This window comes from Melghiribacillus thermohalophilus (assembly GCF_004342905.1).
In the GTDB taxonomy this organism is placed as follows: Bacteria; Bacillota; Bacilli; order Bacillales; family Alkalibacillaceae; genus Melghiribacillus; species Melghiribacillus thermohalophilus.
The window spans coordinates 115,344-173,014 of sequence record NZ_SMAN01000003.1 but is presented as its reverse complement, the minus strand read 5'-3'; the positions used below and the strand labels follow the sequence as shown (position 1 = coordinate 173,014).

Sequence of the window (57,671 nt, the reverse complement as noted above, 5' to 3'; positions counted from 1 at the left end):
ACTGGTCGATGCCAAATTTGCTGACTATGCCATAGCAGCGACAAGCAGTCATAATGCTACAGCTGAACGACAGTTTCGTTACCCGACTGAATATGGTGCACAGAAGCCGTTGACGGCAACGACTACAGTTACAGGTGCAGGATCTAGTCTGATTTCAAGAAATCGATCTGACATACGAATTGAAAGTGCGACGATTGGCAAGGTAATGGATTATCAGATTGGAGATCCTTTTGACCTGGGTTCAGCCATGGCTCCGGCTGCCTATGATACCATTAAGACCCATTTTCAGGATCTGGGCAGAACCCCTGAGGATTATGACTTGATTTTAACCGGTGACTTATCGGCAGTTGGAAGCCCCATATTAAAAGATATGTTAAAGGAAGACGGCTTTCATGTAGAAGACATTCATAATGACTCAGGGTCGATGATTTATAATAGCGAACAGCCTGTTTTGGCGGGAGGAAGCGGATGTGCCTGTTCCAGCCTCGTCACTTATGGTTATGTGTTTAATCAACTCCGAAAAGGAATGTTTAACAGAGTGTTTATAGTAGCTACCGGTGCTTTGATGAGTCCTGTAATGATTCAGCAAAACGAAACTATACCAACGATCGCCCATGGAGTTGTGTTTATGCGAGAGGAGATGAGTGAATAATGGACTATGTATGGGCTTTTGTCATTGGAGGAGGAATTTGTGTCATCGGTCAATTGCTCTTTGACCTGACAAAGCTGACCCCCGGACATATTATGTCCATGTTTGTCGTAACAGGAGCTGTTCTAGATGGATTTGACCTTTATGATCAATTCATTCAGTTTGCTGGTGCCGGTGCCATAGTACCTATAACCAGTTTTGGCCATTCTTTGCTTCATGGGGCAATGACTCAGGCAGAGGAGCACGGCTTCCTTGGCATTGCGATCGGAATATTTCAAATGACATCTGCTGGTATTGCATCGGCGATTTTATTTGGTTTTATCGTAGCGGTTATATTTAAACCAAGGGGATGAGGATAAACGATAGAAAGGAACGGACGTTGATGATGAAAAACCCTCAGCAGACCCACATATCTTCAAAAATAAAAGATAATGAAGCCTACATGAAAGAAAGAGTAGGTGTGGGCACTTCATTTGATCTCGGTTTTCGCCAGATGAAAATTTTAAAAAAAGATGTTCAGCTTTATTATTTAACTGGCTTATGTGATACCTCCTTTATCATGGAGTTAATGAAAAAGCTGGTGGAAATTAACGATAATGAATCAAATCGTGCAAAGCTCAAAGAAATCATTTTCAATCGTCTAGTCCATCAGCAGGTGGAAACAATTAGAACCATGGATGAAGCGGTTGATCAGCTCTTATCCGGACTGATTGTCATATTTATCGATGGTGAGAACGAAGCCTTTGTTATTGATGTTCGCAAATATCCAGGCAGAAGTCCCGAAGAACCCGATACCGAACGGGTCGTGCGTGGCTCAAGAGATGGGTATACAGAAAATATTATACAAAATACAGCTTTAACCCGCAGACGTATTCGGGATGAGCGTTTGCGTTTTGAAATTCTGAAAGTGGGGGAGCGCTCCAAAACAGATATTTGTATTGCTTATCTTCAGGATGTGGCAGATCCGGGGCTAATTGATCTCGTAAAACAGGAAATCGAAAGTATAGAAATTGACGGATTGTCCATGGCTGATAAAACGATTGAGGAGTTTTTAGTAAAACAGGGGTTTAATCCTTACCCGCTTGTACGCTATACCGAACGGCCTGACGTCGCTTCAGCACATCTGTTTGAAGGGCATGTCGTCATTATCGTTGATACGTCTCCGAGTATGATCATAACACCTACGACTTTCTTTCATCACGTCCAGCATGCAGAAGAATACAGGCAGTCACCTGCTGTCGGATCTTTTGTTCGCTGGGTTCGCTTCCTTGGGATTTTGACTTCCATCTTTTTATTGCCTTTATGGCTATTGTTTGTAACCCATCCCGAATTGTTACCGGAAGGAATGGATTTTATCGGACCCAATGAGGAAGGAAACATTCCAATTGTATTACAGCTCATTTTGGGAGATATCGGAATTGAGTTTTTGAGAATGGCGGCCATTCATACCCCGACCCCATTATCGACAGCCATGGGCCTCATTGCGGCTGTTTTGATCGGTGAAATCGCCATCCAGGTCGGGCTATTTATGCCGGAGGTCATTTTGTATGTATCCATCAGTGCCATTGGAGCATTTGCCACACCGAGCTATGAACTGAGTGTCGCCAACAAAATCGCACGAATTGCTCTGTTGATCGTTACGGCATTCTTCGGTATAGAAGGATTTGTCATTGGGGTAACATTGTACATTTTGCTTTTAGCCAGGATTCATTCGTTAAACACCCCTTATTTGTGGCCGTTCCTCCCGTTTAACGGAAAAGCGCTATCCCAGATTTTATTCCGGGTATCTGTCCCCCTTGGCAAACACAGGCCTGAAATCGTCCATCCACAAAATGTTAAGCGCCAACCCGAGTAAAAATGTATTGAATCCTTTACATTCATGTGGTAAATTATTTTTAATACATTAGGGTGCAAAAGTTAGTGAGGCGGTGATGAAACTGTCCTCACTATTTTTATAACGGGAGGACAAATTGATGGAAATCAGCAATCATCTGATGTTTGCCGGAATGGATGCAGTGGAGCTGGCCAAAAAATATGGCACGCCTCTTTATGTTTACGATGTGAACAAAATACGCGAAAATGCGAGAAGTTTTATTGATGCGTTCCAGAAATGGGGCGTACCTTTTCAGGTGGCCTATGCCAGTAAAGCATTCTCTTCTATAGCCATGCTTCAAGTTGCCAGACAGGAAGGTTTAAGCCTTGATGTTGTATCGGAGGGGGAACTGTATACGGCCATGAAAGCAGACTTCCCGGCAGAACGGATCCATTTGCACGGCAACAATAAAAGTTATGATGAGTTGAACATGGCATTCGAATATCAGATTGGCTGTATCGTAGTTGATAATTTTTATGAGATCGACATGATCAGTCATCTTACCAGAAAACATGGGCAGAAAGTCAAGGTGCTGCTCCGGATCACACCGGGAATTGAAGCCCATACCCATGACTATATTTTAACGGGCCAGGAGGATTCCAAATTTGGCTTTGATTTGCTGAGTGGACAGGCTGAACAGGCGCTGCGTCAACTGATAGATGAAAACGATATAGATGTTATTGGTGTGCATTCCCATATCGGTTCGCAAATCTTTGAAACAGCTGGATTTGTAAAAGCTGTGCAAAAAATTTTTGAAGAACTGGAAAAATGGCGGGATCGATATCACTTTACAGCATCTGTTGTAAACCTCGGGGGAGGATTTGGCATTAAATACACGGAAGAGGATGACCCAAAACCCCTTGATCAATACGTTGGAGCACTGGTTTCAGAAGTTAAACATCAGGCTGGTAAACGAAATCTTCCTCTTCCTGAAATCTGGATTGAACCCGGACGTTCCATCGTAGGGGATGCTGCTATATCGTTGTATACGATTGGTTCTACCAAGAATATCCCGGGATTGCGTAAGTATGTTTCTGTTGATGGGGGAATGAATGATAATCTTCGTCCTGCGCTGTATCAGGCAAAATATCATGCCGTTGTAGCCAATCGTATGAATGAACCGAAAACCGAAACCGTTTCGATTGCAGGAAAATGCTGTGAGTCCGGAGATATGCTCATATGGGATCTGGATGTACCGACTGTCCAGAGTGGCGATATTTTAGCCGTATTCTCAACAGGGGCTTATGGATACTCCATGGCAAACCATTATAACCGCTTTCCGAAGTCAGCCGTTGTGTTTATAGAAGATGGAAAGGACCACCTTGTAGTCCAACGGGAAACATATAAAGATTTAGTCAAAAACGATCTTCCTTATCAAATACCGCAAACGTCATGCAATGTTCATAAATAAAGGTGGGAAGTTTTATTTGCATCTTTATCAAAAGTCATTATAATAATAACAGGTATACAGTGATCAGTAATAATAAGGCCCGTCCTGTGGTACACATATCCCGAACAGGGAGAACTTTGCTGCCGTGACGGGCCTCCCCTTTGGTGATGATCAGACCGTTTTGTTCGGAAATGTGTTTGTTTTAATGTCCGGGAGGTTATAATGAGAAGGAAAAACATTTTTTTATTCGTCGCTTTGTTGATGATTGGACTAATATGGGGCTTTCTTTACTGGTTCTTGTTCTTGTTATAAATTTGACAAATGTATTTTCCAGGATTATAAATATAAATACAAATAATCCTGGGAGTAATAATGATGAAAAAGCCAAAATGGAAAAAGGATGAAACCTATCTGTTTGTCATATTGATGGTGATTGCTGCCATCCTTTTGTTTTCTCTTTTAGGGAAGATATTTTCTTAAATAATGAGGGATTCAAATGTTAGTACGATATAAAAAAAACTTTGAAAAAATCGCAATGGGGTTATTATCTTTTATGCCAGATGAAAAAGATGTAAAAAAACTTCAGAAGACCATCAAAGACTATGAAAACAATCCAGACTGGAATCTTTTTCTCTGGAAAAAGGAAGATGTGCTGGGAATTATCGGTGTGCGCATGGAAGATGATAAGAAGGTTGTAATCCAGCATATCAGTGTAAATCCTTCTCATCGGAATCAGGGTATCGGAAGAAAAATGATCGAAGCAGTTAAAGACTTTTACGGTGAAGAGTACGTCATTTGCGCCAACGAAAAAACCGAATCCTTTGTGAAAAAATCGGAACAAAATCACGCCGATTAGCTTTTTAAAGCTTATTAACTCAATGGACACAGCGCCTGGCCATCTTAGCCAGGCTTCTTATATTTTTCCCCCAAAAAATTGGCTGGATACTGGGACATACATTGACTTATTGGCGATTTTTATGTCTGTCAACCAGCTGATAATTGGATAAATCACTTTTTGAGGGGAAGGGATGGTTCCATTCACTGCACCTTTTTTTTATAGCTTTTTTCAGTTCATTGTGGGTTATCGGTATGCATACATCGACGTAAGGCTTGTCTTCAAGAATGCGAGATTCGATTTGTGTTAGCATGATGAAAAATTCACGCCTGTCTAAACCGAAAGAACTCAGCATATCTTGATGTTTTTGGAACTTTTGTATGCTTTTTTGAATAAGGCGCTTTGCTCCTGGTGTGTTTCCCCTTCGGTAGTGGTATAAAGAAACCGAAAGCTGGATAAAGGCTACCCATATGGAATCCCTGTCAAGGGGATATTCTTGTTTCCACCGTTCTTCTAATATTTCATGACATTCAAAATAATCCCTTGTACAATGAAAATGGGCAAGATATTCGATAAATGCCTGATCAAACATAGCATCCTCTTCCTTTTGTAAACATCTTGTTCTGTATGTCTGGTATAGATAGTTTTATTTTAACATAAAAAAAGTGCTAAGCCTGAAAAAGGCTCAGCACTTACGGGGCCTCTTTTTAGTAGAAGCCATAACCCCAGGAAGCCCCGACAATGATTAACAGGATGAACAACACAACAATTAACGCAAAACCTCCGCCATAGTAACCGCTCATGAAAATTCCTCCTTTTTTAAAGGTTAACGGATAAATGTTTTTTTGGTAACATTTATCTTACGGTAATAACTTATGATGAGAATATAATGGTTGTATAGGCGCATATTCGATTTTTTTAAAAAATAATTGGGGAAGGAAACGGCCTATGGGTGAAAGATATCAGGTGAAAGTGGATGTATTTGAAGGCCCATTAGATCTCTTGTTGCATCTAATTAACCGCTATGAAATTGATATTTACGATATACCTGTTGCCGAAATTACAGAGCAATATATGGCTTATATACGTACGATGCAACATTTAGAGCTAAACATTGCAAGTGAATATTTGGTCATGGCAGCGACCCTCCTGGCAATCAAAAGCCAGATGCTTCTGCCCAACCAGGAACTGGATGCAGAAGATGAATACAGTGAGGAGGAAGATCCCAGGGAGGAACTGATGCGAAGATTAATCGAATACCGCAAGTACAAGGAGGCTGCCGGTCAATTAAAGGAACGTGAAAAAGAGGCAAACCGAATTTATACACGGCCGCCGGCTAATCTGGAACAATACGTCAGCGGTGAAGTTCACCTGCAAAACCATGGGGATGTATCCTTATTTGACATGATTGGCGCATTGCAAAAACTGTTTCAGCGCAAAAAATGGGAACAGCCCCTGGAAACTAGAATACATAAACAGGATATTCCGATTCAGGACCGAATGGTACAAATCATGGAGCAGGTTAGGAAAACAGAAGGCGGAATTTATTTTTCAAGTTTATTTCCTTATCCTGACCGGTCACATATCGTTGTAACATTCATCGCTTTGCTGGAACTGATGAAAAAGAAAAAAATCATCTGCGAACAAGAAAATCATTTTTCAGACATTGTGATTTATCAAATGGAGGATGAAGAATGGAATTAGGTCATTATAAAGCGATTACAGAAGGGTTGTTATTCGCTGCAGGAGAAGAGGGATTAACCGTGCAGCAGTTGTCTAAAATTCTCGAACTGGACCAGAGTACCGTACAAATGATCATGGACGAATTAAAATTTGATTATGAAAATGACATGAGGGGGATTACCCTTATGCAGTCCAACGAGGTATTCCATTTAACGACAAAGCCTGAACATGCCCCGTACTTTGAAAAGTGGATCCAGACACCTCATTCAAGCAGGCTTTCACAGGCAGCGCTGGAAACCCTTGCGATTATAGCGTACCGGCAGCCAATTACAAGAACAGAAATTGAAGAAATTCGTGGAGTAAAAAGTGACCGTCCCATACAAACATTGCTGTCCCGTTCCTTAATCGAAGAAGCGGGAAGGAAGGAAACAAGCGGACGGCCCATTTTATATACAACATCCAGAGAGTTTTTAACCTATTTTGGTCTGACATCTCTGGATGATTTACCTCCTCTGCCTGAAGATTTTGATGAAATGAGTGTTGAGAAGGAAGCAGACCTCTTTTTTGAGAAATTCCAGGAACGAGATCATCAGGAAAATCATTCTTAAACGCTCAGATTTCTGATTGAAAATATGGTACGATATAAACAAATCTATCATGCCAGTGGAGGGTTGGGATTTGAAAATTTTATCATGCAGCGGCAGTCAACTGGAAAAATCTTCGCGGACATCTCCGGAAGATGCTTTTATTCGTTCTCAGGTCACTTTTCAGGATGGGGACAGGGAAAAAACGTTTTCTCTGTTATATCTTGAGTATTTTGATCAGAAGTTTGCTGAATTTACACCATTTCAAGAAGACCCAATCATACAGATCGGTAACAAAACCTATGATTTTAAAGATGTAGCTGCCCTCGCAGCTTTGTTAGCCCATCCGGAATACGTGAACCGTAAAAGGGAATATGTCCATGATTTAGTCGACTTTCAGGGGTTAATGAAAAAAGCAGGGTGGGATGTGGTAAAGCAGATTTTGATGAAGCTTGCAGATGGAAAAGAATATGAGGTCAAGATTGAATCCCATTTATCAAAATAACAGCAGTGCACAAAGTATTTTGATGGAATAGGTAAGCGGATGATGAATTGATATGTGTTCAATCCAGACAGGTTCAGGGCCTTTCCGTAATAGAACGGGAAGGCCCTTTCACCATTTTTGGGCTTCTGCATAGGATAATGGCGAGGTGATCGTATGACAGCTGAAGCGATTCAATATTTAAAAGCACTGTTAAACTGGGCAGATGAAGTGGAAGAAAAAATCAGACATAATCAGCCCCTTGCTTCCCTGGAAATCTGGCGTAAAGATTTTCATCAGTGGAAAAACGACATTGAAAAGATGCTGGAGCAGCATGATCAAATCCCACCAGGAATCGTAAGAGAATTTCAGCATAAAGGTGAACAATTGGTGAAGGAAATGGCAAACCTCCTGTCCCCCGCCAGAAATGAAGACTCATCTATACTACCAGGTCAACATGTGCTACCTCCTTTGCCCTATGAATATGATGCACTGGAACCTTATATATCCAGAGAGATTATGAAACTTCATCACAGCAAACATCATAAGAGTTATGTAGAAGGATTAAATCAGGCCGAAAAAATGATTCATAAATGGAGCAAATCCAAAAATCATCATATGTTAAGGCACTGGATGAGGGAGCAGTCTTTTAATGGATCGGGGCATTTTCTTCACACCATATTCTTCTCTAATATGTCTCCTAAAGGAGGGGGAAGGCCTTCAGGGGAACTGTTCGATCGTATTGAACGGGATTTTGGCAGCTATGACCGGTTTAAAAAGTTATTTACAGAAGCAGCGCAATCTGTTCAGGGAAACGGTTGGGCTATGCTGGTGTGGGAATTGCGTTCAGGACGTCTTGCCATACACACAACAGAAAGACATCACATGTTTGCGTTGTGGGATGTGATCCCTTTACTAGTACTCGATTTATGGGAACATGCCTACTATATCCAATATAAGACCGATCGCACAACGTATATAAACAACTGGTTTCATGTCGTTTGCTGGAATAATGTTTCGAAACGATTTGCAAAAGCGAAAAAACTAAAGTGGCAGCTTGCCTGAGGGATGTCCTTTCACTTGTTTTCATCATGGAAAGAGGGGGAGCCCTCTTTTTTTTGTTTTGACGGTTCCTGATTATCCATTTCATCAGTGTCCATACTCCTTTTCTGATGGTTTTTATCATAAGCCTGTCTTAAACGCATAAATTAGTACAAACATCCATCTGGAAATGGAGGAAGCGGCATTGGATATCATGAAAAAAACGATGATTGCATTCATGTCTTTTTTTTTCATACATATCCCATTCTCTTCATCTGTCCAGGCAGCACCAGGAGTATCGGCTCACAGTGCGGTTTTAATGGAGGCTGAATCCGGTCGGGTTTTATATGAAAAAAATCCCCATGAACAACGGAGCATTGCCAGCATTACAAAAATCTTGACTGCGATTGTTGCCATTGAATATGGAAAGCTGGACGATGAGGTAACCATCAGCGAAAGAGCAGAAAGAATAGGGGGGTCATCCATCTATCTGGAAAAGGGTGAAACCGTAAAATTAAAAGATTTACTATACGGGTTAATGCTGCGGTCCGGAAACGACGCTGCAATTGCCATCAGTGAACATATTGGCGGCAGTGTCGAAGGCTTTGTTCATATCATGAATGAAAAAGCAAAATGGATTGGCATGAATCATTCACATTTTGCCAATCCCCATGGTCTGGATCAGGAAAATCATTACTCAACAGCTTATGATATGGCCCTCTTGATGCGCTATGCCATAAAAAATGATACATTCAGAAAAATCGCCGGTACGGTTTCCTATCAATCCGAAAGTGAAACGTATCCCTGGAGGAACAAAAATAAATTATTGACCAGATATTATGAATACTGCACCGGTGGCAAAACGGGATTTACTAGTCAGGCAGGACGAACGCTCGTCAGTAGTGCAGAAAAAGAAAATATGAAACTGATTATGGTCACCTTGAATGCTTCTGATGACTGGAATGATCATCGTAACATTTACGAATGGGCATACGAGACATTCGATCTGATAAAAATTGGGGCAAAAGGGGAACTGACCATCCCCCTTCCTGATGGAAAAACTGTGGAAGGTTTCCGTCCTCATGCCGTATACGTTCCATTGAGCGAAAAGGAAGAACATGAAATTACTAACCGGATTTTGATTGATGAAAATTTTGCTGATAAGAGAAATTCGGTCATTGGTAAACAGGTATTTCAGTTAGAAGGAGACACTATTGCAGAAAGCAATATCTGGTTTCAGCCGAAAGAATCCGGAAAAACCTCATGGATTGACCGGGTAAAATCCATTTTTCTACAAATGATAGGGGTTTTATAAATGGTCAATTACATCTGGGTATTTCTCGCTGCCTCAGGCATTATTTACGCGATGTGGAATGGAACCATGGATGAAGTGAACGAGGCGATCTTTAACAGCGCAGATGATGCCGTTATGCTGACCATCAGCCTCATCAGTGTACTCGTTTTTTGGCTAGGGCTGATGAAGATCGCCGAGGAAGCCGGATTATTAAAACGTCTTAGCCGATTATTTGAGCCTATTTTAAAAAAATTGTTCCCTGACATTCCGGCCAAACATCCGGCCATGGGCTATATTTTGTCTAATTTTACAGCCAATCTGTTTGGCCTGGGAAATGCAGCAACCCCCCTGGGGATCAAAGCCATGCAGGAAATGAAGAAACTCAATCCGTCCGATGAAGCTTCACGGTCGATGATTACCTTTCTGGCCCTCAACACGTCCAGTGTGACGCTCATTCCGACGACGGTCATTGCAATCCGAATGCAATATGATTCCGTGTCGCCTACGGAAATAGTAGGGACAACCATAATGGCAACATCTATTTCCACGATAGGCGCCCTGTTAGTAGATCGATTCTTTTATTTTCGAAGAGTGCGGAGGAAATAAAATGTCCTGGATTACCATGATCAGTACATGGATCATACCTTTTATAATTTTATTTGTCCTGCTGTTTGGCACATGGAAAAAGGTTCCGACCTATGAAACCTTTGTGGAAGGAGGTAAAGAAGGGGTCAAGATGGCGTTTTCTCTCCTTCCATTTTTATTAGGCATGATGGTGTCCATCTCGATCTTTCGTGCATCGGGTGCAATGGATGCTTTTGTTGCATTACTTTCTCCATTCTTGCAAATACTAGGAATTCCAGGAGAAATTGTCCCCCTTGCTCTTACCCGTCCTATTTCCGGAACGGCGGCTTTAGCCGTTACCACAGATCTAATCAAAGAATTTGGTCCTGACTCTTTTATCGGCAGACTGGCTTCCACGATGCAGGGCAGTACCGACACAACCCTGTATATATTAACGGTGTATTTTGGTGCTGTCGGTATAAAAAAAATGGGAGACGCATTAAAAGTTGGACTTATGGCGGATTTAATTGGTATAATAGCCTCGGTTATCATATGCACATATGTGTTTAGTCTATAATGTTCGCGTACGGATGCATGATTGTTGACATGTGAACCCTTGCTTTTCACAGCAAGGGTTTGTGTATGGTTACAGTTGAAGAAAATATAATACCGACACAGGAGGTAGCGTTATGTCCGGCCGGGAACGATTGCAAAAAGTGATTGCACAGAGTGGTTATACATCACGGAGAAAAGCCGAAAAACTGATCACAGACGGAAAAGTAAAAGTCAATGGAAAAACGGTTACAGAACTCGGAATCAAGGTTCACCCTGATGATCAAATCGAAGTTAATGGAATTCCACTGGAAAAAGAAGAGCCCGTATATTATTTGCTTTATAAGCCCACTGGTGTCATATCCAGTGTGAAGGATGACGGAGGAAGAAAAGTGGTAACGGATCTATTGCCGGAAGTAAAAGAACGGATCTATCCAGTGGGAAGGCTTGATTTCAACACTTCTGGACTTTTGCTCCTCACCAATGACGGGGATTTTGCCCAGCTGCTCATGCACCCCAGGCACGAAATTGACAAAGTGTACATTGCCAAAATTAAAGGCATACCGACAAAAGATAAATTGAAAAAACTGGAGTCAGGATTGCGATTGCGGGATAAAGGCGAATGGCTCAGGATCAAAAAACAACGCATTCGGTCAGTGGACAGGAAGAAGAACAAAACGATACTGGAAATCACCCTGAATGAGGGGAAAAATCGTCAGATCAGAAGAATGCTGGATGCCATCGGTCATCCGGTAGAAAAGCTAAAAAGGGAGCAATATGGATTTCTAACTCTTGGTCATATGAAGCCCGGCGAGTATCGGGAACTGAAACCACATGAAGTCAAGAGGTTAAAAGTAATGGCGCTGAAAAATGTTAAATAATTTTCAAAGTTGATGATAGTGGTAAATGATATAATGAACGGGGGAGTGATCATATGAAATCAGACAAAAAAAAGAAGAGGTTAATCTTTCGTACCGCTGTTCTTCTGGTTCTGATCGGAGCGGTCGTGACAACCCTCGTTTCAAGCTTTAGGGACGATTCAAATGTGGTCAAAGCCGGTGATCTTGCGCCGAATTTTAAATTAAAACAAGTCAATGGCGAAGAGACTTTTGAACTGAAAGAACTTCGCGGAAAAGGGGTTATGCTCAATTTTTGGGCCACATACTGTGACCCCTGCAAAGAAGAAATGCCATATATGGAGCAGCTCTACCCTGAATATAAGGAAAAAGGTATCGAAATACTGGCAGTCAGTCTCGATACAACTGAACTTGTCGTTAAAAATTTTATAGAAGATTACAACCTCACCTTCCCGATTGTTCATGATCAACGCGGGGATGTGATGGATTTATACAAAATCGGACCAATCCCTACGACATTTTTCATTAACCCTGAAGGTGAAGTCGTCCGTGTGATACAGGGGCCGTTAACCCTTGAGCGCCTTGAATCCTATTTCCAGGAAATCTTGCCAGAGCAGAATAATTCCTGACAGATGAGAGGATTTTTGCCATGAATAAAATCAAATGTGAATGTGGACATGTTAATCCAGAAGGTACCGTTTTATGCGAGGCCTGCGGGAAACCTGTAGAAAAAAACCAGCATATAGACGGCAATGAAAAGAACAAACTGTTAAACATGCGTTATGATGGAAGTGCGAGGAGGTCCCAGACATATAATAAAACCATTGTTGATAAAACATGGAACTTTTTTTCTTCGGTAAAAGTAGGTGTATGGCTGATCGTACTGGCACTGGTCGCATCTGCCATCGGGACGATCTTTCCACAGGAAATGTATATTCCCCGGAGTGTGGATCCATCCCAGTATTATCGAGATGAATACGGCATTTTTGGTCAGCTCTATTATGAGCTTGGTTTTCATAATTTGTATGGATCCTGGTGGTACATTCTTTTAATTGCACTCATTGGAGTATCACTTGTTATCTGCAGTATAGATAGAGTGGTGCCTCTTCACCGGGCCCTGAAAAACCAGCGTCCGAAACGCCACGAAGTCTTTATTCAAAGACAGAGGCTGTTCGGAAAAACAGAGAAGGTTTCAAAAGACGATATCAAGACCTTCATTGAACAGTTAAGAAAAAAGAATTATAAAATAAGTGAGGATCAGGGCCACGTTCTGGCAGAAAAAAACCGATTTTCCCGATGGGGTCCCTACGTTAACCATATTGGGCTCATTATCATTTTAATCGGAGCGATTTTAAGATTTTTCCCGTTTATGTATGTGGATGAGTTTGTATTTGTACGGGAAGGAGAGACCAAAGTCATTCCCGGTACCAATCAGCAGTACTATATTGAAAACAAAGACTTTATACTTGAACTGTATGACCCTGAAGAAGAGGAGAAGTTTGCAGAAGCGATCGTTCAGGAAGGGGGAATGGTTCCGAAAAATTTTCAGACCAATGCGGTCATTTATCAGGTAAAAGGGGAAGTGGTTCCTGGAGCTGAACCGGAACTGGAAAAAATGAAAGAAGGAGAAATACGGGTAAATGAACCACTGAAATTTAACGGTTATGCCCTTTATCAATCCCAATATCAACTCAATGAATTTAAATCGATGTCTTTTAAACTTCATCCTGCCGACAATCCGGATGATGCCATAGGTACCTTTACATTTGATATGACAGATCCAAAAAAGGAATATGATCTAGGAAACGGATACCGGGTGGTCGTGGATCAATATTTTCCAGAACTTAAGCTCGAAAACGGCGTCCCCTCCTCAGAGTCGAATTATCCCCGAAACCCGGCATTTATCTTTTTTGTTTACGGACCAGATATTGAAGAAAGAGAAACCAGTTTTCTTGCCATTGGGGCTAATATCGATCCAGGAGAGGACAACCGGTATAAACTTAGTTTAGACGGAGTAGAGATGAGAGATGTGACAGGTCTTGCCGTCCAAAAAGACCGGACCTTACCCATTTTCGCCGCAGGTGCGATCATATTTATGATTGGTGTTGTGCAGGGAATGTACTGGCAGCATCGGAGAATCTGGATTCATCCGAAAGAACAGGGCGTCTGGATTGCCGCCCACACGAATAAAAACTGGCATGGCCTGAAACGTGATATAAAGAGTGCATTGGATCAAACGTCGATTAACCCGCCGGAAGATCAGCAGGAATTGTCGTAAATCGCTGATCTTACCCGAGTAAAGGAGGATGTATATGGATTTTTATTCGATCAGCAGTAATCTGCTTTACACAGCCTTTGTCATTTATTTCATCGCAACAATATTTTTCGGGGCCACTATTCGGTCAAAAGAAGAGAGCGGGAAATCCTCAAGAGCAGCTGCGGTCGGAATTACCCTGACGATTATCGGTTTTATCGCCCAGCTCGGCTATTTTATTTTCCGCTGGATTGCTGCCGGACATGCGCCGGTGAGCAATCTGTTTGAATTTACAACCTTTTTTGGCATGATGCTTGTGTTTGCGTTTATTATTATTTATTTTCTTTACAAGTTAAATATTCTGGGGCTTTTTGCACTGCCTGTAGCCATGATTATAATTGGCTATGCCAGCATGTTCCCACAGGAATTGTCACCGTTGATCCCTGCTTTGAAAACACACTGGCTTTATATTCATGTCACTACGGCAGGGCTTGGGGAAGCCATTCTAGCGGTCAGTTTTGCTGCAGGTCTCATCTACTTGATTAAAAAAGTGGACCAGAGCAAATTAAACCTAAAAACCTTTAGCCTGGAATTTGTGCTTTACATGATTTTTGCCACGTTAGGGTTTATTCTTGTAACCTTAACATTCAATGCGATGGACTATGAGGTAGCGTTTGAATACAGGGAAAACGGTGAGGAAACAACTACTGAATATCATTTGCCTGCTATTGTGGCTCCGTATGATTCAACGATGATCACAGAAGATCGGTTTGGCCCTCTGTTTGAGACACCTGCATGGATGGAAGGAAAAGAAGCGGGACGGAAATTGAATACATTCATCTGGTCGCTATTAGGGGGGCTGGTCCTTCATGCGTTTACAATGCTCCTTTTAAGAAAAAGAGTAGCCAAAGCACTTCAGCCTCTGTTAAACAAAGTCAATCTTGACATCGTAGATGAAATTATGTATCGCTCAGTAGCAATCGGTTTTCCAGTCTTTACTCTGGGAGCTCTCATATTTGCTGCCATTTGGGCTCAGGTTGCCTGGAACCGGTTCTGGGGCTGGGACCCGAAAGAAGTATGGGCACTGGTTACCTGGTTTTTCTACGCCGCATTCCTGCATTTGCGACTTTCCAGAGGATGGCATGGGGAAAAGTCTGCCTGGCTGGCCGTGATCGGATTTGCCATTATTATGTTTAATCTGATAGCGGTTAACCTGGTTTTGTTCGGCTTACATTCATATGCTTGAAGTCTGGGGAATGAATGACCAACGGGCTACTTGCTTATTCGGGCAGGTAGCCCTAAACTGAATTAAAGGGGGAATCGATGATGAATGATGAGGCCAAAATTTTAGTTGTCGATGATGAAGAACGGATTCGCCGGTTACTGCGGATGTATCTGGAAAGGGAAAATTATGAAGTTGAAGAAGCCGAAGACGGAAAGGAAGCACTGGAAAAATCACTGGAAGAAGATTATGATTTGATCATTCTTGATTTAATGATGCCGGAAATGGACGGAATCGAAGTGTGTAAACGATTGAGGGATAAAAAAGCAACCCCAGTTATCATGTTAACCGCGAAAGGGGAAGAAGCCAACAGGGTTCAGGGATTTGAAGTGGGAACGGATGATTATATCGTAAAACCGTTTAGTCCAAGAGAAGTTGTCCTGAGGGTAAAGGCCCTTCTTAGAAGGTCATCGAGGACGAAATATCTGCAAACAGATACAAAAACAAGCGACGTGCTCGTTTTTCCGCATCTAACCATTAATAAAGATGCTCATCGAGTAACAGCAGACGGCAAGGAAGTCAATTTAACCCCTAAAGAATATGAATTACTCTATTTCCTTGCCAAATCACCGGATAAAGTATTTGATCGCAAAGAACTTCTTAAGGAAGTCTGGCACTATGAATTTTTTGGAGATTTAAGAACGGTTGACACGCATGTTAAACGACTGAGGGAAAAATTAAATAAAGTATCCCAAGATGCTGCCAGGATGATTGTAACCGTCTGGGGTGTCGGTTATAAATTCGAGGTATTGGATGAGGAATGATGTTCTGGAGAAGTGTTGTCGTTAAATTATGGTTTACGATTTTGCTATTTTTCTCATTTGTATTGTCCGTTTTAACTATTCTGCTGCTACAATTCTTTGAAAATTTTCATGTGCTTGAGGCCGAAAAAGATTTAATGCAGACCGCCAACAAAGTCACCTATCTGGTTGATGAATATGGGGATTCCCCTCACGATGACCGTGATTTATTGGTACGCTTGATCGAGCAGGTTAAAGACCCGTTAAACCGGATTATCATTCTAAACAATCAGAATCAGTACTGGGTATCATCTAGCGAAGATGAAACACTTCCTGCTTTTGAAACAGAATGGATTTATCGGGATCAAGGTTTATATGAGGTGATCAACAGTCAGGCTACCTTCAAACAAAAAATGGAGCTTCCAGGGACAAATCGGGAAGTTTTGATGGTGGGCAGACCACTGAATGGCCAGAATGGTGCTGTTTTTGTTTACCAGTCTCTGGATATTGTCGAAGAGACAACTTCCCAGACGACGAAATTGATTTTACTGGCTGCAGGGATTGCGATTGTATTGACAACATTTTTTGCCTTTTTCCTGTCGAGCAGAATTACATCTCCGCTGATCAAGATGAAAAAAGCAGCCAGGGAACTGGCAAAAGGAGAGTTTCATACAAGAGTCCCTGTACTTACCCATGATGAGATTGGTGAACTAGCTGTGACGTTTAACCGGATGGGAAGGCAACTAAAATACCATATTCAGGCCTTGAATCAGGAAAAAGAACAACTATCCAGTATTTTGCGTTCCATGGCAGATGGGGTTATTACTCTGAATCGCAATGGAGAAATTCTGCTGTCCAACCCGCCTGCTGACCGTTTTTTACATACCTTTAATTATGAAAAAGGTACACGTTCCGGTGACGAAAATCAGCAAAAGATCCCTGATGATATCAGGAGGATTCTGGATCAGGTGATTTCTGCTGAACAGGAAGTGACCAGGGAAATAAATCTTCAAGGAAGAGATTTTGTCATGATCATGTCCCCGTTATATGACAAATCATTTGTAAGAGGAGCGGTTGCAGTCATACGTGACATGACGGAGGAAAGGCAGCTGGACAAGCTGAGAAAAGATTTTATTGCGAATGTATCCCATGAACTCCGCACGCCGATTTCCATGCTGCAGGGATACAGCGAGGCCATTGTAGACGATATAGCAGAAACGAAAGAAGAAAAAAATGAGCTGGCAAAAATCATATATGATGAATCCTTAAGGATCGGACGCCTTGTAAATGAACTACTTGATCTGGCCCGAATGGAAGCCGGTCATATAGAGTTAAACCTGGAACATGTTGAAATCAAGCCTTATGTCAATCGTGTAGTAAAAAAATTTAGCCAGCTGTCCCAGGATAAAAACATTAGCCTAAAGACCGATTACCATTTATCTGAAAGCCACGGACATTTTGATCCGGACCGTATTGAACAGGTCCTGACCAATTTAATCGACAATGCCATCCGACATACGGATGAACATGGAATCGTAGAAGTCACTGTTCGATCGTCTGCCAGCCGTTTGCATGTTAGTGTGAGAGATTCTGGAACAGGAATTCCTGAAGAGGATCTTCCGTTTGTGTTTGAACGTTTTTATAAGGCTGATAAATCTCGTAAAAGAAATGAAGGACGAAAAGGGACCGGGCTCGGTCTTGCCATCGCAAAAAATATTGTCGAAGCCCATGATGGTACCATTCAAGTTCACAGTAAATTGAATGAAGGAACAACATTTGAATTTTTCTTGCCAATAAATATCAAATAATATAGAACATGCCCGAAAATGTTTGTTTCACATGAAATAGCCAGACTAAGGAAGAAATCAAAATTTCTTTCCAGTCTGGTTTTTTATATCTGACATTCATGGAACCGTTTATTAATGATAAAATATGTGATGTATTCATGTTCTTATCGTAATATTGAGGAGGATTTTAAATAGCAGAATGAATGGCAAGAATGATCATAAAAAACCAATCCAGCTCCTATGCTGTAACTTTTCTTGAAATCGAAACGTCTCATTACTTGAATGGGAGGCCCCACTATGAAAGATGTCTTTCATGAGCTGTATCAGAAATATCATCAGGATTTATTCCAATTCTTATTTTATATGGTTAAAAACAGAGAAATAGCGGAAGATCTAGTGCAAGAAGTCTATATAAAGGTTTTAAAATCCTATCACAGCTTTGAAGGAAAAAGCAGTGAAAAAACCTGGCTTTTTTCCGTAGCTCGCCATGTTGCCATTGACTACTTTCGAAAACAAAAGCGAAAAAAGAAACGTTTTCTTGATTATTTTGATATTGGAGAAAAGGCATATCTTCTTCAGGACGAGCAGCCCATTCCAGAGGAGATCGCTGTTCAAAACGATGAAATCAAACAGGTCTATCATTATTTGGGGCGCTGTACGGATGATCAGCAGTCTGTCATTATTTTGCGGTTTATTCAATCTTTATCTATCCAGGAAACCGCCGAGGTTTTAGGATGGAGTGTCAGCAAAGTCAAAACCACACAGCATCGTGCAATGAAAGCTTTAAAAACGATGATGTTGGAAGGGGAGGGCGTGAAACGTGAAGCGAAATGATCGGCACCAGCAACAAGAAAAAGAGCTACAATCCTTGCTTGAGCAAATGCCTAAAATTCAAGATCATCAGAGCCCAGACGCCCTATATGAAAACATTCAGGCTAAACTAGAGGAAAAAGATATGCATAAGGAAAGTCACCGGGGGAAGCAAAAATGGTATTACTTGCCTGTAGTTGCATCTGCCGCCGTTGTAATTTTAGTTGTGATCGTAAGTGCAGCCTATTTGAATAATCAGAATATGTATAACCAGAATATGAATCAGGCAGATGATAGTGAACAGGGTTCGGTTGCGAACGAAAACCAATATGACATGTCAATTGAACAGGCACCTGAGGAAGAAATGTCAGATGTTGAATCTGCTGAAAGTCATAACGAAACTTTTGACAGCGAAGGAAGCAAAGACGAGATGATGGCAGATCAAGTCTTGCAATCGAAAGCACTTCAGTCGGTTCCTAAAAACCACATTCCATTTAGTTTTATGATTCCGGACCGGAATAAACAGTACAGTGTTCCCATCTCATTTAGTGTTCCTCAAGAACAGGCCGATTTAAATGAGTACTATAGCAATATAAGTCAGTTTGTTGAAGCTGAAGAATGGGGGGTAGATCCTTCAATATTTCAAGGGATTACTTTTGATTTTAATCTCGATGAACATACGGTTTCTGTTGACATTCCGCAAGGTTTTTTGCAAAAAGGCGGATCCACTGTGGAGCGGTTACTCGTGAATAGTTTATACCACATGATGCAGCCCCTGAATGTGGAAACGATCTTTTTCACAACAGACGGAAATCAGGGGGCGGATTTTGCCCATTACGGAACATTAACGGAACTTGAGGTGCCATCTCAGATCAAAAACATATACAAATTGTATCAAGTGTCAGACGAACATCCTGTATGGATTATTCCGATTCCAGCTAACTCTGATTCGTCAATCGAAGAAGCCATCAACGCGATGTACGAGGGGAATGAGAATTTTTCCATACGGGCATCAATTCCGGAAAACATCACGATTGAAAATATTGAAGAGAGCAAGGACTTACTGACCATTACATTTTCAAAAAGTGTAAACTTGACGCCGACAGAGCCAACCGTTTATATGATTGATGCTATCCTTATGACCGCTAAATCTTTTGGATATGAGGAAGTTCATTTCCGTAATGCCAACATCGACCAAATCGGACCTTACAACCTTGAGGAAATCATACAGGTGCCGGCAGCGATCAATGTAATGCCCATTTCCTACAGATAAAAGAACATAAAGAGAATGGGACATAAAATGAAAAAACGGTCGAAAAGACGAACCGTTTTGCAAAAATCCGTAGACTTCAGGTCGACTAAAACCGGTCATGTCCTGTGGCGAACGTCGACTTGAGCACGTCCTGTGCGTTGCGGGAACTTCATGCCTAAGACAGAGGGATGTGCTGCCTTAGGAAATCTCAGGCCGTGCCCGCGGAAAGTGAAGCATGTTAACAAAGTAAAAAATATCCGAACTTATTCAAGTGATGATTGAATATCGTTCGGATATTTCATTTTCTTATAAAGTTTTGTCCCAGCCTCTTAATATTAGGCTTTATTTTCTTGGTAACGTTTGACACATTCGTCAATTAGTTTAGCGGCAGCTTCCGGACCTTCCCAGTCACCGATTTCAGTCTTCTTGCCCTGAAGATCCTTATATGTCTGGAAGAAATGGGCGATCTCATCAAGCTTATGTTTTGGAATATCATCGAGTGTTTGGACATCGTTGAAACGAGGGTCTTCAGTTGGGACAGCCAGCAATTTTTGATCCTCTTCACCGCTGTCAATCATATTTAAAAATCCAATCACGCGGGCTTCAATCACACATCCAGGGAAAGTAGGATTCGTTACCAGCACAAGTGCATCTAATGGATCCCCGTCTAAAGCCAGCGTTTCGTCAATATAACCGTATTCAGCCGGGTAAAACTGAGGAGAATAAAGAACCCGGTCTAATTTAAAAACACCTTTTTCCTTGTCAAACTCATATTTGTTCTGACTTCCGGTCGGGATTTCGACAAAAACTTCTACAACTTTATTTTCAGCCATATAAAGCCCTCCTTATGTACTCGAATTCGGAACTATTATACCAACAAATGAATAGGAAGAAAAGCTCGGTTCATGTTAAAATAGAGCTGAACGACATATAGGGAATGGTGAGAATGAATAAAGATATATTAGTAGAGAGCCTGTCTCCCAAAATTAAATTGGTCCGGGCAGAACAGGGGTATACTCAGGAAAGAATGGCCAATATTTTAGGCATATCCAAAAAAACCCTTGTTCAAATCGAAAAAGGTAGGAATCTGGCCAGCTGGACAACCATCGTCGCTCTTTGTTCATTATTTCGGCACAGTGATGTCATTCAGAACGAACTTGGAGAAGATGTGCTCGAAGTAGTGGAGACGGTTGCGCTCGAAACGGTAGAACGGCCGATAAAAAAGACCCTCGGTGGTAAGGTCTGGTGGACAGATATGTTGCAAAATAACGGATATATCTTACAGCAAAATTTAATCAGCAAACATTTTCGGATCATTGATCATAACAACTATCGCTATTACAGCACATTCAACAAGCAGGAGGCCATGGAAAAGCTTCATGAATTAACAGAGAGATAAGAAAAGGGAAGGGGCAAATGGAAACCCCCTTCACGGTCGTGAAGGGGAAAGATGAACATTATTCAAATTTATTTGGGTCACCGTCAAATGATTGAGCAGAAACCCGGATGGAATCAGTAGGACAGCCTTCAAAGGCATCCATCATATCTTCATGAAGCTCCTCTGGTATTTCGGCGGTTCCAGTGTTGTCATCTAACATATTAAAGGCAATTCCATCATCGTCATAATCATATATATCTGGTGCTGCTGCCCCACAGGCACCACAGGCAATGCACGTTTCTTTATCAACGATTGTAAACTTTGGCATCAAAAACCCTCCTCGGTCATAACAATCTTTGGATGCATACTTGTCTGTCCTGAATCAGCAGGTCATGCAAGCTCGTGACTCCATTACATATTTTAATTCTCATTGGACAACTTTTCAACTACGAAGAATCAGGAGTGATTCTGTTTGTTTCAGACGATTATGCTGGATACAGCAGCAAAGCTGGAAGGGGAGCGGAGTCCTTCCGCCATGTATTATTTATTGTCAGGAAAACGATCATCGCAGACGATACAGGATTCTGTTTTGTTTCAGCTGGATTCTTATTTTGGGATTCTTCCTGGATTGTCTCAGCCTGTATTTGAACAAATGTTTTATCAATTAGTCAGGGATCAGCAAATCATTGTCAATCAAAACAGTATGTTTGTAACGGATTCGGGACGGGTCCAGTTAGCTGAAGGGATCAGCCAATATAAGCAACTGTCCATGCTTCAGGGACTGAATTATCATGAAACCGCAAAAACGTTCTGGTTACGACTTTTATTATTCATACAAACTGTATCGAATATACTGAAAGGTGAGCAGCGGTTCCTCCCAATTGTAGAGGAGGCGAACATCATCAGGTGGGTCAAGTCATTTTATGTCAAACATCGTAATCATATAGACGCCATATTTCATGAGATGTATGAAGAAACGAAACAACTGTTATCCGGGCTGGACCATCACCATGCTGAGATCATGGTTTCCCGCATGAACGGCTACCGGCATGTTGGCAAAAGCAAGGAACAATTAGCCTATGAACTGGGAAAATCGATTTATGATATCGAAATTTACATACTGTCAGGGATTCATTATTTTTTAAAGGCAATCGAAAAAGAACAGGAACGATACAAACGGCTTCAACAGTTTATTCCGGAACAGCATGCTGAAGGCCTGTTAACGCGTTCAGCCCGAAAAACATGGGAATTGCTGAATAATGGGATGAAGGCGACTGATATTGCCAAAAGACGAAGGTTAAGGATCGGGACAGTTCATGATCATATTGTGGAAATGGCGTTTGTCCTTCGGGAATTTGATATTTCTCCATATGTAAGCAAAGGGGATATGAATGCCATTTCAGACGTACTTCAGACAGATTCCACGAAAAGGCTAAAACAAATTAAACAACAGCTTCCGGATCATATCAGTTATTTTCAAATCAGACTTGTGATGGCAAAATATTATAAACAGGCAAATCAAATCGAGGAGATGGCAGACGGGTGAACGTAAAGATAGATCAGGTTCGCAAAATGATGAAAACCTATTTTGGCTATGACAGATTCAAAGAAGGACAGGAGGAAATCATCACTGAAGTGTTAAAGGGAAACGATGTCCTTGGAATTCTTCCTACCGGAACCGGAAAATCTTTATGCTACCAATTGCCGGCACTTCTGACAGAGGGTGTAACGGTAGTCGTATCCCCACTGATTTCTTTAATGGTCGATCAGGTGAAGCAATTGAGAATGAGGGGGATCAAAAATGTTACATATCTAAATAGTATGATGAGTAGAGAAGAACGAATAACCATTCTCCGTCGTCTTTCTTTTTATAAAATGATCTACTGTTCTCCTGAAATGCTACAAAATACATATTTTATTGAACAGTTGAAACGGCTTAGAATCGCGTTGTTTGCCGTGGACGAGGCGCACTGTATTTCTCAGTGGGGATATGAGTTTCGAACGGATTATTTACGATTAGGACATGTTCTGAACCAATTAAATAACCCCGCAGTTCTTGCTCTAAGCGCTACGGCAACACCTGAAGTCCAGGAGGATATTATATGTCAGCTAAGGCGGCCAAATATGCTCAAGATTATTTATCCGATGGATCGTGAGAATATTGTCCTTGATGTAGAAATGTACAGGACCAGCCAGGAGAAAACAGATCGAATGGTTTCACTTTTAAAACGTTTTTCGGTGCCAGCCATGATATATTTTTCCAGCAAAAAGGTGTGTGAACAGATCGCATATAAACTCCAGAACGCCCTTCCTCAATTATCGGTTGTCCACTATCACGGGGGGATGGAAAAAGAAGACCGCCTTTATGTCCAGCAGCAATTTATGAACGATCAAATTGATGTTGTTTGCTGCACAAGTGCCTTCGGGATGGGAATTGACAAGGCTAATGTTCGTTTAATTATTCATTTTCATATCCCAACGCACATTGAAGCGTATATACAGGAAGCAGGAAGAGCGGGAAGAGATGGAGGCACAAGTGTCAGTCTGATTCTATATTCTCCGGGGGACGAAGAAATCCCCTTTCACCTGATTACGGAGGAACTGCCAGATGAAAGACAGGTGGATCTGACAGCAACATTTATGGAAAAACATTTTAATCAACAACTGGATGAACAATTTGAACATGATGTAATGGAACAGGTGCAGATCAATGAGATTCAATGGGGATTTATCAAATATCAGCTGGAGACCTATGGACTTATTCGACAAAATAGGAGTAAACTGAATAAAACAGAATGGGAAAACATCCGCCCGGCTATTTTGCGTATTCTAGAAGAAAGAAAGCAGCTTAAACAGAAGCAGCTGTTTAACTTGCTGGCATATATTCAGGAGAAGGGATGCCGGAGAAAAAAGCTTTATGATATGTTTCAGGACCACTTTAAAAAGCCGTTAACCTTTTGCTGTGACCGATGCGATTTCACCTTTGACAGGTGGAGACCAGCTATTGTGGAGAAGAAATCTAACAGAGGCAACTGGGAACAAACCTTGAAGCAAATTTTTCATCAGGGTGGATGACAATGAAAAAAATGATGAATCAGGCTGAAATGATAAAACAGATGTCAGACCGGGAACTGTTAAATCAGCTTTATCTTTCCCAAATCATTCTCCTGGTGCTGGGAATACTGGGTAGTTTTCTCTTTTTTTCTTCTCTAGAAAACTGGCTGTCAATGTTTAAGTGGAATGGCAAAGAAATATTCTTATTTGGTGCTGTTTCCGGAATTGTCTTTGTTTTAGTAGACTTGTTTTTGATGAAGGTCCTTCCTGAACGGCATATGGATGACGGGGGGATTAATGAGAGGATATTTAAAAATCGTTCTCTTTTACACATTACGTTTCTCTCTCTTTTGATTGCCTTTACTGAGGAATTGTTGTTTCGGGGAGTGATTCAGACAACCTTTGGATATGTGACCGGAAGTCTGTTATTTGCACTCGTCCATATCAGGTATATAGTGAAACCAGTACTTTTGCTATCGATCCTTTTGATCAGCTTTTATTTCGGCTATATTTATGAAATCACAGAAAATTTAAACGTGACCATTATGGCACATTTTACGGTTGATTTTTTGCTGGGGCTGTATATTCGTTTCAGATCGGGGTGAAATGCATGGAAAACCAGGAACACAACAGTTATGATCAAGCTTCAAAATTAAGAGATCAAATGTACGACCATAAAAATAAGGAGGAAAAATCCAGTGAGCCTTTTGATGTAATGAGTCTTCCTCCCCGGAGTGAGATCCATCGAAAAAATAAAGAAAAAAAGCAAATAAACTGGAGTATGATTCTGCTGCGAATCATTGTTATTTTGTTTTTAATCCTTATTATCCTGATCCCCATTTATTACTGGGAAAAAAACGGTAGCCAAAACACCCCTTCTACAGCATCCAGTGGGGATTCGCCCGGCGAGGAGATTGAAATTATTCACCAGTCTATTGTTCTAGATCCTGACATGAATAAGAAAGGCCTGGATTTCGATAGACAAACAGGTTCCGGCGATCGTATAGAACCAGAAGATGAAGAGAAAAACACGAAAGACAAGCAAGAAGTGGAAGAAGAAATTCCCGATCATACAGAAAATAAAACAAATATCATAGATTCAGAGACAAAACAAGACCCAGAGACAGGATCTGAAGAGACTGCCGATTTGCCTCAAAATGAAAATACAAATAAGAACGGGAATCAGAATGATAACCAGGAAACTGAAGCAGAACCAGAAGCAGAAATGATTTATTATACGGTACAACAGGGGGATACATTGTTTTCTGTTTCACAAAAATTTTATGGAGGAAGATTTGGAGAAGAAATGATTCGTCATGCCAATGGGCTTGAGGGAAATTCCATTTATGTCGGACAGGTCTTAAAAATTCCTATAAACGAGTAAGGGTGTCAGAATGATCGCTTTTCTGACACCCCTTTTTTTTAAAAAAATGTCTTTTTGCCCTGTTCTTCTTTTAAAATTTCAACAGCTTCTCTGAATCGCTGAGAATGGACGATTTCCCTTTCGCGCAAAAACTTCAGTCCATCATTAAGGTCGGGATCATCAGATAAATTAATGATCCACTGATAGGTCGCGCGGGCTTTTTCTTCAGCAGCAATATCTTCATATAGATCAGCAATCGGGTCACCTTTTGCCTGAATGTATTCAGCCGTCCATGGATTCCCTGCAGCATTATGGTAAAATAGAGCTTTATCATGATTCGCATAATGGGGAGCAAGCCCTGCTTCTTTTAGTTGTTCAGGTGTGGCGTCTTTTGTAAGCTTATACACCATCGTAGCAATCATTTCCAGGTGTGCAAATTCTTCCGTGCCGATATCCGTCAAAAGCCCGATGACTTTATCAGGGATGGAATAGCGCTGATTTAAATACCGCAATGCCGCTGCCAGCTCCCCGTCCGCTCCCCCATATTGTTCAATTAAAAATTTAGCAAGACGGGGATTACACTGACTTACCCGTACTGGATATTGAAGTTTCTTTTCATAAAGCCACATGTCAGTAAACCACCTTTCGTTATTACACCTGCCATGGCCATGGTGTGTTATCCCATGTCCATGGGTAACCGGAATAACTCTGATATTGCAGCAAGGGACCAAACTGTTTTTCGAATTCTTTTTTCATTTTTTTGCTTTGTCTGGCATAATGATTGTATTGCTCGATGGCTTCCTTATCCTTTGGATGGGTGTCTAAATAGAGAGTCAGCTCAACAAGCACAAAATCAATTGCCTGAATTTCTTCTAATTGTCTGTAGTATTCAGGCGGCATGGTTTTATTCACGTTTCATCTCCTCCTTTTTGGACCCGGGGTAGGGGCTGTAAAAAATGGGCCAAAGGGTTCCATGGAATAAAGCTTCTTTCGGACTAAACTGCGGAAGGGATGGTGGTTGAAATCCGACGTATAAATTAGGGGGAGTGCGGTAGCTTTTGACTTTCATCGGAGGGCACGGATCAAAAGGGCTGATGTAGGGGTGATAATATTTCACAAGCGAATACATGGGGGATCCTCCTTTCATCATTTGACGCTAATTTATTTGTATGACACCGAGTCTTGTCTCATTCGAGAGTTCATGACTTAGAAAATCGCAGGACAACGAATAAAGGCGTCTTTCATCTGGCAAGTACCCCTCTATGGATCAGAGATGGCAGTGGCAAAAAAGATGGTAAACATTTTAAAAAAGGAATTATGTCATTCCTGTCGAACTTGATAATCAATGATATGAAATGAGGTGATGGACTTGTTTGTCAAAAGTATCATGAAACCTGTTCACCAATGCATCAAAGCACAATCTACTGATTCCTTAAATGATGTTTTGAGACGTTTAAAAGATCATGACATCACAGGCGTTCCTGTTTTGGACGGAAAAAAATTTTCCGGCATGATCTCTGAACAAATGATTTACAAGGCTTACTTTGAGCATTCCGGAAGAGGTAAAGACGAGTTTTTACAGTACACAAAAGCGAAAGATATTCTTGATCATAAAGATTTGTTTATCAAAGATGACGAAGTTTTCGAAAAAACATTAACTTCTTTCAAGGGATTCCCAATTCTGGCGGTAATCGATGATCAGCACTACTTGAAGGGGATTGTCACAAGATCGGATGTGCTGGAACAATTTGAAAGCGCATTTGGATTACATAAGAAAGGAGTCCGCATTGCATTTACATCTACGGAATCTGAAGGACGCATAGCAAGAATGGCAGAACTCCTAAAGCACTACCACGAAAATGTGATTTCTATCGCCACTTTTGATGAGACCGATAAACTGGCCAGACGTATTGTACTGAAAATAGACAAAAAGGATAATGTGGATCAATTTATCAAAAGGCTGGAAAAAGCAGGATTCCGAATATTAAGTGTCAAGGAAATGTAAACCGAACAGATTTAGATCTCGAATATAACGGGTCATCACTCGAAAAAATGACGAGTGGATGGCCTATTTTTTATTCTAATGATTAGGGAAAATCTGATATAATGAAATTTCAAATGAATCCGTACATGCTGAATCAATGGCAGGAAAATAAAATATAATACAACCATAGCCATGCAACTTCATCCATTTCAACCACATACCCTATAATCAAAGAGGTTAATAATTGGAGGTGTTACCATGCGGCTGGAACGCCTTGGTGAAAATAAATTTAAAATTTTTGTCACGTTTGATGATTTAAAAGAAAGGGGATTTACCAGAGAGGAAATCTGGCATAACCTTCCAAAAGCTCATCAATTGTTTCAGGAGATGTTATTCGAGGCGAGTGATGAACTGGGGATGGATTTGGATGGAATACTGGTCGTTCAGGTACATCTTTTGCAGGCCCAGGGAATGCTCATTGTGGTGACACAGGACGATGAAATGATTGATGATGAATATATCGAGATGAAAGTGACGCTGGATGAAAGCAAAGAATTTATATTTTTGTTTGCATCATTTGAATCCGTCATTCAGGCCTGCCAGACCCTCCACCAGACAGGTATAACCGGAGGAAAGATTTACTATTATAACCAGGATTATTATATGCAGTTTACTGATAAAGATTTAATGGATATGAATAAAGAGAATGTCATTGCCATATTATCTGAATTTTCATCTCCAAGTACAGTGACATCCTTCCGCTTACAGGAATACGGAAAAATGATTTTGGATCAGAATGCGGTTGACCAGATTGTCCATTATTTTAATTAGTATCTAAAAGTAAAATTTCTGATCAGGGATAGGAGTGTAGAGGAAATGAAAATTGCTGTGTTATATGGGGGAACTTCCGGGGAAAGGGAGGTTTCCATTTCAACTGGAAAAGGAATTATGAATGCATTAAAGGCAAATGGCCATGAGGTGATTGGAATCGATTTTAATCCGAAACAGCTGATAGAGATACTTGATTTAGAAGCGGATCTTGTATTTCTGGGACTCCACGGCAAGCTGGGAGAAGATGGGAAAATCCAGAGTCTCCTTGAGATGCTCAACATTCCTTATGTCGGTTCAGGAGTGCTGGCTTCCGCACTTGCGATGGATAAATCAAAAGCTAAAAAGCTTTTTTTGCAAAATGACATTCCAACACCAGACAGCAGGACATATTCCTTAGTTGAGAAGGAACATTTCGAACATTTAAAAGACAAGGTTTTAGCCGAATTTGATCTTCCGTTTGTCGTCAAACCAAATCAGGAAGGTTCCACACTGGGATTAACCATAGTTAAACAGCAGGAGGAGCTGGATCAGGCACTAGAAGAGGCCTTTAAACATGATGATGAAATTATCGTTGAAGATTATATTAAGGGGCGGGAAATGACCATCGGAGTCTGGGGTGAAAAGGGAAAGGAAACGGCCCTTCCTGTCATCGAAATAATTCCTAAAAATGAATATTATGATTACGAATCCAAATATGCACCGGGTGGCAGTGAACATATCGTACCTGCCAACATCAGCATGGAATTGACGAAACAGCTACAAGATTATGCCATTCAGGCCCATCAGGTGTTAGGGTGCAGCGTATATTCAAGGGTGGATTTCATTGTCACTGAACAGGACATTCCATACATTCTGGAAGTAAATACGCTTCCGGGAATGACTCCCACAAGCCTCTTCCCGGATGCGGCCCGGGCAATCGGCTTATCCTATGAAGAAATGATTGAAAAAATTGTTCATTTATCATTGAAAAAATAAAGAAATGACTATATAATGAAAACGCTTACGCAGGGGTTATATTTTTTCGTTAAAAATGAATATTATTTGTTGCATATTCTTTTTGAACGTGTATACTAAATTCTGAAAGCAAGCAATCATTTAGAGTTATTGAACATTCATAGGAGGTAAGTTCATGGTAGCCGATAAGCCAGCAGATTCAACCAACGAAAACAATGAAGTCAATGATGTTTTAAAGTCAACTCAAACGGTTATTCGTCAGGCTCTGGATAAACTTGGTTATCCTGAAGAGGTGTATGAATTATTACGTGAGCCACTGCGTTTGTTAACGGTACGAATTCCAGTCCGCATGGATGATGGGAGTGTAAAAGTATTTACAGGCTACCGCGCACAGCACAATGATGCAGTTGGTCCCACAAAAGGCGGGGTACGCTTTCATCCCGATGTTACCGAAAGTGAAGTAAAAGCACTATCCATCTGGATGAGTTTAAAAGCAGGCATTGTCGATTTGCCTTATGGGGGAGGCAAAGGCGGAATTGTGTGCGATCCCCGGGAAATGTCCTTTCGGGAACTTGAGCGGCTTAGCCGGGGATATGTAAGAGCCATCAGTCAGATTGTCGGGCCAACGAAAGACATTCCGGCTCCTGACGTATTTACAAACTCACAGATCATGGCCTGGATGATGGATGAATACAGCCGTATCGATGAATTTAATAATCCAGGGTTCATTACAGGAAAACCACTGGTTCTTGGCGGGTCACACGGAAGAGAATCTGCTACTGCCAAAGGAGTAACCATTTGTATTGAAGAAGCCGCCAAAAAACGGGGCATAGATATCAAAGGTGCCCGGGTCATTGTACAGGGCTTTGGTAATGCAGGGAGTTACCTATCTAAATTTATGCATGATGCTGGTGCCAAAGTGATTGCGATTTCAGATGCGTACGGTGCTTTATATGATCCCGATGGCCTTGATATTGATTATCTTCTGGATCGCCGTGACAGTTTTGGCACTGTGACGAAACTGTTTAAAAATACAATTACAAATAAAGAGATGTTAGAGCTCGATTGTGATATATTAGTTCCAGCTGCGATTGAAAATCAGATCACAAAAGAAAATGCCCATCATATTAAAGCAGATATTGTGGTTGAAGCAGCCAATGGACCTACAACCCTTGAAGCAACCCAAATTTTAACCGAGCGGGGAATCCTGCTTGTTCCGGATGTTCTGGCTTCATCTGGAGGGGTTACGGTTTCCTACTTCGAATGGGTACAGAATAATCAGGGTTACTACTGGACTGAAGAAGAAGTAGAGGAAAAGCTCCGCAAAGTGATGGTAAAGGCCTTTAACAATGTTTACAACACAGCGAACACCAGAAATATAGACATGCGTCTTGCAGCCTATATGGTTGGTGTGCGTAAGATGGCAGAAGCATCCCGATTCAGGGGATGGATTTAGGCTATTATCAGTTGATAAATGACATTGCATCTCCTATCATGATACTGGTAGGAGATGTTTTTTTATTTGTTGTATCAGCATGCAATCTCCAGCCTGGCGTACCATTATGCAATGATAAAACAGAAGCTGCCCTAATCGGTCTGAGCCGAATGGGATTCCTGGTTATCTTGATGCTTCAAATGTTTTCAGCATATCTACGGAATGCACAAATCCGTGAGTTGACATAAAATATGAAAGGCAAACATTTAAAAATCTGGGGAGTGAAAGTCATGAAAGAAGATGTCATTATTGTCGGAGCAGGACCTTGTGGGCTTTCAGCCGCCATAGAACTGCAGAAAAAGGGAATAAAGCCATTGTTAATCGAAAAAGGAAATGTTGCTGAATCCATTTACCGCTATCCGACTCATCAAACCTTTTTCAGTTCAAGTGATCGTCTGGAAATTGGTGGATATCCTTTTATTACAGAAAAACAAAAGCCCGTACGAAATGAAGCCTTAACATACTATCGGACGGTTGCGCAAAGGTCCCATTTAAGGATTCATTCATATGAAAAAGTAATAGGGGTAGAAAAGATACACGACTATTTTGTCGTCTCCACACAAAAACGCACAGGGGAAGACCAAACATATCAGGCGAAGTTTGTCATTATTGCAACAGGATATTATGATCATCCGAATATGCTAAATGTCCCCGGTGAAGAACTGGATAAAGTGAGCCATTATTTTAAAGAGGCCCATCCCTATTTTGATAAAGATGTTGTGGTCATCGGCGGTAAAAATTCAGCGGTTGATGCAACACTGGAGCTAGTTAAGGCGGGAGCAAGAGTGACAGTCATTTATCGGGGAAGTAAATATTCCGACAGTATCAAGCCATGGATATTGCCTCAGTTTGATTCCCTTGTCCAAAAAGAAATTGTTCAAATGGAGTTCAATGCCAGAGTAACGAAAATTACCGATGATCATGTACACTATGTAAAAGGTGGAGAAGAAAAAATCATTGTTAATGACTTTGTGTTTGCCATGACTGGATATCACCCGGACCATAGCTTTTTAGAAAAAATGGGCGTAGACATTGACTCTGAAACTGGTCGCCCTTTTTATAATGAAGAGACGATGGAAACCAATGTTGAAGGGATCTATATTGCAGGAGTTATTGCGGCCGGCAACAATAACAATGAAATTTTTATTGAAAACGGACGATTTCATGGTGACCTGATTGCGTCATCTATATGCAAGAAACTTAAAAAATAATCGATATTTGCGTTTTGATCTGCAAACAAGGAGGAGCACGATGAAAAAAGTCATTTTATTGACCACAGGCGGCACTATTGCCAGTATACCTAATGAAAAGTCCGGCAAGCTGACATCGGGTGCACTTAGCGGAGAAGAACTCGCTTCTTTATGTGAACTTCCCGATGACATCGATGTTTCAGTTGAGTCGATATTACAGAAGCCAAGTATGCATATAACTTTTGAAGATCTCGTTTATATAAAAGAGAAGATCGAACACCATTTTAAGAATCCAGAAGTAGATGGAGTCGTCATTACCCATGGGACTGATACCCTTGAAGAAACGGCATATTTTCTTGATTTAACAATCGATGATGAGCGTCCGGTTGTGGTAACGGGTTCCCAGCGTTCTCCGAAAGACCTTGGCAGTGATGTATATATAAACTTGAGGCATGCGATTTATTCAGCCTGCTGTGAGAATTTAAAGCATACAGGAACGGTGGTGGTGTTTAATGAAAGAATATTCCCGGCCAAATATGTGAAAAAGGAACATGCTTCGAACATTCAGGGCTTTAACGCTTTCGGTTTTGGGTACCTGGGAATCATCGATAATGATGAGGTGCATGTTTATCAAAGGCCCATCAATCGGGAGACCTTTGATCTTAAACATTCTTTGCCCCGTGTGGATATCATTAAATGCTATCTGAATGCAGACGGTATTTTTCTGAAAGCAGCAAGGGAACAGGGAGCAAAAGGAATCGTTCTGGAAGGGGTTGGAAGAGGTCAGGTCGCTCCAGCAATGATGGATGAAATAGAGCGATGCCTGCAACAGGATATGAAAGTCGTGATTACGACCAGCTCGGAAGAAGGGGCTGTATATCCTACTTATGACTACAGAGGAAGTGCTTACGATCTTGTGAATAGAGGTGTGATTTTAGGAAGTGACTATGACAGCAAAAAAGCCAGAATTAAACTGGCAGTTTTAATGGCAGCGGATGCTGAACAATTTGAGTTTTAAGTAATTGCTGATATTCGATTTTAAAATATTCGGAAGTAGATCGTAACAAAAGAGGATTCTATCGTTTATCGTTTTGAGGATTAAATGATTTTCCGTTTCTTATCCGGCCTTGCACCTTCCGTCAATATAGTGCTTGCTCTTCAGAATCCGTTCCCGGTCATGAATGCTGACGATCCGCCAGTAAAAGTTTCATTCCCCGCTAAATTTCGGCGCAGATCTGGGTCAGCCGGGCTCCATCCTCAATGTCTACGGCTGACAGGGTGTATCCCGGGCTAGTCTTCTTTTTTCTTCCTGGAAACACCCTTGGCCGTATTTCTTTTCTAAAATAATAATGGTACGATGAAATTATCAAACCATTGAAAGGGGAGAGAGAAATAGTGATTAGCGTGATTTCCGCGGGAATAGCACCCGGGGTTGCTTTGCTTGCGTTCTTTTATTTAAAAGACCGTGTGAACAGTGAACCCCTTTCAATGGTATTCCGTTCTTTTATCACTGGAGGACTGCTGGTTATTCCGATTATGTTTCTGGAGTATACTTTTGTGATTGAAGGAGTTGGCCAGTCCCCCTTTGTCAAATCTTTTTTGTTAACCGGACTCATGGAAGAGTTCGTCAAATGGTTTATTTTCTTATATACCATTTATAAGCATGTTTTTTTTGATGAGCATTATGACGGAATCGTTTATGGCGTATCCATCAGTCTCGGATTTGCTACGGTTGAAAATCTTCTGTATTTACTCGCAAATGGAATTGAATATGCTTTTGGAAGAGCGCTCTTTCCGGTTTCTTCCCATGCCCTGTTCGGTGTAATTATGGGATTTTATTTTGGAAAGTCAAAATTTAAACGGAAACACCCGAAGCAGATGATTGCAATTGCCCTTATTTTGCCGGCAGTCCTCCACGGCCTGTATGATTTTATTTTGTCAGCGGTGCAAAGCAACTGGCTGTATGTCATGGTCCCGTTTATGATTATGTTATGGGCCCTGGCTTTGCGAAAGGTAAAGCTGGCTAATCAGGAAAAGAAGGTTGTGCATTTGGACCGGAGAAATAAATGGACCGGTACGATTTAAATAGAAAATGTCTGCATTTTAAACGACTGGTTCGCATAGAAATGTATCCGGTAATCTTATAACGGTTAACTTTTTTGACAAAAAAACTGTCCCAAGTGTGGGCAGTTTTTTTTTGCCGGATCGAACAAGGAATGTTGCGGACGTGTGCATAAAAAAACAAATTCAGCAAAACTTATGAAAGACATTACTCTTGGCCATATTCAGGAGGAATAAAGATGAAGGATAAAAAAAAATTCCTGATTTTTATATTTCTATTTTTCATGGTGAACATCCCGTTATCATCATATGAAAATAGTCAACAATCCCATGCCTTTAGTCCCCGGGTGTTACAAAAAGGGGCTACGGGAGATGATGTGATTGAATTGCAGGCGAGGCTGCAATATCTTGGGTTTTATAATGGCGATATTGATGGGGTGTTTGGCTGGAGAACCTATTGGGCAGTTAGAAATTTCCAGTATGAATTTGGATTAACCGTAGATGGTCTCGTCGGTGCAGAAACAAAAGAAAGGCTTGTCAGAGCAAGCCGATTTGATCGGGAATTTATCCACGAGCAAATTCGCCAGGGAAGAGATTTTACCTATTATGGAGGAGTCCCAAAGGAACAGCAGGTCAAAAGGCAGCCTGATCGGGGGGGACAGGCGGCAAATCCCGGCAATCAGACGACAGGCACCCGAACGACTGCGGTGAATGTACCTGCGGGATACTCCCAGAATGATATACAGATGATGGCCCAGGCTGTATATGGAGAGGCCAGGGGGGAACCATATGTGGGTCAAGTTGCGGTTGCGGCAGTGATATTAAATCGTGTAGAAAGCCCATCCTTCCCCAATACCGTCTCGGGGGTTATTTTTGAGCCGAGAGCATTCACTGCTGTCAGTGATGGACAAATCTGGCTGACCCCAGATGAAACCGCTAGACAGGCCGTACTTGATGCCATCAATGGATGGGACCCATCAGGCAATGCACTGTATTATTTTAATCCGAATACGGCTACTTCTGACTGGATCTGGTCGCGTCCGCAAATCAAGCAAATAGGCAAACATATATTTACAAAATAAAAAAAGAGGAGTGATTCGATGCTCCGATGGATATCGATTGGGGTTCTGTCGGTAGCCCTGGTTGGGGTAGGTGTATGGGGATACCAGGAACACCAGGAAAAAAACGCTATATTAATCCAGGCAGAAAATAACTACCAGCGCTCTTTTCACAATCTCGCCTATTATGTCGATCTCCTTCACGACAAAATCGGGACTGTTCTGGCAATGAACACGGCAGACAGTCTTTCTCCCCAGTTAACCGAAATATGGAGGATTACTTCAGAAGCTCATACTGAAGTAGGTCAATTGCCATTATCTCTATTGCCTTTTAATAAAACCGAAGAATTTTTATCCAATATTGGACACTTTTCATACCGGACCGCCATCAGGGGATTAGATGATGAACCCTTAAGTGATGAAGAAGTGAAAACCCTGGAAAAATTATATGAACACTCTGGTGAAATCAAACGGGAGCTAAGAAAAGTCCAATATCTGGTTTTAGAAAACAACCTCAGATGGATGGATGTGCAGCTTGCACTGGCTACACAGGAGGAACAGCAGGACAACACCATTATTGATGGATTTAAAACCGTAGAGAAAAATGTAAAAGGGTACTCAGAGGGGATGATTCATACATCTTTAAATGGTGTAATGGAAGAACCTGAGGAAAGCCAGGTTGATATCACCGGTGAAAAAATAGATCATCAGCAATTACGAAATAAAATAAATCAAATCCTTTCCATTGACGACGGGACGGAATTACGAATCACAGAAACAGGAGAAGGTTCAGATATTGGCTTATACACGGTATCATTCGATCAGGATGGAACATATGGGTATATGGATTTCACACAAAAAGGCGGACACTTATTGACATTTATGATCAACAGAGAAATTGGTAAACCGAATATCAGTTTATATGAAGGGATGGAACGAGCTGGCCGATTCTTACAGAAAACGGGCTACGATCATATGGAAGCCTATAACAGTGTCCAGTATCAAAATGTTGCTGTATACTCCTTCGCTTATACCGAAGATGATGTCCGCATCTATCCAGATGCGATTGAAGTAAAAGTTGCTCTGGACAACGGAGAAGTAATTGGTATTGCAGCCAGAGACTATTTAACTCATCATAAAGAACGGACGATCAACGACCCAGAATTGACACTGGAAGAAGCCAAAAATGAAGTCAATCCGAATGTAAATATACAGGAACAAAGTCTGGCCGTGATTGAAAACGATTTAGGAAAAGAAGTCCTCTGCTATGAATTTATCGGCACTTTAGGCGAAGATACGTACCGTATTTATATCAATGCTCAGGACGGCTTTGAAGAACGGGTTGAACGGCTGAAACAGCCTGAAGTTGATTTTGGATCTGTTTCGTAACGATTAAACGTTCAAGTCTCCGGCGATGTTGCACAGATGTTTCCACGATCAGAACAGGGCTGATCTGTCAATGGAGCAGACGATTTCTAAAGGAAACGAAAATATTATATTTACTTTAATTTTGAAGGAAAGGGAAAGTCGAACCTTTCCCTTTTTTTATTTTTTTGCCATAATAAGAATATATTCTGTTATGGAAAGGGTTTTTTGATGTTATACATTGGGGCAACCTTAACAATGGAACTCATGAGAAGCAATGATGAATCAAAGGAAACGTATCGCTGCAAACTGCTGGATACCAAAGGTGATCAATGTTACGTCGATTATCCGGTTAATGAAAGAACAGGCAAAACATCAATCTTTTTTGAAGGAACGCAGTTTAAAATATCATTTGTTGCCAGGGATGATTCAGTTTATATTTTCCATACTGAATTGCTGGGCAGAAAAAAATTAAAAAACATTCCAGTTCTCGTTCTGTATTATCCCGGAAACGATCATATGATAAAAATCCAGCGAAGGGAATTTGTGCGAATCCGAGCATCACTGGATGTTGCTCTTCATGATCCAGAAAATAAGCGTTCTCCAATCATTACACGGACGGTAGATATCAGCGGTGGCGGAATGGCGGTGATTGCTCCTCGAAAAATGAGCTATAAGCCTTCTGACGAATTGGAAACGTGGATTGTGTTGCCTTTCAGACAACATGATTATGCATATATTCATGCCCGCTCAAAGTTGCTCCGCCATATTAAAGGCGGTTCGGAAACTCCAGATAAGATGACGTTCAAGTATTCAGATATCAAGGAACAGGCACGGCAAAAAATTATCCAGTATTGTTTTGAAAAACAGCTTGAGGCCCGCAGGAAAGGGATTGATTTAAAAGAATAGAAATCATGTTATTCGGCAACGCTATAGGAAAAAGGTGTGGTGATGATGAGAACTTTTGAAAAAATATTGATTCGTTTAATCATCATTCATGCTTTTTTACTATTCATCAGCCAGTGGTTTGTCCTGTACACACCATTACATAAATATGTTAACCCGGTATATGATTATATCGGGGTCAGTTATACTATGAAATAATTATAGACCATCCTTTCCCTGTATGTTATTATTTTGAAGTGTATTTCACTGGCAGTTCCGCTGCCTGAAAACGTTTTGTAATGGGATGGAAATAAAGGGAGAGGAAAAGCAATGAAAAAGAAAGATATTGCTATTGCGATTGACGGACCTGCTGCAGCAGGAAAGAGCACTGTAGCGAAAAAGGTGGCACATGACCTGGGTTACATTTACATAGATACAGGTGCGATGTATCGGACACTGACCTTAAAAGCCCTTACTGACAACGTTCCAGTTCATGAAGAAGAGCCTTTATATCAACTTCTTTTAAAAACCCAGATCGAATTCAAACAGGAAAACGGTGAACAAAGGGTATTCATGGATGGGAAGGATGTCACCAGAGATATCCGAACATCTGATGTGACCAATCATGTATCCATGGTAGCCACCCATCCGAAAGTCCGACAGGAAATGGTAAAGCGGCAGCAGGATATGGCAAAGAACCGCAGAGTAGTCATGGATGGAAGGGATATCGGTACCCATGTGATTCCGGACGCAGAAGTGAAAATATTTTTATCTGCTTCGGTTGAGGAACGTGCCAGAAGAAGGCATCGAGAGAATATGGAAAAAGGATTTCCGTCTGATTTTGAACAATTGAAAGAGGAAATCAGGAAACGGGACGAACAAGATTCCAAAAGGGAAACAGCGCCACTCATTAAAGCCGATGATGCGATTGAAATTGATACCACATCACTCAGTATAGAAAATGTGGTAAGTAAAATTCTGGATCTTGCGAACCATAAAATACTTGAGGAGAATGAGGATGCTTTATAAGCTGGGGAAAATCATTGTTCTTATTCTTTTCCGACTTCTATTTCGCATTCAAGTTTTTGGCCGTGAACATATTCCTAAAACAGGGCCAGTGATTATCTGTTCCAACCATATTTCCAATTTAGACCCCCCTACCGTTGGGATTACATCTCCAAGGGAAATCTTTTTTATGGCTAAAGAGGAATTATTTGAAAAAAAATGGATTGGCTGGCTATTAAAAAACCTGCACGCTTTTCCGGTTAAACGGGGAATGCGGGACCGGCAAGCCCTCAGAACAGGGCTTAAGATTTTGGATGAGGGCCATACCCTTGGGTTATTTCCGGAAGGGACACGGAGCAAAACCGGGGAACTGGGAAAAGGACTTGCAGGGGCAGGATTTTTTGCCCTGCGTTCTAAAGCTGTCATTATTCCGTGTGCCATTACAGGACCATACAAATTATTCGGAAAAGTGAAAGTCGTTTATGGAAAACCAATATCCATTGAACAGATGCGGAGACAGAAAGCATCTCCTCAGGAAGTAACAGATAAAATTATGGAAGAAATTCAACAATTGCTGAATTCTGCTAAATAATCGTTGTTTTCTGCTTGACAAATGAAGGTAAATATAAGAAGTTAGTAAAAAGGATATTTATGGGTTGCTGGTTCAAGGAGGTCTTTGTATGGATGATGTGAAAAATGACTTAAATCATGCGGAAAATCTCAAAGTAGGAGACATGATTAAAGGAAAAGTGATTAAGATTGAAGAAAAGAGGGCACTAGTGGATGCAGGTTACAAATCTGAAGGTATTCTGCCAATCAGTGAACTCTCTCATTTACATGTAGAACAGATTGCTGATGTCATTTCAGAGGGCGATGAACTTGAATTGATGGTAAAAAAATTAAATGACGAAGAGCAGGAGCTCGTTCTTTCAAAGAAAGCCGTCGATATGGAGAAAGCCTGGTCTCATCTGGAAGATGTGTATCAAAAGGATGAAACCATTGAAGCAGAGGTTAAAGAAGTCGTTAAAGGCGGTCTGGTTGCGGATGTCGGTCTGCGGGGCTTTATTCCTGCTTCCCATGTGGAAACGTATTATGTTGATGATTTTGAGGATTATGTCGGCAAAACGCTGACGTTAAAAATCATAGAGCTGGACAGGGAACAAAACCGAGTAATCCTTTCCCACCGGGCGGTAGAAGAAGCAGAGATGGAAAAGAAAAAGCAGGATCTGCTCCAGAATTTAGAACCCGGTCAGATTGTTGAAGGTGTTGTACAGCGGATAGCCAGCTTTGGTGTGTTCGTAGATATTGGTGGAGCAGACGGTCTTGTCCATATTTCCCAGCTTTCCCATGAGCATGTGGAAAAAGCCTCGGATGTAGTCAATGAAGGAGATAAAATTAAAGTAAAAGTATTATCCGTTGACCGGGATACCGAACGGATTTCATTATCATTAAAAGAGGCCCTTCCTGGACCATGGGATGGTATTGAACAGAAAGTAAAACCAGGGGATGTGATAGAGGGGACCGTTAAACGTCTTGTGAATTTTGGTGCATTTGTGGAAGTGTTCCCGGGTGTAGAAGGGCTTGTTCATATATCCCAGATTTCCAGCCGCCACATTGGATCTCCGCAGGAAGTGCTGGAAACAGGCCAAACCGTCAAGGCAAAAGTTCTGGAAGTAAGTGAAGCAGATAAGCGTATTTCCTTGTCGATCCGTGAGGTAGAAGAGGAAAAAGATAATCAGGAATTGCAGAAGTTCCAACAGGAAAATGAAGAAGGTTCCTTCCAGATTGGAGACATTATTGGAGAACAATTGAAGAAAATAAAAGATGAAGAATAAACCGTGCTGATAACCAGAAATGATTGTGCCAGGCAAAGAAAGGAGTATTCACCGTATGGTGGAAACTCCTTTTTTCTTCGATTAAAAAAATAATATTCACCCTATAATGGTAACAGGTTTATCAAGAGGGGTGAATAGAATGGGATTCCAATTCTTATTCTATTGGGTGAGCTGGATTCTGTGGATCATATGTTTCTTTTTTCAGAGCGATGAAAAGAAACGATTTTACCAGTCCTCCAGTGTTTTGATGCTGATTATTTTGTCCAACTCATGGATTTACTGGAATGATATAGGTATGTTAGTGCCTCTTATGTATATATTCATCATCAGTTTATTCCTGCTGTCCTATTCAAAAAGAAAATGGAAATCTGTTTTAGGTGCCATCGCGGTGGGGTTTGGTTATGGTGCATACCAAATTTTTGAATATATAAACCCGTTATGGTTGATTTTTCCTTCAACCATTGTATTAGTCCTGGTTGGATACTTGATGATCAATTATTTGACTGATCATATATATGTTCAAATTGGAATCTGGCTGTCCGGTATTACTTATGGGGAAACGTTACATAGCCTCGTTCACTATTCTTACGGGATTGACCGGATGTTTGGGGATGATCAATATTTATTTCACGCTGTGCTGTTTATTGTTTGGACCATAACGATTCGCTTCTTCAAAAGGCTTTCAAAAAAATTGAGGAAATATGTACAGGCTTACAGCTTTCTTTTATAATCAGATTTGTGATTGATGCTGCCGTTTGCTAAAATATATAAGCTGGATATATTAGGCGCAAAAAAATTCGGGAGTAATTTTACAGAGGGTGACCTTTATGAGAAAATCTGTTGTGGCAATAGTTGGAAAGCCTAATGTGGGAAAATCAACCATTTTTAATCGTCTCGTGGGAGAACGGATTTCCATTGTAGAAGATACCCCCGGTGTGACCCGGGATCGTATTTATGCAGAAGCAGAATGGCTCAATACGAAATTTGACCTCATTGATACAGGGGGGATTGAAATTGGAGACGAACCCCTTTTGGTTCAGATGAGGCAGCAGGCTGAAATTGCCATCGATGAAGCTGATGTCATTATTTTTATGGTGAATGGAAGGGAAGGAATAACCGCAGCGGATGAAGAAGTTGCGAAAATATTATATAAAACGAATAAGCCTGTCGTTTTAGCAGTGAACAAAATCGATAATCCCGAAATGAATGATAGAATCTATGACTTTTATACCCTTGGGTTTGGAGAACCATATCCAATTTCCGGAACCCATGGTCTTGGCCTGGGTGACATGCTGGATGAAGTCATTAAACATTTTCCGGATAAAACAATGGAAGATGCGGATGATGACATGATTCGCTTCAGCTTAATTGGACGGCCGAATGTAGGGAAATCCTCTCTTGTAAACGCCATCCTCGGAGAAGATCGGGTGATTGTCAGTGAAATAGCCGGAACGACCAGGGATGCAGTGGATACCCGTTTTAAAAAGGATGGGGAGGAATTCGTCATCATTGATACAGCGGGCATGAGGAAAAAGGGGAAAATATATGAAACAACGGAAAAATATAGTGTTGTGCGGGCGTTAAGAGCCATCGAACGATCAGATGTAGTACTTGTGGTAATAGATGCAGAAACCGGCATTATTGAACAGGATAAAAGGATCGCAGGCTATGCCCATGAGGCCGGAAAGGCAATTGTAATCGTGGTCAATAAATGGGATGCCATTGAAGTGGATGATAAGACGATGAAGAAGTTTGAAGAAGACATTCGCCGGGAATTTCAATTTTTGGACTATGCGCCAGTTGTATTTTTATCGGCCAAAACCAAAAAACGCCTACATACATTGATGCCGAATATCATTGAGGCAAGTGAAAATCACGCTAAGCGTGTCCAGACCAATGTCTTAAACGAAGTGATTATGGATGCCCTGGCGATGAATCCGGCTCCAACGGTCAAAGGAAAAAAACTCAAATTGTTCTATGCTACACAGGTATCGGTAAAACCGCCGACATTTGTCGTGTTCGTCAATGATCCAGAGCTCATGCATTTTTCCTACGAGCGTTTTTTAGAAAACCGAATCAGGGATGCCTTTGGTTTTGAAGGAACGCCTATTCGTATTTATGCGCGAAAACGATCATAAGGGAGTGGTCTACTTTGCAGAAAGTCACTGTACTGGGTGCAGGAAGCTGGGGAACAGCCTTATCCATTGTGTTAGCTGATCATAACCATGAAGTCAGACTCTGGACCCATAGAAAAGAACAGGCTGAAGAAATCAATAATAAAAGGCAAAATGAAAGATATTTAAAAAATATAACGATTCCCGAAAACATTATAGCGTATGATGACATGAAAGCGTCTTTAGAGGATACAGACGTACTCGTATTTGTCGTTCCGACGAAAGCGGTCCGAGAAGTGGCCAATCAGGTAAAGGAATGTTTGAATCATCAAGTTACGCTCATTCACGCAGCAAAAGGAATTGAGCCGGATTCGTTAAAAAGGGTTTCTGAAATGTTAGTCGAAGAATTGCCTGAGCATTTGTACAGGGATATCGTTGTGTTATCTGGCCCTTCCCATGCTGAAGAGGTCAGTCTCCGCCAGCCTACAACCGTTACGGTATCTTCAAAGAATATAGAAGAAGCAGAAAAAGCACAGGATCTTTTTATGAATGAAAAGTTCAGAGTATATACCAATCCGGATATTGTTGGGGTTGAAATTGGCGGTGCACTAAAAAATATTATTGCTCTTGGTGCAGGAATATCTGATGGGCTCGGTTACGGAGATAATGCCAAAGCGGCTTTGATCACAAGGGGACTTGCTGAAATCACCCGTCTCGGAGTAAAAATGGGAGCGAATCCTCTTACGTTTGCCGGCCTTACCGGGATTGGAGATTTAATTGTCACCTGTACAAGCCAGCATAGCCGAAACTGGCGGGCAGGAAACATGTTAGGCAAAGGAAATTCTCTTAACGAAGTGCTTGATCAAATGGGTATGGTTGTTGAGGGAGTCAGAACAACAAAGGCAGCCTATCAGTTATCTCTGGAATATCAGGTTGACATGCCAATCACTCACGGCCTTTACAAAGTGCTGTTTGAGCAAAAACAGCCAAAAGATGTGGTCGACCAGCTTATGACCAGGGTAAAACGTCACGAAATGGAAGATTTATCGAGTATGCTGGGTGACTCTAAAACTCTATAAAGCATCACATGTCTCTCCTCCTTGCATATACTATCATGAATAGGTAAAGCAAGGAGGAAAGCCTGTGAACAAAGACTCTCACAAAGATATTTTCGACCATATTCAAAGACAGTCAGACATTTCCCCAACTGAAATTATGCAGGTGGCACAATCCGTACAAAACATGGATTTATCGAATGAAAAAAACGTCAGAGATTTAGTGGAGCGTCTTGCAAAAATGGCCGGGAAACCGTTGCCGGAAGAAAAGGAAGACCAGATCGTCGAAATGATTATGAATCAAAATATGCCTCTTAATCTGGAAGCTCTTCAGAATATGATGAAAAAATAGAGCTTGTTAGGCACTTGAGGGTTCAATTGTTTCCTGCTTAGCATAAAATAAACCGCAGCAACAATTCACTTAGAGTTGCAAGGAATGGGATCTTTAGTCAGGCCGAGGTGTATGCCCCTTCACCTCGGCTTTTTGAATGATTATTGGCCGATTTGGACATCAATCGTGTGTGGACAGTCCTCCTATCAAATCAGAATATGAGGACCAATCCGCTTAGAATAGCTGTTTTTTTACGCGTATACGGAAGAATATGATATAATACTGACGGTAATAGCAGAGAACTAAAGGAGAATTCATATGTCAGAGAGTATGCTGAAAATGTACATATCTTTTGCGGGCATGATTTTTATGTTTCTGGCAATTGGGTTAATTCTATTAAGCAGACATAAATTCAAGGGATTTTTAAGTGGTTTAACTGGTTGTCTTGCCTATATTTTTATGATTCTGGCCGGTATCATTATTTTTTATATTGTCTTCAGCGGCCCAACCATGTAATGTCTGGAGGTTTGAAAATGAAACGAATAAAGCCAGCATTCATACTAGGTATCACCCTGTTATTGACTGGATGTTTATATCCCGAGGACCGCCTGGCCAAAAATCAGGTGCCTAATGAAGTACAATTGCAGACGGTTCAGGAAGCTGTCGTTCAGTTTCAGGAGGCATCGGATGGGCTTCTGCCGATTAAAACCCGACATTCAGATACCCCGATTTTTCAGAAGTATCCGGTTGATTTTGAAAAACTGAGGGAATATAACCTCATGGGGAGAGCTCCAGGGAACTCCTTTGAAGAAGGAGGAAAGTATCAATATGTGATTATTCACCCAGAGACAGAGCCTACTGTCAAAGTGATTGATCTGCGTATGGCAGCGGAATTGAGAAAAATGAATACGTTAATTGAAATATATCGTAATGAACATATCTATCCTCCCTTTGGGAAACAAGTAGCAGAGGGGATTTACAGACTGAATCATGAAAGTCTGGGCTTAGAAACCGAGCCATATGTTGAGAGTCCATATTCTGGTCAACCTTTGCCCATTGTTTTGAACGTACAGGGAGAAATCTTTATCGATTATTCCAGAGATCTTTATCAGGCTTTACAGAAATTTGAGCACGAGTATGAATATGGGGATGATATCCGCTATATTTTAGCTGAGAATTATCCATTTGTGCCAGCTTATTCACTGCCTTATACGATTCAGGACGGGGAACCGGTCTTTATGGAACCTCAATCATGATCCTGCCCTTGCTGCCAATAGCAGCAAGGGTTTTTTTAATTGGTAATGGGAATATGATAACCGATCCATTTTCTCTTCTTGTTCACATTCTCTCCTTTAAAGTCCAGAAGGGGAAGTCTCCAGAGACGAAGTATTTTTCTATAAAAATAGGAGAAAGTATCCTGGAAAACACATGATTTAAATTTTGATGAATATATTGATGTAAAGAAGAAGAAAGGCCTTGGAAGGGGTACATAGAACCAGTTGATCATCTACTCTTTCTGCTATCTAAATATTTTTGTCATATTTAGATAGGACAACATCATAGACTTTTAATGTCACAGGTTTGTAAACGCTGGTCATCTTTTAGTTTGAAGTTTACGGATCGGGAGGGGATCACTTGGAAAGCGTTGATATTTTTAAAGACATATCGAAGCGAACGAATGGAGATATTTATCTCGGAGTCGTAGGAGCGGTACGAACAGGCAAGTCTACGTTTATAAAAAAATTTATGGAAACAGTCGTGTTGCCGAATATACCGAATGAAGCGGATCAGGCACGTGCGCAGGATGAACTTCCACAAAGCGCGGCTGGAAAAACCATCATGACTACTGAGCCGAAATTTATTCCGAATCAGGCAGTAAAGGTTCAAGTTGAAGAAGGATTGGAAGTCAATGTCAGACTGGTAGATTGTGTCGGTTATACCGTACAGGGAGCTAAAGGGTTTGAAGACGAGAATGGTCCGAGAATGATCAACACCCCGTGGTATGAAGAACCCATACCTTTTCACGATGCAGCAGAAATCGGTACGAGAAAAGTTATTCAGGAACATTCCACCATCGGCGTCGTTGTTACAACAGATGGCTCCATTGGTGAAATTCCCAGAACAGATTATGAAGAAGCAGAAGAAAAAGTAGTGCAGGAATTAAAAGAAGTAGGAAAGCCTTTCATTATGGTATTGAACACCGTAAAGCCACATGCTCAGGAAACAGAAATGCTCAGGCAGGAATTAAAGGAAAAATATGATATACCTGTCCTTGCCTTAAGTGTTGAAAGCATGCGTGAACACGATGTCTATCATGTGTTAAGGGAAGCGCTGTATGAGTTTCCTGTGCTTGAAGTTAATGTGAACCTGCCAAACTGGGTAATGGTTCTTAAGGATGAACACTGGCTGAGAAAAAAATATGAGGAATCCATTCAGGAAACAGTCAAGGACATTAAACGCCTTCGTGATGTGGATCATGTGGTCGGGCAATTTTCAGATTACGATTTTGTAGAACGGGCACAGCTGGCCGGTATGGAAATGGGAGAAGGAATTGCAGAAATTGATTTGCATGCACCCGATGAGTTATATGATGAAGTCTTAAAAGAAATTGTTGGAGTTGAAATACGAGGAAAAGACCATCTCCTGGAGCTTATGCAGGAATTTTCTGAGGCAAAAAGAGAATATGATCAGTACGCAGAAGCACTGCAAATGGTCAAACAGACAGGCTATGGGATAGCAGCTCCCCGGTTAGAAGATATGACCCTGGATGAACCAGAAATAATCCGTCAGGGCTCGAGATTCGGCGTTCGACTCAAAGCTGTTGCTCCATCAATTCACATGGTGAAGGTCGATGTGGAATCAGAGTTTGCTCCAATCATTGGAACCGAAAAACAAAGCGAAGAGCTTGTCCGCTATCTAATGCAAGACTTCGAGGAAGATCCATTATCTATCTGGAAATCGGATATTTTCGGACGTTCACTTAGCTCTATTGTAAGAGAAGGTATACAGGCTAAACTTGCTCTGATGCCTGAGAATGCCAGATATAAATTAAAAGAAACCCTGGAACGCATCATAAATGAGGGAAGCGGCGGTTTGATCGCAATTATATTATAAGATAGGCTGCCGTCCCTGAGTCGCATGAAGCCTCCAGACAAGAAGCGTTTCCCTGGCAAGCGGCGCATAAACGGCCGCTTTTTTTTATGCGGTAGAACATAGAAAATTTTTTTTACGAAATTTTCTATGTTTTTTTTTGATTTAAAAAGGAAATATTTATAACATGTCGTATTATGTTTATGGAGAGAACTTTAACAAACCCCTATTTTTAGGGGATTGAGCCCCTTGCATAAACATTTGAACCTGTGATATGATGCAAAAAAACGGCAAAACTTAGGAAAATATGTCTATTTCGCGAATAATCTTGGTATATTTTATTGAATTTCCGTCTCTTTTCGTTTAATATAGGGCTTGTCATCACTTATTTGTGATGGCTGATCCTGTATAATATGCTAAATAATAGTGAACAAATGAAATGAGAGAAACATTTGTTCATGCAGAAGGAATCAGATTTGGGAGGAGGTGAAAAACATGAACAAAACAGAACTTGTCAATGCAGTTGCTGAAAAAAGCGAACTTTCTAAAAAAGATGCATCTAAAGCTGTTGATGCCGTTTTTGAATCGATTACGGATTCCTTAAAAAGCGGTGACAAAGTGCAGCTGATCGGCTTCGGTAACTTCGAAGTGCGTGAGCGTGCTGCTCGTAAGGGACGCAACCCGCAAACTGGAGAAGAAATTGAAATTCCAGCTAGTAAGGTACCTGCGTTCAAACCGGGTAAAGCCCTTAAGGATGCAGTTAAATAAGCCATACATAGGGCTATTTAAAAAGGGGGATTGACCCCCTTTTTATTTTGGATAAAAATAAGGTGATAGGACATAAAAAAAGCTTGTTGAAGGAAGGGAGCAAATAAAGATGGGATGTAAAGACACCAGTGCTGAATTTTTTGTCATTAAGGCTTTGGAAGATGGGGTTAATGTCATCGGATTAACAAGGGGATCAGACACCCGGTTCCATCATTCCGAAAAACTGGACCGGGGGGAAGTGATGATCGCCCAGTTCACCGAGCACACTTCTGCAGTAAAAGTAAGAGGAAAAGCGATCATTCAGACCAGTCATGGGGAAATAAAATCGATGGAAGAATAACTGATTTAGAGCAGGAAAGGAATGAAAAAATCCCTGAGTGTGCTATAATAATAACAGATTGCGATGAACCGGAAGAAGGGTACAGGTGATTTTGTTGAATTCCTTTAATGCTACAATCGAAGACTTAAAAAAACAAATCAAAAATAAAATTGATCATCCCTACTTAAAACAATTTATACACTCTCCTTCTATTTCAGATGATAAATTATTTTTTTTACATACGATTGCCAGTCTTTCAGGAAAACCAGAAAAAAAGATGAACCAATATATCCTTGCTACCATGCTCATTCAAATTGCATTAGACACCCACGAAACGGTTCCCAACAAAACCTCTTCGGAAGATGATTATGATTTGCAAAAAAATCAGCAGTTGACCGTTTTGGCTGGTGACTTATACAGTGGTCTTTATTATGATCACCTTGCTCGTGTCCACGATGTCGGCATGATTATTCATTTAGCCGGAGCCATTAAGGAAATCAATGAAAACAAAATGATTTTGTATCATGAAGATATTTATTCCATTGATCATCTTCTTGATGTTATTAAAAATATTGAGTCATTGCTTCTGCAAAAATTTGCTTCCTTTTTGGGAATTACCCAGCTAAATCATATTTTGACGGACTGGCTTTTGCTGAACAGACTATGTCATGAGCTTACATTGTTAAAAAGTGAACACCGTAATCTTTTATTTCATTTGTTGACTAAACATGGACAGACAAAACAGTCCAAACATCACATCATCCGTCTGGTAGATAACATGATTTCTAGAACGATTTTGAGGCTGGAACAAGATATAAAAGATCTTCCACAGGGCATCAGACATATTCAGAAGAAGTTATTTAACCGTTTACATCAATCTTTTAACAATCATGAAATGATACTGGAAGAAGGGTAAACAATGAGCAGTAAAACATCCAAATCCGAGCGGGTCCATTCTGTTTTCGAAAAAATCTACAACAGATATGATGTTATGAATTCCATTATTTCATTTCAACGACATAAAGCCTGGCGAAAAGATGTCATGAAGAGAATGAATGTGCAAAACGGAGCAAGAGCACTGGACGTCTGTTGCGGTACCGGGGACTGGACGATATCACTGGCGAACGCGGCAGGAAAGGACGGAGAAGTAATCGGGCTAGATTTCAGTCAAAATATGCTTTCTGTCGGGGAAGAAAAAATTAAAGAGCTGAACTTATCCAATGTCTCCTTTATTCATGGAGATGCGATGGCTCTTCCCTTTCAGGATAATACCTTTGATTATGTAACAATTGGATTTGGGCTTAGAAATGTGCCGGATTATATGCAGGTGTTACGGGAAATGACAAGAGTCGTAAAACCGGGAGGGAAAGTCGTATGTCTTGAAACTTCCCAGCCGACGATTCCCGTGTTTAGACAACTGTATTATCTTTATTTTAAGTATATCATGCCTTTATTTGGTAAGTTATTTGCAAAAAGTTATGAAGAATATGCCTGGCTGCATGAATCTGCAAAAGATTTTCCGGACCGTATGACACTTAAGAACATGTTTCAGGAAGCTGGTTTAACGAGTGTCCAGGTCAAAAGTTATACCGGTGGAGTGGCAGCCATGCATATGGGTACAAAACCTGAGCAAAGATGAATAATGAATAGGTGAATTTTTCATGAAAATGTCCGCAGCATATCCATTTTTAAAAGAAGATCTTAATCTAATAGAAAAGAAGTTATACGAAACCGTTCAGGCTAATCATCCGGTGTTGAGAGAGGCATCCACACATTTACTGAAAGCAGGAGGAAAAAGAATTCGTCCTGTTTTTGTTTTGCTTTCTTCAAAATTTGGAAATAACGATCATGAACATGTGAATGATGTTGCTGTTTCTCTAGAACTGATTCATATGGCAACGCTGGTCCACGATGATGTGATTGATGATGCAGAAGTCAGACGGGGAAAAGAGACTGTCAAATCAAAGTGGGATAATCGAACCGCCATGTACACGGGGGATTATATATTTGCCCGAGCTTTAGAAACACTTTCCGGTTTAACCCACCCCAAAATACATCAAATACTATCGAATATTATTGTGGAAGTTTGCCTTGGAGAAATTGAACAGATTAAGGATAAATTCAATCTCGGACAAAATTTCAGAACTTATCTTCGGCGAATTCGCCGGAAAACAGCCTTATTAATAGCTGTAAGCTGCCAGCTTGGTGCGATTGCGGGCGGTGCAAGTGAAAAAATTGAAAAAGCTTTATATCGTTATGGCTACTATGTAGGTATGTCTTATCAGATCATCGATGACATTCTTGACTTTACATCAACTGAAAAAGAACTGGGAAAGCCGGCAGGAAGTGATCTGATGCAGGGAAATATTACACTTCCCGTTTTATATGCCTTAAAAGATGAAGCATTTAAAAAACGGCTGGAAAAGTGCCTGATCCATGAACAGATCATTGACATGGAACAGATGAAGGAGATTATTCACGATATTAAACATTCGGAGGGAATTGCCTATTCCTATCATATCAGTGACCGCTATTTACAGAAGGCTCTCAAAGAACTGGAGCAGCTTCCCGATAACCAGGCGAAGAAAACGTTAAAAGAGATTGGCAAATCGATTGGAAAAAGAAAGTTTTAATCGCAAACAATTGTCATCTTCTCTAATCTTTGATAAAATTTTAGCAGTTTGCCCTTGAATGGGAAAGAACAAACATGACATAAAGAGGTGGAGAATATGGAAAAAACATTTTTAATGGTTAAACCCGACGGCGTGCAACGCAATCTGATTGGAGAAGTTGTCTCCCGCTTTGAAAAGAAAGGTTTTCAGCTTGTTGGTGCGAAATTGATGCAGGTTTCAAAGGAACTGGCTGAAAAGCATTATGAAGAACATAAAGACAAGCCGTTCTTTGGAGAACTGGTAGACTTTATCACATCCGGCCCTGTATTTGCCATGGTATGGGAAGGAGAAAACGTGATCGCTACTGCCCGGCAGATGATGGGAAAAACAAACCCTCAGGAAGCCCTCGGCGGTACCATCCGCGGTGACTATGGCTTATCTGTCGGAAAGAATGTTATTCACGGCTCTGACTCGAAAGAAAGTGCAGAACGGGAAATCGGTCTGTTCTTTAACGACGACGATATTCTTTCCTACGAGAAAGATGCCAATAAATGGGTGTATTAAAAACGGATTATTCAATATCCCTATCAGCCCCTGTTATGAGTACTGAATAACAGGGGCTTTCTTTTATATCCCAACATAACCAATGTTGTTACGTCACAAACCTGCAACAAATTTCATATGAATGTAGAAGGAGTTTCGCCGTTCTGATCGAATATAATATGTTGTTTGGATATTGTGAATAAAGGAGTCAGAAATATGGTAACAGATGATTACGCCAAGTTTATCGAGCTGATACGGAACAAGACAGGAATTGATTTAAGCCAGTATAAGGAAAAACAAATGAAGCGGCGTCTCACCACATTGAGGATGAAAAGGGGATTTAAAACCTTTACAGATTACTATCATGCAATCTTAAAAGATGAAAATCTGTATCATGAATTTTTAGATCGAATGACCATCAATGTGTCCGAATTTTATCGAAATAAAAAAAGATGGGATGTGCTTGAGGAACAAATCATTCCCGGATTGTTAAAGAATAGCAGGCAGTTAAAGGTCTGGAGTGCTGCCTGTTCCACAGGGGAAGAGCCCTATACCCTGGCGATGATTTTAAGTAAATTTATGCCAGTGTCTGAAATCAGCATTCTGGCAACTGATATTGATGAACATGTTTTAAATATGGCTCGAAAAGGTACATATACTGAGAAATCATTAAAAGAGATTCCCCGGGAGATGCTGGATAGCTATTTTATAAAAGATGGCAACTTTTATCATGTGGATTCAAAATTAAAAAAATGCGTAACATTTAAAAAACACAATCTTCTGGCAGATCCGTACAGTCAGAGTTTTGATTTGATCGTATGCAGAAACGTTCTCATTTACTTTACAGAAGAAGCTAAAGCAAAAGTTTATCAAAAATTCAGTGATTCTTTAAATCCAGGAGGCATACTTTTTGTAGGCAGTACCGAACAAATATTTAATCCGGGCAGATATGGATTCGAAACGGCGGCTACTTTTTTTTACCGAAAAAAGTGAATGGAAACATGAGCATTCCCCCTCTTTCAGACAGCCGTTCGGCTGAGGAGGGGGATTTGTGTTTATAGAAGGTTTAACATAATTATATTATGTTAATTTAATAAATTAATGCAACAAAGTAAACACAAAAGTAAAATCATATGATATAGTAATACAAAATCATTTGTTGAAAAGGAAACAGGAGGACGATCATGCGCTATTTAACTGCAGGCGAATCTCATGGCAAGCAGCTGACAACCATTATTGAAGGGGTTCCATCCCATTTGCCCCTGGTCAATGATGATATTAATCAATCTCTATTAAGAAGACAGAAGGGTTATGGCCGGGGAAGGCGAATGCAAATCGAAAAAGATCTTGTAGAAATCACAAGCGGTGTTCGGCACGGATATACCCTTGGTTCACCGATAACCTTAGTGGTGAAAAACGATGACTTTAAACACTGGAAGAACATCATGGGAGAATCCCCCGTTGATGACCCGGAGGAAGTAAAACGTAAGATTACCCGACCCCGTCCCGGCCATGCGGATTTAAACGGAGCTTTAAAATATCGGCATCGGGATATGAGGAATGTACTGGAGCGTTCTTCGGCCCGGGAAACAGCCGCACGGGTCGCGGCAGGGGCAGTAGCGAAAAAAATTCTCTCTCTTGTCGGGGTTGATGTTGTAGGGTATGTGAAAGAAATAGCGGGCATACAGGCTAAGGGTTATGAACATTTAACGCTGGAAGAACGAAAGCATATATCCGAAAACTCACCGGTCCGTACTCTGGATGATGAAGCCGGCAAACGGATGATGGCGGCTATTGACCTGGCGAAAAAAGAAGGGGATTCCCTCGGCGGAATTGTTGAAGTTGTTGCCGCTGGAATGCCCCCGGGTATCGGATCCCACGTCCATTACGATCGGAAATTGGATGCAAAAATTGCCGGAAGTGTCGTCAGCATCAATGCATTTAAAGGAGTGGAGTTTGGTCTCGGGTTTGAAGCAGCCAGACGAAATGGAAGTGAAGTTCACGATGAAATCCTCTGGAATGAGGAGAAGGGGTTTTACCGCAAAACCAATCGCCTGGGGGGCTTCGAAGGAGGAATGACAACTGGCATGCCAATTGTTGTAAAAGGGGTCATGAAACCAATTCCAACCCTGTATAAGCCACTGCAAAGCGTGGATATTGATACCAAAAAAACCTTTGAAGCAAGTATCGAGCGTTCGGATGCCTGTGCTGTTCCTGCTGCAGCTGTAGTGATGGAACATGTAGTCGCCTTTGAGCTGGCAAAAGCTCTGTTGGACCAGTTTCCTCATGATTATTTTCCGTCTTTTCAAAAGGCATTAAACGATTATCGTGAAGAAGTAAGGTGTTTTTAATGAAAACCATAACTGTAGGAACAGATGACCATTCATATCCTGTCCATATTGGAAAAGGTCTTCGTTTTAGGGTGGAGTCTCTCCTGCCGCGGGACTATCAAAAAGTTTTGATTGTAACAGACTCAAATGTAGGAAATCTTTATTTAAATGATGTGATCCATGCTTTTACAAAGGGACAGCAGGTACATGTCTACATCATTCCCGCCGGTGAACAGTCTAAAAATCTTAGTGAGTTTGAACATATTCATACCTTTGGGATTGAAAAAGGTCTTGACCGGAAATCCCTTATTATTGCCCTTGGAGGGGGCGTCGTTGGAGATCTCGCAGGATTTGTAGCTGCCACTTACATGCGGGGGATTGACTATATTCAAATGCCTACAACGATCCTTGCCCATGACAGCAGTGTCGGGGGGAAAGTGGCGATTAATCATCCCCGGGGAAAAAATATGATTGGACAATTTTATCAGCCGAAGACGGTGATCTATGATCTGGAAACAATCGAAAGTCTCCCTGTGAGAGAGGTCCGTTCCGGCTTTGCTGAAGTGATTAAACATGCCTTTATTGCTGATCGGCAGTTGTTATTTACACTCCTTCAGGAAATGGAATCAATGGAACATATCGATCCGGGGCTTTTGCAATATGCTTTGACCCGTGGAATTGAGATTAAGTCACATATTGTGGAACAGGATGAAAGGGACCAGGGAGTCAGGCATTTTTTGAACTTTGGCCATACACTTGGTCATGCTCTGGAATCGGAATTGGGGTACGGCACATTGACCCATGGTGAAGCGGTAGCCATTGGCATGTGGTTTGCCCTCAAGGTAAGTGAAAACATCTTTTCGATATCACTTCCTGTAAAGCCATATGAATACTGGTTGCAAAAAATGGATTACCCGCTCAATATCGGGAATGTAAAACTGGAGCATCTCATTGACTTGATGAAAACAGATAAAAAATCAACTGGCGGTCAGATTCGAATGGTCTTGCTAAAAGACCTTGAGCTTCCAAAAGTCGTTTCACTTCATGACGAAGAACTGAGGCAAATGCTGAGAATATTTATTCACGGGGGGATGAAAGAGTGATCAGGGGAATCAGGGGCGCAACAACCGTTGAGCATAATGAAAAAGACGAAATATTAACAGCAACCCGGTTATTGCTGGAAGATATGATCCGTTATAATCAGTTGATCAGAGAAGACATCTGCTCCGTTTTCATTTCTGTTACTGCGGATCTCAATGCAGTTTTCCCGGCTCAGTCTTTAAGGATGATAGAGGGGTTGAAATATGTCCCTGTGATGTGCATGCAGGAAATACCGGTTCCGAATTCCCTTCCCAGGTGCATACGGGTGATGATTCATGCAGAAACCACAAAAAACCAAAAGGAAGTCAAGCATATTTACCATAAAAGGGCGAAACAGCTGCGTCCCGATCTCAATAGTGAACGGGAGGAATCCAGATGAACCCGAAAGATGTGATACGATCATTAAATCCTTATCAGCCGGGAAAATCCATAGAAGAAGTAAAGAAGAAATACAGGTTAAAAAAGATTGTTAAACTGGCATCAAATGAAAATCCATACGGGTGTTCACCTTATGTAGAAAGTGAATGGAACAGGTCTTTTCCAAAGGGTCATTTATATCCTGACGGTTATGCAAGGGATTTAAGAGTCAAACTGTCAACCCATCTGGGAGTTCAGGAGGAAAATTTCATTTTCGGGAGTGGATCAGACGAAATCGTACAGATGCTATGCCGTACTTTTCTGGAACCCGGGTTAAATACCGTGATGGCCTGGCCGACATTTCCCCAGTACCGTCATCACGCAAAAATTGAAGGGGCTGAAATTAGAGAGGTACCAACAAGAGATGGATGTCATGATCTGGACCAGATGCTGGAAGAGATTGATCAACATACGAGAATCGTCTGGCTCTGCACACCCAATAACCCCACTGGAAGGTACATTAACGAACATCAATTAAAGGATTTTCTTAATCGTTGTCCCCATCATGTATTAGTGGTTATAGATGAAGCTTATTATGAGTACGTGACGGCCGATGATTATCCGGAATCCATTCCGCTTTTGGAAACGCATAAAAATATTATTATACTCCGTACCTTTTCTAAAGCCTATGGACTTGCAGGATTGCGGATCGGCTATGGGATTGCTGATCCCAAAATCATTCAATATTTAAATGCTGTACGGGGACCGTTCAATACGACATCTTTGTCCCAAAGGGCTGCCATACTTGCACTGGAAGACCAATCGTTTGTCAGACGTTCAAGGAACGAAAACAAAAAAAACATGCAGCTGCTCAAACAATTTTGTGCTGACCATCAGCTTGATTATTTTGACTCAGAAGGAAACTTCCTGTTAATCTTTTTGTCCAAATCTGGCCTGGAAGTCTCCGAACAGTTACTTAAACATGGATTTATCGTTCGGCCGGGAGAACTTCTGGGAATCGAACGATCCATCCGTGTGACGATTGGATCATACGAGGATATGAAGGAATTTCAGGAAAAAATGCTTATGTGCTTATAAAGGAGAAGGAGCGATCATTCACCGTGTCCAAACATATTTTAATAGCCGGTTTAGGACTTATTGGCGGTTCCATAGCTAAGAATATCAAATTTCATCATCCGTCGTCTTCTGTCCTTTACGGATATGATCAGAACAGAGCAACCCTAAATTATGCCAGGGAATATCAAATCGTTGACGAGGCGTTTACCGATTTTGAAAAAGGGGTCAAAAAGGCAGATATCATTTTTCTGGCAACTCCGATTCATATCACCATTAAACTGATGGATCGCCTTAATCGTCTTGCCTTTGATCATGAGGTCATCATCACTGACGTTTCATCTGTTAAAGGACCCGTCATGCAAAAGGCAGAACAATTACAAGATGAAAAAATCATCTTTATCGGAGGGCATCCGATGGCCGGGTCCCATAAACAGGGAATCGAAGCGGCCAGAAGCCATCTGTTCGAAAACGCTTATTACGTACTTACACCGTCCCGAAGAGCTCAACCGAAACATATGAACGAGCTTAAACAGATTTTAAACCGTACAAAAAGTCATTTTGTAGAATTAAAAGCTGAAGAACATGATTTAATGACAGGGGTTGTTTCCCATTTTCCGCATCTGATTGCGTCTGCACTGGTCCATCAGGCAAAGAACTGGGAGGAACAGTACCCTTTCCTTCCCCATTTGGCAGCTGGAGGGTTTCGAGATATAACCAGAATTGCTTCCAGCAACCCGGAATTATGGCAGGATATTTTTTTTCAAAACCGTACGAAACTGATCCGTTTGCTTTCAGACTGGCTTGAAGAGATGCAGGAATTAAAGGATTTATTAAAGAACCGAAGCAAAGATCAGTTGATTTCTTTTCTGTCAGATGCCAAACGATACAGGGACGGTCTTCCTAAAAAAGAAACAGGTGCTATTCCGAAGTTTCATGATTTGTACGTAGATATTTATGACCGTCCAGGTGAGCTATATAAGGTCATTAAATATCTAGCCGATGAACGTATTAATATTGTCAATATCCAGATTTTAGAGATACGTGAGAATATGACCGGTGTTTTGCAGTTAACCCTGCAAACAGAAGAGGAACTCCATAAAGCCAGACAAATTTTGACGGATCATGGTTATCAACTTTCAACAATTGATCATGAATAGAAGGGCATGATGAAGATATGGAACGAACGTTAACACCAATCAATCATCCGTTAACAGGAACACTCGAAGTTCCCGGAGATAAATCGATTTCACATCGAGCGGTGATTCTGGGTTCCCTTTCCAGAGGAACGACGGTAGTTGAAAACTTTTTGGACGGTGAAGACTGTTTAAGCACTGTAAATGCTTTTAAATGCATGGGTGTAAATATTCGGAGAGAAGGAACAACGTTGAGCATCGAAGGAAGGGGATTAGATGGTTTAAAGGAACCGCCAGCACCTCTGAATCTTGGCAACTCCGGCACGACCTCAAGACTTCTACTGGGTGTCCTGGCGGGTCAACCTTTTCATGCCTGTTTAACAGGGGATGAGTCTCTGTCCCGCCGCCCAATGGATCGGGTTGCTGACCCATTGCGGGAAATGGGGGCTGCCATT

General features: G+C 41.2%; 66 protein-coding genes (2 of these 66 cut by a window edge). 59 read left to right on the top strand and 7 right to left on the bottom strand.

The genetic code is table 11. The features are described 5' to 3' along the window. From spoVAD to EDD68_RS04545, 5 genes are all read left to right on the top strand, one after another. Positions 1-652 carry the 3' portion of a stage V sporulation protein AD gene (gene spoVAD / locus EDD68_RS04565; RefSeq protein ID WP_132371063.1) on the top strand. It extends 365 nt beyond the left edge of the window, so 652 of the gene's 1,017 nt are visible here — the last part of the coding sequence; the start codon falls outside the window, past its left edge; it ends in the stop codon at positions 650-652. Then, entirely contained in the window at positions 652-1,002 is a 351-nt protein-coding gene (gene spoVAE / locus EDD68_RS04560; RefSeq protein WP_132371062.1) for a stage V sporulation protein AE, read from the top strand. The genes spoVAD and spoVAE overlap by 1 nt, the downstream gene beginning before the upstream one ends. A gap of 32 nt (positions 1,003-1,034) precedes the next feature. Continuing rightward, entirely contained in the window at positions 1,035-2,504 is a 1,470-nt protein-coding gene (locus EDD68_RS04555) for a spore germination protein (RefSeq protein ID WP_132371061.1), read from the top strand. Positions 2,505-2,622: 118 nt separating this feature from the next. Beyond that, positions 2,623-3,933 (top strand): diaminopimelate decarboxylase, encoded by a 1,311-nt coding sequence (lysA, locus tag EDD68_RS04550; RefSeq protein WP_132371060.1) that lies wholly within the window; start codon positions 2,623-2,625, stop codon positions 3,931-3,933. Positions 3,934-4,408: 475 nt separating this feature from the next. Then, positions 4,409-4,768: a GNAT family N-acetyltransferase gene (locus tag EDD68_RS04545; RefSeq protein WP_132371059.1), complete on the top strand. Its 360-nt coding sequence runs from the start codon at positions 4,409-4,411 to the stop codon at positions 4,766-4,768. Between the two features lie 106 nt (positions 4,769-4,874). Here EDD68_RS04545 and EDD68_RS04540 read toward each other — a convergent pair whose 3' ends face one another. After that, a complete protein-coding gene (locus EDD68_RS04540; RefSeq protein ID WP_132371058.1) occupies positions 4,875-5,339 on the bottom strand; it encodes a DUF309 domain-containing protein in 465 nt (154 codons plus the stop codon). A gap of 115 nt (positions 5,340-5,454) precedes the next feature. After that, on the bottom strand, positions 5,455-5,550 hold the full coding sequence (locus EDD68_RS04535; protein ID WP_132371057.1) for a YjcZ family sporulation protein: 96 nt from the start codon (positions 5,548-5,550) through the stop codon (positions 5,455-5,457). 145 nt (positions 5,551-5,695) lie between these two features. On the opposite strand from EDD68_RS04535, the gene EDD68_RS04530 reads away from it, so the two are divergent. The 15 genes from EDD68_RS04530 to EDD68_RS04460 all read left to right on the top strand — a co-directional run bounded on the left by EDD68_RS04530 (position 5,696) and on the right by EDD68_RS04460 (position 19,949). Further along, positions 5,696-6,451: a segregation/condensation protein A gene (locus EDD68_RS04530; RefSeq protein ID WP_132371056.1), complete on the top strand. Its 756-nt coding sequence runs from the start codon at positions 5,696-5,698 to the stop codon at positions 6,449-6,451. Beyond that, entirely contained in the window at positions 6,442-7,038 is a 597-nt protein-coding gene (gene scpB, locus EDD68_RS04525) for an SMC-Scp complex subunit ScpB (RefSeq protein WP_132371055.1), read from the top strand. Before EDD68_RS04530 ends, scpB begins: the two co-directional genes overlap by 10 nt. 70 nt (positions 7,039-7,108) lie before the next feature. Further along, positions 7,109-7,519 carry a hypothetical protein gene (locus EDD68_RS04520; RefSeq protein ID WP_132371054.1) on the top strand — a complete coding sequence of 137 codons (411 nt, stop codon included), beginning with the start codon at positions 7,109-7,111 and terminating at the stop codon, positions 7,517-7,519. Between the two features lie 153 nt (positions 7,520-7,672). Then, positions 7,673-8,560: a superoxide dismutase gene (locus EDD68_RS04515; protein WP_132371053.1), complete on the top strand. Its 888-nt coding sequence runs from the start codon at positions 7,673-7,675 to the stop codon at positions 8,558-8,560. 190 nt (positions 8,561-8,750) lie between these two features. After that, a complete protein-coding gene (locus tag EDD68_RS04510) occupies positions 8,751-9,851 on the top strand; it encodes a D-alanyl-D-alanine carboxypeptidase family protein (RefSeq protein WP_132371102.1) in 1,101 nt (366 codons plus the stop codon). Continuing rightward, a complete protein-coding gene (locus EDD68_RS04505; RefSeq protein WP_132371052.1) occupies positions 9,852-10,436 on the top strand; it encodes a nucleoside recognition domain-containing protein in 585 nt (194 codons plus the stop codon). Position 10,437: 1 nt separating this feature from the next. After that, complete coding sequence (locus EDD68_RS04500) at positions 10,438-10,971, top strand: spore maturation protein (protein WP_132371051.1); 534 nt, start codon at positions 10,438-10,440, stop codon at positions 10,969-10,971. A 112-nt stretch (positions 10,972-11,083) separates the two neighbouring features. Then, positions 11,084-11,827, top strand: a complete 744-nt coding sequence (locus tag EDD68_RS04495) for a pseudouridine synthase (protein ID WP_132371050.1) — start codon at positions 11,084-11,086, stop codon at positions 11,825-11,827. A 53-nt stretch (positions 11,828-11,880) separates the two neighbouring features. Next, positions 11,881-12,432 (top strand): thiol-disulfide oxidoreductase ResA, encoded by a 552-nt coding sequence (gene resA / locus EDD68_RS04490; protein ID WP_132371049.1) that lies wholly within the window; start codon positions 11,881-11,883, stop codon positions 12,430-12,432. 20 nt (positions 12,433-12,452) lie between these two features. After that, positions 12,453-14,081, top strand: a complete 1,629-nt coding sequence (gene resB / locus EDD68_RS04485; RefSeq protein ID WP_132371048.1) for a cytochrome c biogenesis protein ResB — start codon at positions 12,453-12,455, stop codon at positions 14,079-14,081. Positions 14,082-14,115: 34 nt separating this feature from the next. Next, complete coding sequence (ccsB, locus tag EDD68_RS04480; RefSeq protein ID WP_132371047.1) at positions 14,116-15,303, top strand: c-type cytochrome biogenesis protein CcsB; 1,188 nt, start codon at positions 14,116-14,118, stop codon at positions 15,301-15,303. An 80-nt stretch (positions 15,304-15,383) separates the two neighbouring features. Next, complete coding sequence (locus EDD68_RS04475; protein WP_207902537.1) at positions 15,384-16,103, top strand: response regulator transcription factor; 720 nt, start codon at positions 15,384-15,386, stop codon at positions 16,101-16,103. Then, positions 16,103-17,887, top strand: a complete 1,785-nt coding sequence (locus EDD68_RS04470) for an ATP-binding protein (RefSeq protein ID WP_279388233.1) — start codon at positions 16,103-16,105, stop codon at positions 17,885-17,887. The genes EDD68_RS04475 and EDD68_RS04470 overlap by 1 nt, the downstream gene beginning before the upstream one ends. Before the next feature lie 276 nt (positions 17,888-18,163). Further along, on the top strand, positions 18,164-18,700 hold the full coding sequence (sigX, locus tag EDD68_RS04465; protein WP_132371044.1) for an RNA polymerase sigma factor SigX: 537 nt from the start codon (positions 18,164-18,166) through the stop codon (positions 18,698-18,700). Continuing rightward, entirely contained in the window at positions 18,687-19,949 is a 1,263-nt protein-coding gene (locus EDD68_RS04460; protein WP_132371043.1) for a GerMN domain-containing protein, read from the top strand. Before sigX ends, EDD68_RS04460 begins: the two co-directional genes overlap by 14 nt. A gap of 314 nt (positions 19,950-20,263) precedes the next feature. Here EDD68_RS04460 and EDD68_RS04455 read toward each other — a convergent pair whose 3' ends face one another. Further along, positions 20,264-20,761: an inorganic diphosphatase gene (locus EDD68_RS04455; protein WP_132371042.1), complete on the bottom strand. Its 498-nt coding sequence runs from the start codon at positions 20,759-20,761 to the stop codon at positions 20,264-20,266. 113 nt (positions 20,762-20,874) lie between these two features. Here EDD68_RS04455 and EDD68_RS04450 point away from each other — a divergent pair, with 113 nt between their 5' ends. Beyond that, complete coding sequence (locus EDD68_RS04450) at positions 20,875-21,327, top strand: helix-turn-helix transcriptional regulator (RefSeq protein ID WP_132371041.1); 453 nt, start codon at positions 20,875-20,877, stop codon at positions 21,325-21,327. Positions 21,328-21,385: 58 nt separating this feature from the next. On the opposite strand, the gene EDD68_RS04445 is transcribed toward EDD68_RS04450, so the two are convergent. Next, positions 21,386-21,634 (bottom strand): 4Fe-4S domain-containing protein, encoded by a 249-nt coding sequence (locus EDD68_RS04445; RefSeq protein ID WP_132371040.1) that lies wholly within the window; start codon positions 21,632-21,634, stop codon positions 21,386-21,388. Positions 21,635-21,778: 144 nt separating this feature from the next. Between EDD68_RS04445 and EDD68_RS04440 the strand changes: the two genes are divergently transcribed. Genes EDD68_RS04440 through EDD68_RS04425 form a run of 4 tightly spaced genes read left to right on the top strand, consistent with a single transcriptional unit; the run spans position 21,779 to position 25,744 of the window. Further along, complete coding sequence (locus EDD68_RS04440; protein ID WP_132371039.1) at positions 21,779-22,852, top strand: YpbB family protein; 1,074 nt, start codon at positions 21,779-21,781, stop codon at positions 22,850-22,852. After that, positions 22,849-24,381 (top strand): RecQ family ATP-dependent DNA helicase, encoded by a 1,533-nt coding sequence (locus tag EDD68_RS04435; RefSeq protein ID WP_132371038.1) that lies wholly within the window; start codon positions 22,849-22,851, stop codon positions 24,379-24,381. The genes EDD68_RS04440 and EDD68_RS04435 overlap by 4 nt, the downstream gene beginning before the upstream one ends. Before the next feature lie 2 nt (positions 24,382-24,383). Further along, positions 24,384-24,965 (top strand): CPBP family intramembrane glutamic endopeptidase, encoded by a 582-nt coding sequence (locus tag EDD68_RS04430; protein WP_132371037.1) that lies wholly within the window; start codon positions 24,384-24,386, stop codon positions 24,963-24,965. Between the two features lie 5 nt (positions 24,966-24,970). After that, positions 24,971-25,744 (top strand): LysM peptidoglycan-binding domain-containing protein, encoded by a 774-nt coding sequence (locus tag EDD68_RS04425; protein ID WP_132371036.1) that lies wholly within the window; start codon positions 24,971-24,973, stop codon positions 25,742-25,744. Positions 25,745-25,782: 38 nt separating this feature from the next. Here the strand turns inward: EDD68_RS04425 and EDD68_RS04420 are convergent, their stop codons facing one another. The 3 genes from EDD68_RS04420 to EDD68_RS04410 are packed head-to-tail and all read right to left on the bottom strand — an operon-like array spanning position 25,783 to position 26,852. Beyond that, complete coding sequence (locus tag EDD68_RS04420) at positions 25,783-26,352, bottom strand: manganese catalase family protein (RefSeq protein ID WP_132371035.1); 570 nt, start codon at positions 26,350-26,352, stop codon at positions 25,783-25,785. Between the two features lie 22 nt (positions 26,353-26,374). Further along, the gene (locus EDD68_RS04415) at positions 26,375-26,623 is read right to left on the bottom strand and encodes a spore coat protein CotJB (protein WP_132371101.1); all 249 of its coding nucleotides are present in this window, start codon (positions 26,621-26,623) and stop codon (positions 26,375-26,377) included. Between the two features lie 4 nt (positions 26,624-26,627). Next, positions 26,628-26,852 (bottom strand): spore coat associated protein CotJA, encoded by a 225-nt coding sequence (locus EDD68_RS04410; protein ID WP_132371034.1) that lies wholly within the window; start codon positions 26,850-26,852, stop codon positions 26,628-26,630. A gap of 258 nt (positions 26,853-27,110) precedes the next feature. On the opposite strand from EDD68_RS04410, the gene EDD68_RS04405 reads away from it, so the two are divergent. From EDD68_RS04405 to aroA, 34 genes are all read left to right on the top strand, one after another. After that, complete coding sequence (locus tag EDD68_RS04405; protein WP_243646749.1) at positions 27,111-27,728, top strand: CBS domain-containing protein; 618 nt, start codon at positions 27,111-27,113, stop codon at positions 27,726-27,728. A gap of 237 nt (positions 27,729-27,965) precedes the next feature. Beyond that, the gene (locus tag EDD68_RS04400) at positions 27,966-28,538 is read left to right on the top strand and encodes a genetic competence negative regulator (protein ID WP_132371032.1); all 573 of its coding nucleotides are present in this window, start codon (positions 27,966-27,968) and stop codon (positions 28,536-28,538) included. Between the two features lie 45 nt (positions 28,539-28,583). Beyond that, positions 28,584-29,513, top strand: a complete 930-nt coding sequence (locus EDD68_RS04395) for a D-alanine--D-alanine ligase family protein (RefSeq protein WP_132371031.1) — start codon at positions 28,584-28,586, stop codon at positions 29,511-29,513. 154 nt (positions 29,514-29,667) lie between these two features. After that, positions 29,668-30,948, top strand: coding sequence for a Glu/Leu/Phe/Val family dehydrogenase (locus EDD68_RS04390; RefSeq protein WP_132371030.1), 1,281 nt, complete (start codon positions 29,668-29,670; stop codon positions 30,946-30,948). Between the two features lie 230 nt (positions 30,949-31,178). Continuing rightward, a complete protein-coding gene (locus tag EDD68_RS04385) occupies positions 31,179-32,198 on the top strand; it encodes a YpdA family putative bacillithiol disulfide reductase (protein WP_132371029.1) in 1,020 nt (339 codons plus the stop codon). Positions 32,199-32,238: 40 nt separating this feature from the next. Beyond that, the gene (locus EDD68_RS04380) at positions 32,239-33,195 is read left to right on the top strand and encodes an asparaginase (RefSeq protein WP_132371028.1); all 957 of its coding nucleotides are present in this window, start codon (positions 32,239-32,241) and stop codon (positions 33,193-33,195) included. Positions 33,196-33,572: 377 nt separating this feature from the next. Continuing rightward, positions 33,573-34,262, top strand: coding sequence for a glutamic-type intramembrane protease PrsW (gene prsW / locus EDD68_RS04375; protein ID WP_132371027.1), 690 nt, complete (start codon positions 33,573-33,575; stop codon positions 34,260-34,262). A gap of 260 nt (positions 34,263-34,522) precedes the next feature. Next, a complete protein-coding gene (gene sleB, locus EDD68_RS04370; RefSeq protein WP_243646756.1) occupies positions 34,523-35,320 on the top strand; it encodes a spore cortex-lytic enzyme in 798 nt (265 codons plus the stop codon). An 18-nt stretch (positions 35,321-35,338) separates the two neighbouring features. Then, positions 35,339-36,685 (top strand): germination protein YpeB, encoded by a 1,347-nt coding sequence (ypeB, locus tag EDD68_RS04365; RefSeq protein ID WP_132371025.1) that lies wholly within the window; start codon positions 35,339-35,341, stop codon positions 36,683-36,685. Positions 36,686-36,892: 207 nt separating this feature from the next. Further along, positions 36,893-37,570, top strand: a complete 678-nt coding sequence (locus EDD68_RS04360; RefSeq protein WP_132371024.1) for a flagellar brake protein — start codon at positions 36,893-36,895, stop codon at positions 37,568-37,570. A 45-nt stretch (positions 37,571-37,615) separates the two neighbouring features. Continuing rightward, complete coding sequence (locus EDD68_RS15170) at positions 37,616-37,765, top strand: DUF5359 family protein (RefSeq protein WP_165902058.1); 150 nt, start codon at positions 37,616-37,618, stop codon at positions 37,763-37,765. Between the two features lie 111 nt (positions 37,766-37,876). Beyond that, on the top strand, positions 37,877-38,575 hold the full coding sequence (gene cmk, locus EDD68_RS04355) for a (d)CMP kinase (protein ID WP_132371023.1): 699 nt from the start codon (positions 37,877-37,879) through the stop codon (positions 38,573-38,575). Then, positions 38,565-39,143, top strand: a complete 579-nt coding sequence (locus EDD68_RS04350; RefSeq protein ID WP_132371022.1) for a lysophospholipid acyltransferase family protein — start codon at positions 38,565-38,567, stop codon at positions 39,141-39,143. The genes cmk and EDD68_RS04350 overlap by 11 nt, the downstream gene beginning before the upstream one ends. 88 nt (positions 39,144-39,231) lie before the next feature. After that, complete coding sequence (rpsA, locus tag EDD68_RS04345) at positions 39,232-40,386, top strand: 30S ribosomal protein S1 (RefSeq protein WP_132371021.1); 1,155 nt, start codon at positions 39,232-39,234, stop codon at positions 40,384-40,386. 139 nt (positions 40,387-40,525) lie between these two features. Continuing rightward, complete coding sequence (locus tag EDD68_RS04340; RefSeq protein ID WP_132371020.1) at positions 40,526-41,116, top strand: YphA family membrane protein; 591 nt, start codon at positions 40,526-40,528, stop codon at positions 41,114-41,116. Positions 41,117-41,213: 97 nt separating this feature from the next. After that, positions 41,214-42,524 (top strand): ribosome biogenesis GTPase Der, encoded by a 1,311-nt coding sequence (gene der / locus EDD68_RS04335; protein ID WP_132371019.1) that lies wholly within the window; start codon positions 41,214-41,216, stop codon positions 42,522-42,524. A gap of 14 nt (positions 42,525-42,538) precedes the next feature. Continuing rightward, positions 42,539-43,579, top strand: a complete 1,041-nt coding sequence (locus tag EDD68_RS04330) for an NAD(P)H-dependent glycerol-3-phosphate dehydrogenase (RefSeq protein ID WP_132371018.1) — start codon at positions 42,539-42,541, stop codon at positions 43,577-43,579. A gap of 64 nt (positions 43,580-43,643) precedes the next feature. After that, positions 43,644-43,907, top strand: a complete 264-nt coding sequence (locus tag EDD68_RS04325) for a stage VI sporulation protein F (RefSeq protein ID WP_243646748.1) — start codon at positions 43,644-43,646, stop codon at positions 43,905-43,907. Between the two features lie 297 nt (positions 43,908-44,204). Next, positions 44,205-44,402, top strand: a complete 198-nt coding sequence (locus tag EDD68_RS04320; RefSeq protein ID WP_132371017.1) for a DUF2768 domain-containing protein — start codon at positions 44,205-44,207, stop codon at positions 44,400-44,402. 17 nt (positions 44,403-44,419) lie between these two features. Continuing rightward, entirely contained in the window at positions 44,420-45,142 is a 723-nt protein-coding gene (locus EDD68_RS04315) for a hypothetical protein (RefSeq protein ID WP_132371016.1), read from the top strand. Between the two features lie 379 nt (positions 45,143-45,521). Then, positions 45,522-47,000, top strand: a complete 1,479-nt coding sequence (gene spoIVA, locus EDD68_RS04310; protein WP_132371015.1) for a stage IV sporulation protein A — start codon at positions 45,522-45,524, stop codon at positions 46,998-47,000. 471 nt (positions 47,001-47,471) lie between these two features. Continuing rightward, entirely contained in the window at positions 47,472-47,744 is a 273-nt protein-coding gene (locus EDD68_RS04305; RefSeq protein ID WP_132371014.1) for an HU family DNA-binding protein, read from the top strand. Between the two features lie 109 nt (positions 47,745-47,853). Continuing rightward, positions 47,854-48,084, top strand: a complete 231-nt coding sequence (gene mtrB, locus EDD68_RS04300; RefSeq protein WP_132371013.1) for a trp RNA-binding attenuation protein MtrB — start codon at positions 47,854-47,856, stop codon at positions 48,082-48,084. Positions 48,085-48,169: 85 nt separating this feature from the next. After that, positions 48,170-48,979 (top strand): heptaprenyl diphosphate synthase component 1, encoded by an 810-nt coding sequence (locus EDD68_RS04295; protein ID WP_132371012.1) that lies wholly within the window; start codon positions 48,170-48,172, stop codon positions 48,977-48,979. A gap of 3 nt (positions 48,980-48,982) precedes the next feature. Then, the gene (locus tag EDD68_RS04290; RefSeq protein ID WP_132371011.1) at positions 48,983-49,702 is read left to right on the top strand and encodes a demethylmenaquinone methyltransferase; all 720 of its coding nucleotides are present in this window, start codon (positions 48,983-48,985) and stop codon (positions 49,700-49,702) included. A gap of 22 nt (positions 49,703-49,724) precedes the next feature. Then, a complete protein-coding gene (hepT, locus tag EDD68_RS04285) occupies positions 49,725-50,696 on the top strand; it encodes a heptaprenyl diphosphate synthase component II (protein ID WP_132371010.1) in 972 nt (323 codons plus the stop codon). A gap of 96 nt (positions 50,697-50,792) precedes the next feature. Beyond that, positions 50,793-51,239: a nucleoside-diphosphate kinase gene (gene ndk, locus EDD68_RS04280; protein WP_132371009.1), complete on the top strand. Its 447-nt coding sequence runs from the start codon at positions 50,793-50,795 to the stop codon at positions 51,237-51,239. A gap of 195 nt (positions 51,240-51,434) precedes the next feature. Further along, positions 51,435-52,211: a CheR family methyltransferase gene (locus EDD68_RS04275; protein WP_132371008.1), complete on the top strand. Its 777-nt coding sequence runs from the start codon at positions 51,435-51,437 to the stop codon at positions 52,209-52,211. Between the two features lie 191 nt (positions 52,212-52,402). After that, the gene (gene aroC, locus EDD68_RS04270; protein ID WP_132371007.1) at positions 52,403-53,569 is read left to right on the top strand and encodes a chorismate synthase; all 1,167 of its coding nucleotides are present in this window, start codon (positions 52,403-52,405) and stop codon (positions 53,567-53,569) included. Beyond that, complete coding sequence (gene aroB, locus EDD68_RS04265; protein ID WP_132371006.1) at positions 53,569-54,651, top strand: 3-dehydroquinate synthase; 1,083 nt, start codon at positions 53,569-53,571, stop codon at positions 54,649-54,651. The genes aroC and aroB overlap by 1 nt, the downstream gene beginning before the upstream one ends. Next, complete coding sequence (gene aroH / locus EDD68_RS04260) at positions 54,648-55,028, top strand: chorismate mutase (protein ID WP_132371005.1); 381 nt, start codon at positions 54,648-54,650, stop codon at positions 55,026-55,028. Before aroB ends, aroH begins: the two co-directional genes overlap by 4 nt. Further along, positions 55,025-56,104: a histidinol-phosphate transaminase gene (gene hisC, locus EDD68_RS04255; protein ID WP_132371004.1), complete on the top strand. Its 1,080-nt coding sequence runs from the start codon at positions 55,025-55,027 to the stop codon at positions 56,102-56,104. The genes aroH and hisC overlap by 4 nt, the downstream gene beginning before the upstream one ends. Before the next feature lie 23 nt (positions 56,105-56,127). Beyond that, positions 56,128-57,240, top strand: coding sequence for a prephenate dehydrogenase (locus EDD68_RS04250; protein ID WP_132371003.1), 1,113 nt, complete (start codon positions 56,128-56,130; stop codon positions 57,238-57,240). A 17-nt stretch (positions 57,241-57,257) separates the two neighbouring features. Then, positions 57,258-57,671, top strand: the beginning of a protein-coding gene (gene aroA, locus EDD68_RS04245; RefSeq protein ID WP_132371002.1) for a 3-phosphoshikimate 1-carboxyvinyltransferase. It continues 876 nt past the right edge of the window; only the first 414 of its 1,290 coding nucleotides appear in the window; its start codon is at positions 57,258-57,260; its stop codon lies beyond the right edge, outside the window.

What these genes read in the sequence shown, in the direction of transcription:
- EDD68_RS04395 (WP_132371031.1), top strand. Translation starts at nt 28,584, where the DNA reads ATGAAAATTGCTGTGTTATATGGGGGAACTTCCGGGGAAAGGGAGGTT.
- EDD68_RS04340 (WP_132371020.1), top strand. Translation starts at nt 40,526, where the DNA reads ATGGGATTCCAATTCTTATTCTATTGGGTGAGCTGGATTCTGTGGATC.
- EDD68_RS04510 (WP_132371102.1), top strand. Translation starts at nt 8,751, where the DNA reads ATGAAAAAAACGATGATTGCATTCATGTCTTTTTTTTTCATACATATC.
- EDD68_RS04535 (WP_132371057.1), bottom strand. Translation starts at nt 5,550, where the DNA reads ATGAGCGGTTACTATGGCGGAGGTTTTGCGTTAATTGTTGTGTTGTTC.
- aroB (WP_132371006.1), top strand. Translation starts at nt 53,569, where the DNA reads ATGAAAACCATAACTGTAGGAACAGATGACCATTCATATCCTGTCCAT.
- EDD68_RS04275 (WP_132371008.1), top strand. Translation starts at nt 51,435, where the DNA reads ATGGTAACAGATGATTACGCCAAGTTTATCGAGCTGATACGGAACAAG.
- hepT (WP_132371010.1), top strand. Translation starts at nt 49,725, where the DNA reads ATGAAAATGTCCGCAGCATATCCATTTTTAAAAGAAGATCTTAATCTA.
- EDD68_RS04495 (WP_132371050.1), top strand. Translation starts at nt 11,084, where the DNA reads ATGTCCGGCCGGGAACGATTGCAAAAAGTGATTGCACAGAGTGGTTAT.
- EDD68_RS04320 (WP_132371017.1), top strand. Translation starts at nt 44,205, where the DNA reads ATGTCAGAGAGTATGCTGAAAATGTACATATCTTTTGCGGGCATGATT.
- hisC (WP_132371004.1), top strand. Translation starts at nt 55,025, where the DNA reads ATGAACCCGAAAGATGTGATACGATCATTAAATCCTTATCAGCCGGGA.
- EDD68_RS04555 (WP_132371061.1), top strand. Translation starts at nt 1,035, where the DNA reads ATGAAAAACCCTCAGCAGACCCACATATCTTCAAAAATAAAAGATAAT.
- resB (WP_132371048.1), top strand. Translation starts at nt 12,453, where the DNA reads ATGAATAAAATCAAATGTGAATGTGGACATGTTAATCCAGAAGGTACC.
- EDD68_RS04545 (WP_132371059.1), top strand. Translation starts at nt 4,409, where the DNA reads ATGTTAGTACGATATAAAAAAAACTTTGAAAAAATCGCAATGGGGTTA.
- EDD68_RS04505 (WP_132371052.1), top strand. Translation starts at nt 9,852, where the DNA reads ATGGTCAATTACATCTGGGTATTTCTCGCTGCCTCAGGCATTATTTAC.
- EDD68_RS04500 (WP_132371051.1), top strand. Translation starts at nt 10,438, where the DNA reads ATGTCCTGGATTACCATGATCAGTACATGGATCATACCTTTTATAATT.
- EDD68_RS04400 (WP_132371032.1), top strand. Translation starts at nt 27,966, where the DNA reads ATGCGGCTGGAACGCCTTGGTGAAAATAAATTTAAAATTTTTGTCACG.
- resA (WP_132371049.1), top strand. Translation starts at nt 11,881, where the DNA reads ATGAAATCAGACAAAAAAAAGAAGAGGTTAATCTTTCGTACCGCTGTT.
- EDD68_RS04405 (WP_243646749.1), top strand. Translation starts at nt 27,111, where the DNA reads ATGAAACCTGTTCACCAATGCATCAAAGCACAATCTACTGATTCCTTA.
- rpsA (WP_132371021.1), top strand. Translation starts at nt 39,232, where the DNA reads ATGGATGATGTGAAAAATGACTTAAATCATGCGGAAAATCTCAAAGTA.
- EDD68_RS04445 (WP_132371040.1), bottom strand. Translation starts at nt 21,634, where the DNA reads ATGCCAAAGTTTACAATCGTTGATAAAGAAACGTGCATTGCCTGTGGT.
- EDD68_RS04290 (WP_132371011.1), top strand. Translation starts at nt 48,983, where the DNA reads ATGAGCAGTAAAACATCCAAATCCGAGCGGGTCCATTCTGTTTTCGAA.
- spoVAE (WP_132371062.1), top strand. Translation starts at nt 652, where the DNA reads ATGGACTATGTATGGGCTTTTGTCATTGGAGGAGGAATTTGTGTCATC.
- EDD68_RS04425 (WP_132371036.1), top strand. Translation starts at nt 24,971, where the DNA reads ATGGAAAACCAGGAACACAACAGTTATGATCAAGCTTCAAAATTAAGA.
- EDD68_RS04380 (WP_132371028.1), top strand. Translation starts at nt 32,239, where the DNA reads ATGAAAAAAGTCATTTTATTGACCACAGGCGGCACTATTGCCAGTATA.
- EDD68_RS04390 (WP_132371030.1), top strand. Translation starts at nt 29,668, where the DNA reads ATGGTAGCCGATAAGCCAGCAGATTCAACCAACGAAAACAATGAAGTC.
- EDD68_RS04470 (WP_279388233.1), top strand. Translation starts at nt 16,103, where the DNA reads ATGTTCTGGAGAAGTGTTGTCGTTAAATTATGGTTTACGATTTTGCTA.
- EDD68_RS04530 (WP_132371056.1), top strand. Translation starts at nt 5,696, where the DNA reads ATGGGTGAAAGATATCAGGTGAAAGTGGATGTATTTGAAGGCCCATTA.
- EDD68_RS04420 (WP_132371035.1), bottom strand. Translation starts at nt 26,352, where the DNA reads ATGTGGCTTTATGAAAAGAAACTTCAATATCCAGTACGGGTAAGTCAG.
- mtrB (WP_132371013.1), top strand. Translation starts at nt 47,854, where the DNA reads ATGGGATGTAAAGACACCAGTGCTGAATTTTTTGTCATTAAGGCTTTG.
- EDD68_RS04415 (WP_132371101.1), bottom strand. Translation starts at nt 26,623, where the DNA reads ATGCCGCCTGAATACTACAGACAATTAGAAGAAATTCAGGCAATTGAT.
- EDD68_RS04515 (WP_132371053.1), top strand. Translation starts at nt 7,673, where the DNA reads ATGACAGCTGAAGCGATTCAATATTTAAAAGCACTGTTAAACTGGGCA.
- EDD68_RS04430 (WP_132371037.1), top strand. Translation starts at nt 24,384, where the DNA reads ATGAAAAAAATGATGAATCAGGCTGAAATGATAAAACAGATGTCAGAC.
- sleB (WP_243646756.1), top strand. Translation starts at nt 34,523, where the DNA reads ATGGTGAACATCCCGTTATCATCATATGAAAATAGTCAACAATCCCAT.
- aroC (WP_132371007.1), top strand. Translation starts at nt 52,403, where the DNA reads ATGCGCTATTTAACTGCAGGCGAATCTCATGGCAAGCAGCTGACAACC.
- EDD68_RS15170 (WP_165902058.1), top strand. Translation starts at nt 37,616, where the DNA reads ATGAGAACTTTTGAAAAAATATTGATTCGTTTAATCATCATTCATGCT.
- ndk (WP_132371009.1), top strand. Translation starts at nt 50,793, where the DNA reads ATGGAAAAAACATTTTTAATGGTTAAACCCGACGGCGTGCAACGCAAT.
- der (WP_132371019.1), top strand. Translation starts at nt 41,214, where the DNA reads ATGAGAAAATCTGTTGTGGCAATAGTTGGAAAGCCTAATGTGGGAAAA.
- EDD68_RS04410 (WP_132371034.1), bottom strand. Translation starts at nt 26,852, where the DNA reads ATGTATTCGCTTGTGAAATATTATCACCCCTACATCAGCCCTTTTGAT.
- EDD68_RS04360 (WP_132371024.1), top strand. Translation starts at nt 36,893, where the DNA reads ATGTTATACATTGGGGCAACCTTAACAATGGAACTCATGAGAAGCAAT.
- ccsB (WP_132371047.1), top strand. Translation starts at nt 14,116, where the DNA reads ATGGATTTTTATTCGATCAGCAGTAATCTGCTTTACACAGCCTTTGTC.
- EDD68_RS04450 (WP_132371041.1), top strand. Translation starts at nt 20,875, where the DNA reads ATGAATAAAGATATATTAGTAGAGAGCCTGTCTCCCAAAATTAAATTG.
- EDD68_RS04475 (WP_207902537.1), top strand. Translation starts at nt 15,384, where the DNA reads ATGAATGATGAGGCCAAAATTTTAGTTGTCGATGATGAAGAACGGATT.
- lysA (WP_132371060.1), top strand. Translation starts at nt 2,623, where the DNA reads ATGGAAATCAGCAATCATCTGATGTTTGCCGGAATGGATGCAGTGGAG.
- EDD68_RS04350 (WP_132371022.1), top strand. Translation starts at nt 38,565, where the DNA reads ATGCTTTATAAGCTGGGGAAAATCATTGTTCTTATTCTTTTCCGACTT.
- EDD68_RS04315 (WP_132371016.1), top strand. Translation starts at nt 44,420, where the DNA reads ATGAAACGAATAAAGCCAGCATTCATACTAGGTATCACCCTGTTATTG.
- ypeB (WP_132371025.1), top strand. Translation starts at nt 35,339, where the DNA reads ATGCTCCGATGGATATCGATTGGGGTTCTGTCGGTAGCCCTGGTTGGG.
- EDD68_RS04455 (WP_132371042.1), bottom strand. Translation starts at nt 20,761, where the DNA reads ATGGCTGAAAATAAAGTTGTAGAAGTTTTTGTCGAAATCCCGACCGGA.
- EDD68_RS04540 (WP_132371058.1), bottom strand. Translation starts at nt 5,339, where the DNA reads ATGTTTGATCAGGCATTTATCGAATATCTTGCCCATTTTCATTGTACA.
- scpB (WP_132371055.1), top strand. Translation starts at nt 6,442, where the DNA reads ATGGAATTAGGTCATTATAAAGCGATTACAGAAGGGTTGTTATTCGCT.
- sigX (WP_132371044.1), top strand. Translation starts at nt 18,164, where the DNA reads ATGAAAGATGTCTTTCATGAGCTGTATCAGAAATATCATCAGGATTTA.
- EDD68_RS04385 (WP_132371029.1), top strand. Translation starts at nt 31,179, where the DNA reads ATGAAAGGCAAACATTTAAAAATCTGGGGAGTGAAAGTCATGAAAGAA.
- EDD68_RS04305 (WP_132371014.1), top strand. Translation starts at nt 47,472, where the DNA reads ATGAACAAAACAGAACTTGTCAATGCAGTTGCTGAAAAAAGCGAACTT.
- cmk (WP_132371023.1), top strand. Translation starts at nt 37,877, where the DNA reads ATGAAAAAGAAAGATATTGCTATTGCGATTGACGGACCTGCTGCAGCA.